The sequence below is a fragment of the Blautia parvula genome (assembly GCF_020215665.1).
GTDB lineage: Bacteria > Bacillota > Clostridia > Lachnospirales > Lachnospiraceae > Blautia > Blautia celeris.
On sequence record NZ_CP084061.1, the window covers coordinates 2,522,059 to 2,579,729 of the forward strand.

Consider the following 57,671-nt stretch of genomic DNA (forward strand, 5'->3'; position numbering starts at 1 on the left):
CCACGCCTGTCACCTTTCCATCCTCTGTCAGAATGCGTTTCGGGCCCCATCCGTTCTGGAATTCCACATGGTCAGCCTCTGCCTCTTCAATCTCCTCATCCAGGGCAGGCATCTCCTTACGGCTTTCCAGACAGTACATTTTTACCGTGGCAGCTCCCTGCCTTGTGGCTGTGCGGGCCACATCCACAGCTACGTTGCCGCCGCCCACTACCACTACATTTCCGGCGAGGGTACGGCCACGTCCCAGGTTTACTTCGCGCAGGAATTCCACACCGGATACCACACCGGAAGCGTCCTCTCCTTCCACGTTCAGCCTGCGTCCGCCCTGGGCGCCGACTGCTATGTAAAATGCCTCGTAGCCCTGTTTTCTCAGTTCATCCAGCGTCACATCTTTTCCCACTTCCACACCGGTCTTAAATTCCACACCCATCTCTTTCAGCACATCAATCTCTGCATTCAGCACCTCTTTTTCCAGGCGGAAGGAGGGGATTCCAAGTGCCAGCATGCCGCCCAGCTTCTCCTGTTTTTCAAAAACAGTCACCCGGTAATCATCTATGGCAAGGTAATACGCGCAGGAAAGTCCTGCAGGGCCGCCGCCGATAATGGCGATCTTATTGCCCAGATGGTAGCGTTTCGGCGGAATGTAGCGCACATCACTGTCCAGTTCTTTATCCGCGATAAATTTCTTGATCTCATCAATGGCGATGGGCTCGTCAATATCCCCGCGGGTACATTCATCCTCACAGCCATGCGGGCAGATACGGCCGCAGACAGCCGGGAATGGATTTTCCTTTTTGATCAGTTCCAGGGCCTCTTTGTATTTTCCCCTGGCAGCCAGCTTGATATAGCCCTGTACCGCAATATGGGCCGGACAGGCGGTTTTACAGGGGGAAGTTCCCTCCTCCGCCACATCCTGACGGTTCTCCCTGTAGTCCATATTCCAGTTCTTTTTGCTCCACACATGATCCCTGGCCGTAGGTTCCTCTGTCTTTGGAACCGGCTTTTTGGCACAGAGTCTCTGTCCCAGCTTCAGGGCATTTGTGGGACAGTTTTCCACACACTGCCCGCAGGCCACACACTCCTCCGGGTTCACCTCCGCTGTAAAATTGGAGCGGATGGCATCCGGTGTGCGGAACAGCGTTGCGATACGCATGGAAAAACAGGAACAGCTGCAGCAGTTGCAGATTGCCGCCGATTCACCCAGCCCGTCTGTTGCGGGCATCTCATGCATAAGACCGTTGTCCTCCGCAAATTTCAGGATTTCCAACACTTCCTCCCGGCTCACCTGACGGCCTCTTCCTGTCCTGATATAATATTCTGCTCCGGTTCCCATCTGGATACAGATATCCTTTTCCAGATGTCCGCAGCCCTCGCCAAGCACCTTTCTGGACTGACGGCAGGAACAGTCAGACACACTGAATGTATCGTATTTTCTCAGATAATAAGACAGCTTTTCCCAGGGCTGTACTCCCGGAAGGTCTTTGACAGCACTCTCCACAGGCGTCACACGCATCATTGCCATGCCTTCCGGAAAAAGGGGCGCCATAGGTGCGATCCTCTTTCTGGTATACTCCTCAAATGCCTTGCCGATCTCAGGATGCGCGGCAAGCTGCTCCCGGTTATTTACCATCATTTCCAGCATGCCAGGTGCAAAAATATTGATGAAATACCGGTCCTTCTTATCCTTTTTATCTGTCCATACCTTCACCACGCCTGTGTATGTAAGCTGGTCCAGAAGCTTTTTTGTCTCTTCCCGGCTTCTGCCGCATTTCTCCACAATATACTCAAAGGTACGCGGCTGACGAAGCCCCATGACCAGGGCTACATCTGCCATATCATCCGTGACCACAGCATTCAGCGCATAGTATTCCGGAGCCTTCTCATCGATCCGGTTCATTGCCCCTGCAACACCGCCCACCATCTTTGCCAGTTTCACGATCTTCGGTCTTAAATTTGCCATATACAAACCCACCCTTTCTACCATTCTGCAGCCGCCTCGCTGCTCTTTTGCAGCTCTTTAGATGCTCTTTTGCAGCTATCCTGCTGCTGTTCACAGTCCTGCTTCCGGATTACCTTGCTTCTCTCCACGTGTTTACTTCTGTCCTCAGCCAATCTGCCCACGCATCCACACCTTCCCCTGTCTTTGCGCTGATTGGGATCACTTTCGCCTCGGGATTGCGCAGTCTGATGTTTTCTCTGCATTTTTCCAGGTCAAAATCAAAATAGGGCATCACGTCGATCTTGTTGATCAGCACCACATCACATACGGAGAACATCAGCGGATATTTCAGAGGTTTGTCATCTCCCTCCGGAACCGATAAGATCATGGCGTTCTTCACTGCCCCCGTGTCAAATTCCGCCGGGCAGACCAGATTTCCCACGTTTTCCAGCACAGCCAGGTCCACGCTTCCGGTTCCCATGGCGTCAAGCCCCTGCCTCGTCATATCCGCGTCCAGGTGGCACATGCCCCCTGTATGGAGCTGTATTACTTTTACCCCCATATTCTCTATGGTGCGGGCATCCACATCAGAGTCAATATCCGCCTCCATAATGCCGATTTTCAGCTCCTCCTTCAATGCCTCAATGGTCCGCTGCAGGGTTGTCGTCTTGCCTGAACCCGGGGAAGACATGAGATTCAGCAGGAATACCCTCTTCTCTTTCAGTTCTCTGCGAAGTTGCTCCGCCTGCCTGTCGTTATTATCAAAAATGCTTCGTTTTACTTCAATGGTACGGAATGCTTCCATTTCCGCATCCCTCCTTTCCGTGCTGTTTCATACTCTCATCATACTATGCCGGAACTGCTTTTACTATAGACAAAACCGGCGGTCTGTCAAAAATTTTGACAAACCGCCGGTTCCGTAAACATGGCTGCTGTATCATGCTGTTTTATCTTCGTCCGGTTTCATGACCAGACATTCCTTTCACTATCGGAATACCAGCACAATTCCCATCCCGTCCTTCTCCTTCTCTGCAAACACTTCCCCGTCCATCTTCCGCATAATCTCCCTGCAGATATAAAGTCCCAGCCCGCTGCCCTGCTGCCCAAGACTATTTGTCCCTCTGAAAAAGCTCTCGAAAATGTGATTGAAATCATTCTCCGACACAGCCTCCCCCGTATTAAAAATGCGGATGAGCTGGCAGAAATCCTCCTCATAAAAGCTGATCTCAATTCTTCTGCCATCCCCGTATTTAAAAGCGTTTTCCATCACATTGTCAAACACTTCCAGTACGCGGTCAATGTCCCCACGCACTAACCGGTTCTCATATCTGCCGATCTGCAGCTCCATCATTCGCACTGCGCACTTTTCCACATAGGTGTCTGCCACCCGCTTTACCAGTTCCTCCAGATAAAATTCTCCCATTTCCACCCGGACATCTAAAATATCTTCCTTTGAGCTTCTTATGATCTCCGCCACATATCCCTCAATCTCTTCTGCTTTCGCACAGATTTGCCGGGCAGCGTGGCACTTCTTCTCCTCTGTATCGTAGAGTCCCTGCTCCAGGGCTTTTCCGTAAAGTCTGATGGTCCCAAGAGGCGTCTTCATGTCATGGGACAAGGACAGCAGCATTTTTTTCTTTTCCTTTTCCAGCTCAAGCCTCCGCTTTTTCGTCACTTCCAGCGTATCTTTTAACTGCCCGATTCCCCAGAGAAAGTCACCGAAATATCTGTTCTTCTCCTGCTTTACCTCGCCTTTCAGATGGCCTTTTGCCAGCTCATAAGGCAGTTCGCTTACCCGGTTGAATGGACGGATGACCCGGTATTTCAAATACAGTAAAATTCCCACCACAAATGCTGCCATAAGTGCAAGACCAGCCTGCACGGTCACCATCACACCGCCCAGGCTCATATTTTCTTCCCTGTATGAAAACCGGAGATACCCTTTCAGACTGCTGTCCGTATACCAGGGTTTTATAACACTGCCTCCATTACTTTCATCACTGTAAAATGCCTCTGACTTCTCCCTGTCAGCCGCATCAGCAAGGGGCAGACTGTCAATCCTGTATACATCCCGAAATCCGCTCAGCTCCACTTCCTCCGGGCGTGTTCCCGCTGATATGGTATGGTACAGGCGGTTTATCTCCACCCGGAATTCCCTGTCTCTGTGCTCCTGCATCCGGTAAAGGATCTGACCTGTTCCCAGCGCCAGCAGCAGATAGAGACATACCGTTACTGCCAGAATCCTGTCATATTTCCTCATACCGATACCCCACACCCCAGACAGTCTGAATGCGCCTGGGCGCCCTGGGATTTTCCTCTATTTTGTTTCGCAGCATTCTGATATGCACCGTCAGCGTCTGATTCTCACTGAAGCTGTCCATACCCCAGATCCGGTCAAAAAGATATTCCTTGTGAAGAGTCCTCCCCGGGTTTTCAGCCAGTAATAACAGCAGTTCATACTCTTTTACATTCAGCTCCACTGCCTGCCCGTCCCGGTAAACCTTCCGCGCATTTTTGTCTATGGTAAGGCCGCCTGATACCAGATAGTCCGTCTCACTTCTGGCCCCGTAAGTTCTCTGCAGCAGTGCCCGCACCTTGGCAGTCAGCAGGTCCGGGTCCACAGGCTTTTCCATATAGTCATCTGCCCCCAGACCGAATCCGTTTAACTTATCATCCTTTTCCGCTCTGGCACTCATGATCAATATGGGGATATCTCCTTTCTCCCGCACTGTCCGGCAGACGGCAAAACCATCCATGCCGGGAAGCATAATGTCGAGGAGCATGATCTTCACATTGTTCTCTTCCAGATATGCTGCCGCTTCCTCTCCGGTAGGTACCGGATGAACAGTAAACCCGCCTTTTTCCAAAAATGCCTGCAGAAGCTCTGCCAGCTCCCTGTTGTCTTCCACCAGCAAAATATCTTTCATACAAATCCTTTCTTTACCAGCCCAGCTTGATCAGCCAGTCATTCAATGTCCGCTCTCTTGCCCTCATATCCTGGTCTTTCTGCCATTTTCCAAGTGTAATGTCCTCCCGGATATCACCGTCCTCTATATAAAGCACCCGCTCACAGCGCGCCGCCACTTTCATATCATGTGTGACCAGAAGGATACTGGTCCCGTCCAGATTGATGCGGTTTAACTCCTCCATAACCTCTATAGAATTTTGTTTATTCAGCGCACCTGTAGGTTCATCCGCAAAGATGATCTTTGGCTCATTGATCAGGCTGCGGCAGATACAGGCCCTCTGAAGCTGCCCGCCGGACACCTCGTTGATGTCATTGTCCGCCACCTCACTGATTCCCAGCTTCTGCATCAGTATCTTTGCCCTCTCATTGACGGCCGCCCGGCCTTTCTTTGTCTTTCCCGCAGGTGTCTGATAGGCCGGCATAATAATGTTATCATAAATAGAAAGATTTTTCAGCATATACATCTGCTGAAACACAAACCCCATCTGCTCCAGCCGCATATCACTGATCTCATTTGCAGTAAGCCCTGTCATCTCCCGTCCAAAGAAATCCACCTTGCCCGCAGTGGCATTGTCCATGCCGCTGACTGTATAGAGAAGGGTCGTTTTGCCGGAACCAGAAGGCCCCATTACAGCCACCATCTCCCCTTGTTCTATCTCCAGATTAACATTTCTCAGAACATTATTCTGACGCTTCTCTATAATATATGTTTTGCACAAATTTGAAACTTTCAAAGACTCCATTTCTTTCTCCCTCCACCTGGATTTTTATTCTATATTATTCATTTCACGTATATGGATCTGTTTCACTTTTCCGGTTGCAAATATGGTAGCTGCGATGATTCCCACCATCAGGATTCCCGGATAGACACCGTACACCTGCCAGGGCACGACCTGGATCTCCACATCAGCCCCCATAATGGCAAAGATAGGTCTTAACATAAACCGGTTGCTCAGAAGAGACAGGGGAACTGCCGCTATCATAGATACCAGAACCACCCAGACCATACGAAGGATCTGCCACCTGCGGATACTCCGGTTGCGGAACCCCACACTTTTCATCATGGCGATCTCCCCCTTCTCTCTTACAATAAACAGCTTTTCCATAAGGGCAGTGATCAGCATGATAATGGCGCAGAGAAGACCGGTCATGGGCAGCAGAAGCTTTGCCAAAGAGTCCTGGATCCCGCCCACATTCTGGTCAACCAGAGACTGGGCGTCATCCCACTCATACTGCGGAAAATCCTTCTTAAGGTCAGCGGCCAGTTCCTTTTGTGTCTTATCCGTCTTCATATCCACAAGGATATTCCAGTAATCCGCCATCATCTCTTCCTTCATATCGATCACAGGATTCATCCTGCCGGACTGTCCCATCTGCATATAGTCAGAATACGTCCCTGTTATTAGTAATCTCTTCTCTTTGCTGCCGATATTTACATCTACCCAGTCTCCAATGTTCCATTTATTCTGCTTCAGCACTGTCTCGGAGAGAGCGATCTCATTTTCCAGCCTGGGGGCTTCCCCCTTGTCATAATGCAGATAATCATTGTTCTGTCCCAGATTCTGTAATACCAGAAGCTTCTGGTCTGAGACGACACCATCCTTAGAGATTTTCAGGAAATAAAACGGAATGCCCGTAAGCTCTGCATCATATCCCTTCGCCTTCATCTCCTGCTCCACACGCTGCATTCCTGCCAAAAGGTCATCCTTGTATCTGTAATTTCCCTCACTTGCCTTCTCGATTCTTCTCACATACACGGCGCTGTCAGGGTCCAGGGCAAACTTGACTACCATCTCCCGGCTCCTCATGGTATTGATGGTATTCAGCGGTATGGTGATCAGCACGAAACTGATGCAGAAGGTGATCATAAGCACCAGATACCGCCTCATATGGGTAAGCATATCGTTCAGTCCCAAAAACATGGGAACAGACATTTTCTCTCTCCTGTTCAGTCTGATTCCGGCTCTTCTTTTGAATCTCTCCCCTGTCTTTCCGCTCCTGATGGCAGAGATGGCTGATATCTTATCCAGCTTACCGGTACTGGTATAACAGAAAAGCATTACCAGCAAAATAATGCAACCGGAACATATAAAATTCACCCACAGGTTGGAGCCGCTGTCCTCCATGATCATATTTCTGCTGACACTTGCCACCATGGCCCTGCTGACCGGAATACTGGCTGCGAATCCCACCACAGTACCTGCCGTCACAAGAACCAGATATTTTAAGAGATATACCTTTTTCACGGCGAAATTCCGGAATCCCACTGCCTTCATGATCCCGATTTCCCGGTATTCTTCCTCCATGGTAAATACCAGCGTAAAGCGGAGTACCAGAAGGGCAATGAGGATCAGGCAGATACCGACCAGGATCAAAAGCGCTGCCATGATCATATCAAAAGAATAGATCATTTTATACATACTCTTTGAGACCGTACTTAAAACAGTGGTAAAGTCCTGGTTGTTCAGATTCCTCACAAACTCTGCCGCCTTGTCGGTCATAACACAGAACATACGGATATTCTCTGCATTCTCATCCTTTAGGAATGTTTCATAATCCTCTTCGCTGACGATGATCCGGTTCATTCCAACCATGTCGCTTCCAAAAGCCGCGTCCTTTATCTGCTCGGAAACCGTAAGTTTCCTTTCTGTCTTTCCCACTGAAATGGAGATCTTATCCCCGGACTCCAGATGGTTTCTCTCCATGGCATCCCTGGTCAGGGCAGCTTCACCTTTTTTCAGAGAAAACGGCTTTCCATCCAGGTCAAAAACCTTACAGTATTCCATACCTGCAGCGGCTAAATAAACGCTGGTGCCTGCGGCGGCGTATTCCTTTTTCTTTCCGTTTTTTATGATTTTCATATTCTGGTCATTGAGTGCGATCATACTGCTGTCTCCGTATTCCTTCACATCTTTCGCCCCATCGTCCAGCCACTCTTCTGTTTTCTCTTTCTCCGTATCTCCCTTCAAAATAAAATTCACATCCGGAACCCCGGAAAACTCCATGTAATAACTGATGGCCGAACTCACCACCAGGATATTGTTCACACTGCTGGCCAGAAAGATCGTGGCTATTGTGATGAACAGAAACAGTATCACATTGACCCCTTTTCTCCTCAGCAAATCCTTCTTTAATATTCTGTAAAGCATCTGACTATCCTTCCCTTTCCTGTTTTCTGAGAGGATTATAACCCGGTAATTGTGAAAAAATCCTTAAATCGTGGATTTTTCCTGTTTCGTGTATCATATCATAACCGCTGTACAAGTCTCATTATTTTTGTAAACATGTCTCTTTTTCTGTTATAATATAAAAAAACATGCCTCAAATCACAGAAAAAGGAATGGCTCAGATGAAGAAGAGAAAACCCAAAATGGAGTTCAGATATTACAAAATACCGGCGGACAGCCATATGCTTCCGCTGACAGGTGAAAATTTAAAACAGTGCTATGGTGTGGAGGTGGATTACCTTCATTTTCACAATCACATGGAAATAGGATACTGCTATTACGGAGAGGGTACATTATCCCTGGAAAATACAAAACATGAATTTCAGGGCGGCATGTTTTCCATCATACCCAGAAATTTCCCACACACTACCAACAGCAAATTAAATACCATAAGCAGCTGGGAATATCTGTTTCTGGATGTTTCCTCAATCATCAGCCAATTCCACCAGGCAAATCCTATTTTGTCGGATAAGATCATTCGGCAGATCAATAAAAAAGCATCCTTTCTCTCAGAGAAAGATTATCCTTTTACAGGACAGCTGATCCGTCGTCTGCTGGCTCTGGCCAAAGAACATCCGGTCTACTACAAAGAGGAGGCCGATGGACTTCTGTCAGCACTTATGATGGAAATTGCCAGGATGAATCAGAGTGACACGCTGGAATCCGGGGAACATGAAGCAGACAAACTGACAGCACTTTTATTAAATGTCGTGGACTATATAAGCATCCACTATCCTGACAATATTTCCGTAAAAGACCTGGCTGACAGATGTTTTATTACAGAAAATCATTTTCGCAAGGTCTTTACTGCATACATGAAAATGTCCCCGGCCCGCTATATCAATCTGGTGAGAATACAAATGGCATGTGACCTTCTGCAGATGAGCAATGATCCTATCGCAGATATTGCCTATAAAACAGGCTTTGAAACTCTCACCACCTTTAACCGAAATTTCAAAAAAATACTTGGTATTTCTCCCAGGGAATGGAGAAACCATCCCGAAAATTATGAACGCAAGCTTCTGGAATACAATATCCAGACAGAAGAAGGATGGTAATGCACAGAAAAAATGAGTGAAATTGCATAGTTTTTAACCGGAATTGATGACATGGATACCATTACCTATACTATAATGTGACCACAGTGAATCACAGAGTTTTCCGCACTTATAAGGTTCGGAGAAGGGCCCGTTCTGTGAAATATAAGAACCGAGAGGGATTATTATGAAGAAAAAAATGATTACTTTACTGTTGGCAGGCATTATGGCATTTTCTTTAAGTGCATGTGGCGAAACACAAGACACCAATGAGGATAAAAAAGAAACAAACGCGGATACTGAAACTACTCCTCAGGCTGAAAAAACAGAGGATGACAAGAATACGCTTATGGTCTGGGCCTGGGACCAGAATTTCAATATTTACGCCATGAAAGAGGCCGAAAAAATCTACCAAAAGAATCACCCTGATTTCAAGCTGGACATTGTGGAACTGACTTCAGGCGATGTGGAAACCAAGATCGCGACCGCGGCTCTGGCTGATGATACCAGCATACTTCCTGATATTTTCCTTCTGCAGGATCATACATATCAAAAGTTTCTGGAGAGCTATCCTGACATTTTTTCTGATCTGAGCGATTCAGGAATCCCCTTTGACCAGTTCAGCGAATCAAAGGTGGCGGAATCCATGAAAGATGGAAAAAACTATGCCGTTCCCTTTGACAACGGAGCGTGTGTAGCTGCCTACAGGACAGACATTCTGGCTGATGCCGGGCTTTCATTGGACGATTTTACTGATATTACCTGGAGTAAATTTATTGAACTGGGAAAACAGGTGAAAGAAAAAACCGGTATTTCCCTTCTGTCAGGCAATGGAGGCAGTCCGGAACTTGTCATGATGATGATGCGTTCCACAGGTGCTACCGCCTTCCATGATGACGGCAGTGTAAATATGGTGGACAATGAATCCCTGCGCGCTGCTATGAACGTATATATAGAACTGGTTCAAAAGGGGATTCTTACAGAAGTCACTGACTGGGATCAGTATGTGGGCTCTTTCAACAGCGGCAGCGCAGCCTGTGCAATCAATGGATGCTGGATTTCCGGCAGTATTCAGGGTGCAGAGGACCAGTCAGGGAAATGGGGCATCACCAATATGCCGGCCCTTGATAATATCAAAGGTGCCACCAATTATTCCAGCAACGGCGGTTCCAGCTGGGCCGTTTCCAGTACCTCAAAGAACCCGGACCTGGCTGTTGATTTCCTTGGCAAAACATTTGCAGGCAGTGTAGAACTGTATGAAACAATTCTTCCGAAATCAGGAGCATTAGCCACATGGCTCCCAATGAAAGACAGCGATGTCTACAACGAGGGACAGGAGTATTACGGTGGTCAGGCAGTCTATGCAGACATTGTCGGATTTGCAGAAAAAGTCCCTGTAAGTGTCAGGGGAACATATTATTACGATGCCGTGGATGCTGTGGGTGTTGCGGTCTCCAACATTATCCAGACAGGCGCTGATTTTGAATCCGAGCTGAAGCAGGCACAGGATACCGTTGCATTTAACATGAACAATTAAGCGTATGAGCGCTGTGCTTGGAAAGGATGGATGATAATGCATCTGCATTATACCGGTAATGTATATGAAAACCTATCACGATCGATTAAAAGAACTGGAAACCTACACAGGAATGGGGGAAAAGCCGGCTGATTTCACAGATTATTGGAAAGATGCCCTGGAAGAATTAGACCGGATAAACCCTGATGTCAGTCTGCAGAAAGCAGAGTTTCAGGGCACACATACAGAATGCTTTCACCTGTATTTCACCGGAGTGAACGGAAGCAGGATCCATGCCCAGTATTTAAGGCCAAAAAACATTTCACACCCCATTCCTGCCCTGCTGCAGTTCCATGGATACCGCTGGAATGCCGGTGACTGGTGCGAAAAAATGGCGTATACCGACATGGGATTTGCAATAGCCTCCATGGACTGCCGCGGCCAGGGCGGACTGTCCGAAGATCTGGGAAGCGTCCGCGGAACAACTGTAACCGGCCACGTGATCCGTGGAATCACGGATACCAAAGAGAAACTTCTTTATCGTCAGATTTTTCTGGACACTGCACTGCTTGCCAGAATCCTGATGCGCTTTGAAGAAATAGACGCCGAGAAACTGGGCGTGTTTGGAACCTCCCAGGGCGGCGGCCTGGCAATTGCCTGTGCTGCCCTTACGCCGGAAATCAAAAAAGCGGCTCCGTGCAGCCCCTTTTTATCGGATTACCAGGGTGCCTGCTGTCACCAGGAATGCCAGGGTGCTTATTTGGAACTGTGGGACTACTTCCGTATCCTGGACCCCTGCCACGAGCAGGAGCAGGATTTTTTCAGACAACTGCAGTATATTGACATCAGAAACCTGGCTCCCTGGGTAAAGGCAGATGTTTTATGGGGAATTGGACTGGAAGATAAGGCATGCCCGCCTTCCACCCAGTTTGCAGCTTACAATGCCCTTACTTCCGACAAAAAAATGATTATATATCCGGAATATGGCCATGAACCCTTTCCTGGTTTTCAGGACAAAATGATGCAGTTTATGACCGAATTGCTTTAACTTTTCCTATACAAATGCCTCCACATACAGTATGATCAAACCAGAAAATCAAAATAATTTTTTCGAACAATAAAAGGAGGTATTTTTTATGAAACGATATGTTATGTCCGCGTAGCAAAGGCTATTGCGGATACTCATCAAATATAAAATAGCCTTTGTGAATCCTGGAATTTTAAAAATCAAGGAGGACAGGATGAGCTACAAAAAGGCTGATAAGATTCTTCCCAAAGAACTGCTTGAAATAATACAGCAGTACGTGGAGGGAGAGAGTATTTATATTCCCAGAAAGACGGAAAACAGGCGTTCCTGGGGGGACACTACAGGAATCCGGCAGGAAATCGCCGCCCGCAATACCAGGCTGTTCCGTGATTATCAAAATGGCGCGGACCCCGTCCGGCTGGCAGATAAATACTGTCTGTCCCTGAAAAGCGTACAGAGGATCTTATTACAGGAAAAAAGAAAATAGTTGTAACTATTAAGCAGACAATGTCAGTTGCAAATAGTTTTCTCTTGAGCAGATACCATATTTCCCAATGGGTATCTGCTCATTTTCTTTTGGAAAAAAGTTTAAGGTAGCACTCCCCCGCATCCTCCCGTTATAATAACCCCATATCGTAAAAAGGAGGAACTACCATGCTGGAACCCAAGAAAAATGCATAGCAGAGGCTATTGCATATTAACAATTTCATATTGAAATAGCCTTTGCAGATCCTGACCTGATAAAACGAGAAAGGAATATGCATATGAGCTATTTAAAAGAGGAGACCTGGACCATACTCCCTGCCTCCTCCTATAAAATCATCAGAAACTGTCCGAAATGCGGCACAAAATCCCTGTTTCAAAGTACCGGGGATTTCCGCATCAACGCCAATGGAAAATGTGTGGATATCTGGCTGATCTACCAGTGCGAAAAGTGCAGGTCCACCTACAATCTGACTGTTTTTGAGCGCATCAGCCCTCAAAAACTGCCCCGGGATCTGTATCAGAAATTCCAGGAAAACAACAGCAGCCTTGCCCTGAAAATCGGCACTGACAAGAAAATATTTGAGAAAAACCGGGCTGTTGTGAGGGAGGATTCTGTCTCTTACACCGTCTCCAAAAAAGAGGCATTTCCCTCTGTCTCCCGGCAAAATCCGACCGAAAACTGCCGGATGATCCATATCCAGAATCCGCATGACCTGAAAATCAGAACTGATAAATTTCTGGCCGAGCAGCTTTCTGTCTCCCGTTCCAAGATCAAACGCCTGTTTACAGAGGGCCTGCTGCGCGGCAGCAATATTGAGAATCTGGAAAAGATTCATCTCCCCCGCAGTCTGACTGTCCTTCTGGATATGGACCTCTGATACCTGACAAAATAATGAAACGGCAGAGAATGTCCTGACAAAAGACATTCCCTGCCGTATTCTTATTTCTTTCCAGTACCCTGAATCATTCATCCTGCATTTTCTGTTGCCGAAGCCGTATCTTTCTCCATCTTCTCAATGGTCCAACCCGTCTGCGCACAGATCAGAGACACAATGGGATTGATAAGATTCAGGAAACAGAACGGTGCATAAATCCCCGTTGTCACCCCAAGGACCCCTGAAAGAAACGCGGCATCTGTCCCCCATGGAACAAAGGGCGCACACAGGGTTCCTGTATCCTCCAAAGCCCTTGACAGATTCTTTGGATGCAGTCCTCTTTCTTTGTAAATATCCTTGAACATCCTCCCCGGAATAATCAGCGCCACATACTGCACGCCAGTGGCAAAATTGGTGAAAATTGTGGATAAAAGGGTTGCCGTTATGACTGTGGAATCCTTCCTGGCATTCTTCAGCGCCCGCTCAATAACTGTATTCACCATACCGCTCTTTTCCACGATACCTGCAAAGGAAAGTGAAATGAGAATGAGGCAGATGATCTCCATCATACTGGTCATGCCGCCCCGATTCAGCAGTTTGTCCACCTCTGCCACTCCTGTCTCAATGGAAAATCCGGAGAAGGCGGAGGAAATCACGGACTGCAGGTCAGCCCCCTGGAAAACCAATGCAAACACACATCCCAGAAATGCCACTGCGATCAGCCCAGGCAGCGCCGGTATCTTTTTGATCACCATGATAATGACCAGCACAGGCGGTATCAGCATGATTGGAGAGACATAGAAAATATCTTTCAACGTTGAGGTATACAGCTCCACCAGGGAGGAATCAAAATTATTCCCCGCGAATTTGATACCTATGATTCCGTACAGGATAAGTGCGATAATAAAGCTCGGCCCTGTGGTGTAAATCATATGGCGGATATGGGTAAAGATATCCGTCCCTGCCATGGCAGGCGCCAGATTGGTAGTATCGGACAGAGGGGACATCTTGTCACCAAAATACGCTCCTGATATAATGGCACCTGCTGTCATACCCGCGGGCACACCCAGCCCGCTGCCGATTCCCATCAGCGCCACACCGATGGTCCCCACTGTGGACCAGGAGCTTCCTGTGGCAGTAGCAATCACCGCACAGATCAGGCAGCTTGCCAGCAGAAAAACCGACGGGGATAAGATTTTCAGTCCGTAGTAGATCATGGTGGGCACGATTCCGCCCAGCAGCCAGACGCCGATGATAACACCAATTGCCAGAAGAATCAGAATCGCCGGTACAGCCGCCTTAATGGTATCCCCGATACCTTCCTGCAGTTCATCCCAGGAATATCCTGAACTCACAGCCACGATTCCAGCCACAATGGCCGCGATGAGCATTGCCACATGGGCAGGTCCCCCAAGACCGATTGTCACTGTCAGAAGTGCCGCAACTACAAATGCAAACACAAACACTGATTTAGAAAATGTCATATTTTTCTGCCGTTCTTTTTTCCCGCCACTCATAATTTTCCTTCTCCTTTTTTCCCTGTATGGAATGTGCTTTCTCTCTCTATCCAATCTGCCGCATCAAAAACGATTCCTTTTACCGCTCTTTCCTTGTACAGCTTTTCCGCCTCTGTTATCTTTAATTTTGATTCCCTGGTCCTGTTGCTTCTTATGCCTCTTATTTTATCAGCCAGCCACGCAGCGGCCTCCTCCCTGCTTTCCTCTGAATTTTCTCCGAGAAGATATGCCTTTTCAAACTCCACGGGCCTTATATCCACCGCCCCAATGAAGCCTTTCATGTCCTTCTTTTCATTATCCTCCTCTTTCCAGGAAATGCACAGGGAAATCTGCGCGATCGTGACCTCTCTTCGGCTTCCCAGCTTTACAAAACAACTTTTTCTTTCCTCCTCCAGGGGAAGCAGAATGGACGTTATAAGCTCATTTCTGCCCAGTAACGTGCACCCGTTTTCCAAAAGAAAAGATTCCGCATCCACACTGCGAATTCCGTTTTCTCCCAGGATCTCTATCTTCCCTCCGTACAGGAAGATACAGGGCATAATGTCACCGGCAGGTGAGGCATTTGCCAGACTGCCGCCCAGCGTTCCCTTGTTGCGTATCTGCTGGGATCCTACCTGACTGCAGGCCATGGCAAGCGCAGTAAAATATTTCCTGATAAAGGGATCTTCCGAAGCCTGGGTATGGGCAGCCATGGCACCGATTTTCAGCCATTCGCCCTGCCTATCTATGGCTTTCAGTTCTTCCATCCTGCAAAGGCTTAAATACAGATCCGGCTCCTTTTTTCCTGACCTGATTTTCGGCATCAAGTCTGTACCGCCGGCCAGGATCACAGACTTTTCCGTCAGTCTCTGCAGATCCTCTTTCAGCTCACCCCAGCTTTTCGGCTGTAAATACTCTGTGCTCATACTGCACCTCCGTTCCCGCTGGCGGCCGCCTCATGAATGGCCTCCCGGATTTCCCGGTACCCGGAACATCTGCAGATATTTCCGGCAATGGCACGTTTTATCTCCTCCTGAGTGGGGTTGGGGTTATGAAGAAGAAGCGCCTTGGCGGACATTACCATGCCGCTGGTGCAGAATCCGCATTGAACAGCACTTTTTTTGATAAAAGCCTTCTGGATGGCATCCAGCTCACCGTTCTTTTCCAGTCCTTCAATGGTCAGCAGCTCGCTGTCCTCCAACTGTCCGGCAACAGCAAGGCAGGAATGGATGGCCTGTCCGTTTAAGACCACAGTGCAGGCACCGCACTCCCCCTCCCCGCACCCTTCCTTGGTGCCGGTCAGATGCAGATCCTCCCTGATAAAATCCAGAAGCCGTTTTTCCCCCGGAACCTCCATGGTCTTCTGCTCTCCATTTAATACAAAATTCAATCTCATACTGTTTTTCCCTCCAATGCTTCCAGAATGACCGCAGGTGTCAGGGGAAGCCTGGTCAGATTTGTTCCCAGCGCATCGTTGACCGCTGCCACAATGGCAGGCGCCACAGGCACTACCACAACTTCCCCTATGGATTTCGCCCCAAACGGGCCGCTGTTCTCAGGCTCTTCAATCAGCAGAGTCTGGTAGTCAGGCAGGTCACAGGCATTGGCCACCTCATAATTCTTAAAATTCGTTATGAGTGTCTGCCCTGTCACCGGATGTATTTTGATCTCCTCGCAGAGCGCCATTCCCATTCCCTGCTGAATACCGCTTCCAATCTGCCCTCTGCAGAGGTCAGGATTGATGGCTTTGCCAATATCATGTACAGACAGGCAGTGCATAATCTTCGTCATGCCCGTATAGGTGTCCACCTGTACCTCTGTAAAATGAGCTGCTGCCACGCCGGGATTTTCTCCGGCATTGGTGGTATTGGCATAGTAGATATCCTGTCCCATGGTCTGAATGGAATACCGGATGACTTCCGGCAGAGATATCCGCACGGTCTCCTCCATCTCCTTAAAAAACTCACCTGCCCGGTAGCGAAGAAAGCTTTTGCTGCATCCAAGGGCTGCCGCTGCCGTCTCCCTTGCCATTTCCAAAATGTGCTCACAGCACTGCTTCACAGACTGCCCCAGGGAATATACTGTCCTGCTGGCGTAACAGCCGTAATCGTAAAGGCTGTTCTGTGTATCCGCCTCGTTCAGCTCAATCTTCTCCAGACCGATCTCCATAATTTCGGACGCGATCTTCTTCATAGCCATCACAGTTCCGCAGCCGTGGTCATGGATTCCCACATGGATGATCAGGCTGCCGTCCTCCTGGATTCTGGCGACTGCTGACGCCACATCCACCCTGTAAGGATAAAAGGAGCTGGTGTGGGATGCCAGCGCCATACCGATTCCGTATCGGTATCTTCTCTGTTCCCTGTTTCTTTTTTTACAGGCTTCTTTCCTTTCTTCCCAGCAAAAGACCTCCCGCCCTTTTAACAGACACTCCTGGAAATGGACATTTCCCACCGGAATCTTATGTACCACTTCTGTCTCATAGGGATAAAGGATGTTCTTCAGCCTGAATTCCACAGGGTCCATTCCCATCTCCCTGCACACCATATTCCAGTGGTTCTCTAAGAGCAGTGCCTCCTCACATGATCCCCAGCTTCGGAAACTTCCGTTTATCGGAGTATTGGTACAGACCACCCGGGCGTCAAAATGTATGTTTGGCATACGGTACACCTTTGCTATCTTCTCCCCAATGGTGGACGCATACCCCCTGGATACCGTAAGGTATGCGCCGGCATCCAGGGTACAGGACATGGACAGCCCCTCTATGGTTCCGTCCTTTCTGATCCTGCTCTTCACGGTTCCGTCCAGGCTATGCTTCATCATGGTATTCACAATCTGCTCTTCTCTTGTATACACCAGCTTTACATCTGCCTCCAGCATTCTGGCAGCATACGCGGTCAGCGGCTCCAGCAGTGTCTCCTGTCTGACTCCAAAGGACCCGCCCATGGGCGCCTTGATCACACGTACTCTTGCGTAGGGCATCCCCAGATACTGCGCCACTGTGCTTCTGACGCCAAACACGGACTGGCAGCCCGACCATATGGTGAGCTTATCCGACGAGGCATCATACGCAGCCCTGCAGGACTGTGTCTCCATAGCCAGATGCGTCATTCTTCCGATATGGGATCTGCTCTCATGGAAGAACTCTCCCCGGGCTGTCTCAAAGTCCCCGTATTCAAAGGAAGGGACCTCATAGACATTTCCATCTCCGTGCAGGGGCAGTGCCTCCAAAGCTGCTGCCTCCTCCACAGATATGGCTGCCGGAAGTTCCTCGTATTCCACTGTGATCAGCTCACATGCTTTTGCTGCCGTCTCCTTCGAATCCGCCACAACTGCCGCCACCCTTTCACCCAGAAAGCGGACATGCCTGTCAAAGAGCTTTTCCTGGTTAGGTACATTTTCCCAGGCTTCCACTCTGCCCCTGTCGTAACAGATATCCGGGGTGTTTTCACAGGAGTACACTGCCGCCACCCCCGGAAGTGCCAGCGCTTTTTCTGCATCCACCCGGCGGATGATCCCGTGGGCAACCGTCCCTGCCTTCAGCCGCATATGGAGCATACCCAAAGACTGCATGTCACTGCAGTATCTGACCCGCCCGGTCACCTTGCCGTAAGCCTGGTCATTTGACAATTCCTTTCCAATTACCTTGTATTTTTCCATTTTTTCCACCGTTTACTGCCTCTCGGATTTTATTTTTTCAAGCATACAGGCACCGTATCAAAAAAATATCAAAAAAGAAGTGTCAAAAAAAAATTATTTTAATTGTAATCTTTTGACGCCTAATTTATAATAAGGAATAACATGATAGTAAAGCTTTTGACAGGAGGTATTTTATGAGTCAGCAACTGGCGGTATCCATGCTGGGCAGCCCTTCCATCCTGCTGGACGGGTCTCCCCTTGTTTTTCCCTATCGGCAGGCAGAAGCCATTCTGTATTACCTTTTTCTGAACAAAGCAGTGAATAAATATACCCTTGCTGACCTTATATGGGAGGATAAATGTTCGGAGGAGAAGACGAACTCCAATCTGAGAAATGCCTTTTATATCATCCGGAAGAATCTCGGGAAGGACTTTCTGGTAAAAGAATCCGGGGATATCATCAGGATCAATCCGGCCCTTTTTCCGATGCTGGACACAGACCTGTTTCTGAAGGATGAAGACAATACAGGACTATACAGAGGTGATTTCCTGGAGGGCTTTTACCTGAAAAATAATGTATCCTTCAATGAGTGGGTAACCAACACCCGGCAGGTCTTCAAGGCCCATTACCTGAAAAAACTGCACCGCGCCATCTCCCGGCACTATGATTCCGGAAATTTTGAGCTTTGTGAGTCCCTCTGCCAAAAACAGATGCAGATAAACGAATTCGATGAAACTGCCTACAAATACCTGATGCAGATCTATCTGTCCAGAAAGGAATACACCCAGGCCCTGCACATCTATAACTGTCTGGAATCCCTGCTGGAACAAGAGCTTTTTGAAACTCCCGCAAAAGAAATACAGGACCTGGCCCTTGCCATCGAGCAGACCTGGAACGAGGAAGTGAACAAGATTCTGGAGGGCAAAAAAGAACTGAAATCCCCCAGACATATTTCCTCTGTCTTCTGTGGAAGGGAAGCAGAACTGGAGCGTATGGAAAAGAACCTGTCCTCTCTCGGTCAGGATGATCCGGTACGGCACATGCTGCTTCTGGGCGAAGCCGGGGTCGGAAAAACGCGGCTGGCAAATCAGGCACTATCCCCCCAAAACCTGCCGGCAGATACCCTTCTGCTCACCTCCCGCTGCTACTGTGCGGAGGAAAAATACATATTAAAACCATGGCAGAAACCTGTGCGGGAGCTCCTGCAGTATCTCACAGACACGGGGAATGCGGCGCAGCATATGTCTCTTGTACAGAGCATACAGGCACTATTCCCCTTCACTCAGGAGCAGTGTCATCCCATGCCGGACGCTGATGACATCTCCACCCTGGATTACAAAAGCATACAGAGTATCTTTGTCAATGGCCTGATCCGTCTGTCCTGCTGCGTGCCTCTTGTTTTCTTTTTTGACGACATACAGTGGGCGGATAAAGTGAGTCTTTCCCTCATGAGGGATATCATCACCAGCCTGAAGGACTACAGCCGGCAGAACCTCCTTTTCCTGTTCGCTGCCCGCAGCGGTCTGGAGGGAGATGCGGAACGTTTTGCCGAGGATATGTGTTCCATCGGCCAATTGGAATACATCGCTGTGAACCGCTTTGACTACCGGGACACCATATCCCTTGCCTCCTGTCTGCTGCCCGGATATGCTTTCACAGACAGTGTGAAAGAACAGTTATTTCATGAGACAGAGGGCAACGCGCTTTTTATCACAGAGGCTGTCAACACCATAAAATATCACGGCTCCCCTGATGATATCACCCCAAATATGCGCAATATCATCAAGCAGCGTGTGGCTCCCGTACCCCCGGAATACCGTCAGATTCTGAATCTTGTGTCCATATTTTTTGACGGGGTATCCTATGACTGCCTCTCGGTCCTCTCCCGGAAGGAAGACTATGAGCTGGTGGAAATTCTTGAATATCTTCTGAACAAGGATCTGCTGAAAGAGGATATGGACCAGGAAAACACCTTTTTCTCCTTCTCCCATCAGAAGATCATGGAGTATGTATACGACGAAATGTCATGGACGAAAAAGAGAATCCTCCATAATAAAGCTGGCCATTATTTAGAGGGCCGCCTCCTGGGAGGCCCTGCCGATATGGCACTGTATCCCAAGCTGATCTTTCACTTTGAGAGAGGGGCCAACCGGCAGAAATATCTGAAATATGCGGTCAAATATCTATACAATTACCTGAATGTGACCCACGAATTCTTTCCGATCATCGGTCATAACCTGACCCTGTTCACACTGGATATGAGGGAGGAGACAAGTGACCGCCTGTCAGCGGATCTTAGCAGCATTGAGGATCTGCTGTACACGGTGGAGAACAAGGTAAATGAATCTTCTTTTGAATTGTTTGACGGGGAGAATTCCAGGGAGGAACAGCTTGAGATCCTGTCCGATTATCTGCACATGATAGGACGGCATTATATACGGATATGCAGCTATGAGAAAGGCCTGTCCTACATTTTCAAATTAAAGGAACTGAACCGGCAAACACCCACCCCCTTTCAGCTCACCAAGCTTCTGCAGGCGAACCGCCAGTTGATCTGCGTATACATCAACCGATATGAGCCCGATAAAATGGAAGAAATCGTATCCGAATCCCTGCAGCTTCTGGCACACACAGATTTCACGGATGAGGTGGCTATCTGGAAGCGGCTGCAGGGCCTGGGCGATATTATGAAAGGCAGTCTTAAGAAAGGGATTTCCCATCTGCAGGAAGCCATTGCAATCTTCAGCAATTCTCCTGCCAGGGACGAGCATCTGTACAATCTGGCTGCCGCCTATTCCTGGATTGGGGAGGCATTCCGGCATTCCATGGAGTATGAAAAGGCCATGGAGTATTATGAAAAAGCCCTGAAAATCAGCGGAAGCAACTTCCTGGTCAGCGGCGTATCTGTCTTCTACGCCTACGCGGGCATGGCAGCATGCGACAACGGCAGCCTCTGCTCTGCCGAAAAATATCTGACAGAGTCCATCGCGCGCTACGAACAGGGAAACCTTATGTGGGGGCGCAGCCTTCCTTATTCCTATTATTCCCGGATACTTTTGGAAAAAGGAGCGTGCAGTGAAGCCCTGGCGCACCTGAAGACAGCGCTCGGCTATGCGGAAAAACTGGAAAATCCTTATGAAATGGGAATCATATACCGTATTTACGCGCAAATAAAAGCCGGCATCTATTCGGCTTGTGATAACGACATATCTGTACAAAATGCACTGCCCGCGGACGCGGCATATTATTACCATGAGGCGTGCCGTATGCTCAGGGATGTATATTCCCCCGTGGATGAACAATATCTGGATGCGGTCGCGGAAAAAATTTCAGAAAATTAAAAAAGCCTGCCAATCAGATCCGATTCTGATTGGCAGACTTCTTTTTCACGTATCAAGGCCTGTCCTTGGGAATATCAAGCTGTTCGATGGCATGCATCATATGGATCTTCATGGCATACCTGGCGCCCTCTGCATTTCTGCTCTGCAGAAACTGCATAAGCATCCTGTGGTCCGAAACTGTATTTTCCTCCGCCTCACGCTTCTCCCTGGAAAGTGACACGCCCTTGTCAATGGCAGAAAAAAGGATAGGCATAAGACGGTTCATGAACTCATTATGAGTGGCTCTGGCAATGGCCTTGTGAAATTCCTGCTCCACTGCCCTTCTGTCCCTGCCCTCCAATATCAGCTCCTCTATCTGCTCCCCCAGTTCCAGAATCCGTTCCAGTTCCCTGTCTGTAGCCCGTCTTGCCGCATAGTAGGCAGCCTCCGGCTCGAAGATCAGACGCATCTCATACAGATCTCCTGCATCCACTCTGGCTGCTGTCAGATCAGACAAAGCATCCATGGAGGGGTCCGCAAAATCTTCTCTGACATACGTGCCCCTTCCGCGCCGGATCTCCACCACCCGGCCTGCTGCCAGTATGCGGAATGCCTCGCGCAGCGTGGTGCGGCTCACCTGCAGTATCTCTGAAAATTCATTTTCATTGGGAAGCTTATCCCCTGGTTTAAACTTTTTATCCACCACAATCATGGACAGGATGCTATCCGCTACCCTGTCTGACAGCCTTTTCTGTGCCATTTCCATTCTCCCTGCTTCTGTACACATATTTTCTTTATACATTCTACCATGTCATGCCCCATCGTACAACCGCGGGATATTTCAGGTGCGGAAATTACATGTTCTTACGCACGGAAAGCATGTATCAGCCGGAAGACCTGTTCCGCCGTATCTGCCATATTTGCCCTGGCATTTTGCGGTTCCATGGCCTCATCCAGTGTGGTGACACCCCGCAGAATAGGGAAGAACGCGTCTATCCCTTTTTCATTGCAGGCCCGTGCATCCTTTGTCACACTCCCGGCAAAGGCAATAACAGGTTTTCCGTATTTCTTTGCAAGCTCCGCCACGCCCACAGGAGCTTTTCCCATGGCGGTCTGTCCGTCCAGCCTGCCCTCTCCGGTGATGACCAAGTCTGCCTCTTTTACATAGTCCTCCAGTCTGGTCTCCTCCAGAACAATGCGGATGCCGGACTCCAGAACCGCATTGGTAAAGGTAAGGAATGCGAATCCAAGCCCTCCTGCTGCTCCGGTTCCCGGGTACATGGGGTCTGCCTTCGGAAAACTCTTCTGCGCCAGTGACGCGTATCTGCCCAGCCATTCATCCATCTGGATGATCATAGATGGCGTGGCCCCCTTCTGCGGCCCGTACACTGCACTGCTGCCCTGCTCTCCGCACAGTACATTTGTCACATCACAGGCAACCTTGAACTCACACTCTGCCAGTCCCGGAATCACATGGTCCGCACTTACAGAGACCAGTTCCGAAAGCCCCTCTGCCCCGTATCTCACCTGTTCTCCCGCGGCATTCAGGAAATCGAAGCCCAGAGCCTGCAGCATGCCAATGCCGCCGTCGTTGGTGGCACTGCCCCCAATGCCCACAATAAATCTTCTGCAGCCCTTTTCAATGGCATCCCTTATCACTTCTCCCACACCGTAAGTGGTGGTGTGAAGGGGATTTCTCTCCTTCGGTGCAAGCAGTGTAATGCCCGCTGCCCCTGACATCTCTATAATGGCTGTCTTCGTATCCTCAATGATACCGTATTCACATGTTACCGGTTTTCCGAGGGGACCTGTAACGGTAACGCGCTGAATCTCTCCGTTCATACCGCCCACCAGCGCCTCCACGGTGCCCTCGCCGCCGTCCGCCAGAGGCCGGATTTCCACTTCAGCCTCCGCACACGCCCGGAGAATCCCTTCCCGTACAGCACTGCCCGCCTCCATAGACGACAGACTTCCCTTCAGTGAATCAATGGCTGTCACTACTCTCATATCTTTCTTCCTCCCGTATCTCTTTTTTTCTAATATACCAAAAACCCGGGTTTCCGAAAATGTTATATATAATAATTTTTTTAATATTTTCTTTAAATTTATGGTATTTATACCAATACCCTGTTATACTTTATCCAGATTCATTTTAACACGGAAAGGGGAAATCTCCTATGGACAATCCTATTGATAAAAAGCTGGCGCAGCAGATCGTAGCGACCGTAAAAGACGTGTGCGGACAAAATGTAAATTTTATTGACCATACAGGTATCATCTATGCCAGCACAGATGAAAAGAGAATCGGAAGTTTTCATGAAATCGGAAAACAGGCCGCTGAAAAAGGAGAAATGCTGGAGGCAGATACGGACAACCAGTTTGCCGGAACCCAGAAGGGTGTCAACCTGCCCATCTTTCATAACGGCTCCCTGGTGGCAGTCATCGGCATCAGCGGGCCTCCGGACCAGGTGCGCAAGTATGCCTATCTGGCGGAACGTATCACCATTCTTCTGATCCGGGAGAGGGAGCTTAACACCTTCAGCCGCACCCAGGCGGAGAAGATGCACTATGTCATCCACTCTCTGATCAACCGGGAGAACCTGTCCCAGGCTTATCTGCTGGATACCCTGGAACATTTTAAGATCAGCCGAAACGGCAGGTACCGACTGCTGCAGATCCATATCCACTCCGGCAGGTCTCCTATGAATACCGCGGAGGCGGAGCAGAAAATACAACGGCTGTTTTCCCGCACCGACATCACGCTTTACACCTTCAACTTTCCCAGTGAATACCTGGCTGTGGCGGACAGCCGCAGGTTTCCTGTGATCTCCCCCATCCTGGAAGAATTTGCCGTCTCCCAGAAAGGGCTGCTGAAAATAGCCGTTGGCAAAAGCTGTCCCATTTTCCAGCTCTCAGAGTCCGGCCATACGGGAACTGCCGCGATGAAAAGCATTGCATCCTCCGATATCCGGCATTATGCGGTCTTTGACGACCTTACTCTGGAACTTGTCCTGGCCTCCGTGGACGAGGGCTGCCGGGCGGAATACCTCAGAAAGACCCTGGACGCGCTGGACGCAGAGGATATTTCCCTGCTGTCAGCCTATTTTGAGGAGGATATGTCTCTGGGGCACACCAGCAGCAGACTGTTTCTTCATAAGAACACGCTCCAATATAAATTAGACCGCATTTACAAAAAATGCGGCCTGAACCCCAGAAGATTCCGCGATGCCACGGTCCTGTATCTGGCCCTGAAGCTGTCCTGATCTTCTCACATTTGACTTTCTCACGCTTGGTTTTCTAACAAAGGAATGGCTTCCGTAAGTGAGTGGATCACAGTGACCCCCTCACAGGTCTTATCACCCTTTCTGTCAAGCAGCAAAGCCGTGATCCCCGCCGCTGCCGCTCCCGCAACGTCTGAGGTGACAGAATCCCCGATATGGATGACCTCCTCCGGGCCAAGGCCGCTCACCTCCAGAGCTTTTTGGAAGATTTCCCGGTGGGGCTTATATGCCCTCACCATATCCCCGCAGATGATACCGGCAGGGTGCAGGTCCTTGTCCCGCATGCCTTCCTCCACATAGGAAAGGCCGTTGTTGCTGATCACATAGATGGGCACCCTGCATTTTTCAAAGAACTCTGCCGAATCGGGAAATGCCGGCGCATACATCCAAAACCGCTGGCAAAGCCTGTGCAGCTCCTCAAAATTCTCTTTGAGATGTATTTTCCGGGCACACTCCTCCAGTGCCCGGTCCACAATCTCATCCTCTGTGATATAGCTGTCCTTATAACTGACGGCTTCAAAATTCTTGATCAGCTTCCACCAGTAGGCCAGCATTGCCTCCATACTTTCCATATCACTGTTTCTGTAACACCGCTTCAGCATCTCCATGCCGTCCGGGCCGCCCTCCTCAATGATAGTGCCCGTGTAATCCAAAAATACTGCCTTTATCATCTATCTGTTTCCTGCCTTTCATAAATTCACGCCTGCAGTCAGAGGTATATTTTATTTTCCTTTCTGCCGCTGCAGGTCTTTTTCATTTTTACGGAGGCTGCCTTCCGCAGGATCCGGTTTACGTCCCTCGCCTTCCGGGGACAGACGGAAATACAGCGCATACAGGAAATACATTTCTCTTTGTCCACCTCCGCGGGATTACTCTTCGGAATTGCTCCTGCCGGGCATTTTGCAGCACAGATTCCGCATTTTGTGCAGGATTTGCCGGCTTTTGGTTTCAAAGGAATGCCGCTGTAGCTTCTATATGGTTTATTTCCCGGCACCCTTACGCTCTTCCCTTCAGCCTGTCCATCCAGCTTTTCCTTTATTTTCTTTGAAAATGCCTGCAGTTCTGCCCTGTCCTTCTCATCCGGCCTTCCTGCACCGAACTGCCTCATAACCGAATGCTCCGCCACAGCCGCAGATGCCGCCGCACAGCGAAACCCAGCATCCGTAAGCGCCTCTTTAAGCTCCAGCAGCGTGTCATCAAAATCCCTGTTTCCGTATACTGCTGCAAGGACCGCCTGCGCCCCGCATCCCTTCATCTGCCCAAGTGCGTTGAGAGCTGCCTCCGGCACCCTTCCCCCAAAAGAGGGGACTCCTACAATGCAGATATCTTCCTTTTCAAAGACATACCCTGTATAATCTTTCCCAAAAACCGACAGGTCAATCTCCTGTTTTTCTTCCCTCCAGGCACTGCCCAGCATATCTGCCACCTTTTTCGTCCCGCCTGTGGGGCTGAAATAAATATTATATATTTTCATTCTCTGTCCTCTCCTTTACCTTTTCCGGGCATACATCCATCATTTCCTCTGCATCCCTCCACAGTTCTGCCACCAGCTTCAGGCTGCTGCTTTTCGGATCCAGATAATAAAAATTCATGGTTCCCCGTCTGTTCACCGCAATGATCCCGGCCTCCATCAATATTTTCAGATGGTGGGACACTGCAGTGCGGGAAATGTTGGTGTTCTTCTGAATCTGTCCCACACGCAGTCCTCCCTCCCCGCAGTGCTCGATCAGAGTCCGGATCATATGCTGCCTCGTCTCATCCCCAACCGCAGAGAGCGCAGGCTGGCAGAGGACAAATTTTTCCGCAAACCGTTTTCTGCGCTCCTCCAGCGTGATTTCTTCCATACGAATCCTCCAATGGTCAATATTTATCGACTATTATAGGACATATCCGGCTGTACTTCAACATTGGTAAAGAAAATCGGGTTCATTAAACAGACCGCCGTATAGCCTGTTCCCAAACTGTACGGCGGTCCCTTATTCCTCTGTTCTGTGATTCATTAATGGCATTTGCTCCATCCGCAGCTCTTACAGATGTTGCACCCCTCTTCAAAGACAAGAGCCTCCCCGCACTCCGGGCAGTATATCTTGTCCGTCTCCGGTGCGGTCACTGCTTTGGCTTTTGGGGCCTTCTTGTGGGAACGTCCTCCCAGGTCTTTTTCCTTCTGGGCAAGCTCTGCCTGCATCTCATTATACATATCCATCAGGGCATTGCCCACGGCCATAGGACAGCAGGCTCCTTTGCTGGTATCCTTCCTCGTCACCCGGCGCGCCGTGTAGGAAGGACAGGAACCGCTGGAATTGAGCTGGTCCACAATGGTCTCAATGTCAATCCCGCCTCTGGCACTGATGGAGATCATTCTGGAAAGTCCCACCATGAAGTTGTTGCAGCCTCCCGTGGAGCCTTTGCTCAGGTAAGTTTCCAAAAGCGCACCTGTATGGGGATCAAAAAGCGCGATACAGTGAAGGCTTCCGCAGCCGGTGATCAGCTTCCGCTTCTTGCCCACCACATCGTCTGTGACCAGAATGATATCGCCTCTCTTCAGTCCCTCTCCTGCTGCCACCTTTTTCGTCTCCTTGGTGTTCAGTATCCCTGTCCGTCTGCAGCCGTCGCGGAAGATAGTGATTCCCTTCAGCCCGCTCTCATAGGCATACAGATACAGGCTCTCTGTCTCCTCCACGGTAAAACTGTTCGGCACATTCACAGTGGAGCTGATGGACGCGTCAATATGCTTCTGCCACACAGACTGCATGTCAATCCTCTGTCGGTAGTCCAGTGTCATGGCTGTGACAAAATACTCCGGCAGGGACTTGTCATCCTTTATCTCAAACTGCTTCATATAATTTTCCACGATTTTTGTGTACACCTTGTAATACACATCCGTCCCGTGCAGGGATTCTGTCTTCCGCTCATAGTAATTGGCATAGACAGGCTCAATGCCGCCGGAAATACCCAGCATGGTGGACAGGGTTCCCGTTGGCGCAATGGTCAGAAGCTGTGAATTGCGAAGGCCGTATTTTCCCACAAGATCTCTCGTCTTCTCCGTGGTATTTGCCATAAAATACGGGGTCTCCATGATTTCCTCCACGCAGCAGGCCGGAAATGCACCTTTGTCCCTGGCAAGTCTGGCGGAAGCCGCAATAGCGGCGTCTGCCATGGCAAAACCGATCTTATCGCACATCTCCACCGCCTCGGTCTCCCCATAGGTGATTCCCAGTTTGATCAGGGCATCTGCAAGCCCCATGATGCCAAGACCGATCTGGCGCCATTTTTCCACGCTCTCCCTCTGCTCGTCCAACGGATGCAGGGGCAGCCCCTCTTCCAGGACTTCATTCAATGCGTTCACGGATGCCTGCACACACTTCTTAAAGCTGTCGAAATCAAAGAACGCCGTATCTGTAAACGCATTCTGCACAAACTCCGCCAGGTTCACACTTCCCAGCAGACAGCTTCCCCCTGCGGGAAGCGGCTCCTCTGCGCATGGATTTACGCCCGCGTAGGCAAAATCCTCTGTATTACTCAGCAGGTTCCACCCTGTGATACGGTCCCAGAACAGGGCGCCCGGCTCTGCAAAATCCCAGTTTGTCTCCGCGATCCTTCTGAACAGTTCCCTGGCATTGACAGTCTTCTCGATCACTTCCCCGGTAACTTCCCGTGTGTAGTGCAGAAGATAGTCCTTATTCTCCTTGACAGCTTCCATAAAATCCTCATGGATGCGGATGGAAATATTGGCCTTTGTCACCTTATCCAGGTCTGTCTTCAGATCAATAAACTCCTGCACATCCGGGTGGGAGCAGTCTATGGAGATCATAAGCGCGCCCCGCCTTCCGTTCTGTCCGATCAGGGAAGTGACAAGGGAGTACAGTTCCATAAAAGATACGGAACCGCTTGTCTCCTTGGCCGCATTGTTGATCTTGGCCCCTCTGGGACTTAATTTTGATATATCAATGCCGCACCCTCCGCCGTAGCTGTAGGTCCGCGCCAGTTTTCTCGCACAGTCAAAAATACTTTCGATCTCATCTTCCGGTGGTGTAATGACATAACAGTTGGAATACGTCACCTTTCTGTTCTGCTTCTGAAGTCCTCTGTTGGAAAGGATCCTGCCGCCGAACAGGAATTTCTTCTGCCGGATATACTCTCCAATCTCCTCATTTCCCCCGCTGATCCTTGTAAGCCAGGCCTCGAAATCCTCATTTTCGCAGCAGTATTTCTTTGCCCAGATATCCATACCAAGCTGGTTCTCCTCTCCCAGCCACTCTTCTATTGTCATGTTATCGCTCCTTATCCAGATTTAGTCAACGATTTTAATATTACCACAATATATAGGGCAAATCAAGGTTTGAATGACATTTCCGAAGCAGCCACACGTCAGACCGGGGATTTTTGCAGTCTGTGTGCATGCTTTTGCTGCTGAGAAGCCGAAAGACTGGATCGTAACATTCTATTCTACACAGTCATTCTGCGCAGTCGGAAAGGAGGCGGCAGATTCCCTGTAATTTTTCGGGCTGATGCCGTACCGCTGTTTGAATATCTTGGAAAATGTCAGGGGATTTTCATATCCCACCTGGGCCGCGATCTGATTCACAGGTAAATCTGTATTTTTCAGCATTCCCACTGCCTTCTCCATTCGCAGATTCACTAAAAACTGCTGGGGAGAACAGCCCATCAATTTCTTAAAGCTCTTTGCCAGATAGCTTCTGTTGATGCCGATCCGGTCAGCCAGTTCATCTACCCTTACCTTCCGGTTATAATTCTCCACCAGAAACTCCTTGGCGTAGCTGACATAGGCTGCTGCGGAATAGGGGTATGTATCCTGGGTTTTATAAAGCGTCTGATACTCCTCAATAAGCTCTGACAGGAACCACTGCATCATGCTGTTTCTCCGCAGTTCATTCACCAGGGTAAGCTGGGGTATCTCCAGCATCCTTCTGATGATCTCATGGAGACGTTCCGTGCAAGTGACCTGTCTGACCAGCCGCTGCTGCCCGAACCCTGCCTTTGTGAGACATTCATAGGCTTTCAGACCGGAAAAGCCAATCCACATATAGACCCATGGCTCCTCCCGGTCTGCCTGATAGCTGCCCTTCCTGTAGGGCGGGATCAAAAACGCGTCGTTTTCCCCCAGATGAAAGGTCTGGCCCTCAATCTCCAGAGTGCCCTTCCCCCTCAGAATAATATGGATCAGGTAAATGGAACGTTTCGGCGGACTGTGGAAATAACCCGGCCTGCACTCCTCAATGCCGCAGTAGTTCAGCGCCAGTTCTACGGAATCCTGGCTTTCATTGTCCAAAAAAGCTTTGAATCTCAAATTCATCCCCGGGTTATGTTCCATTTTTCCTCCTATCTGTCCAGCCACCATCTGAGCACGTCCCGGATCTGCACGTCCCAGCAGTCCCAGCTATGGTTCCCTTCGGATTCCTTCGCAGTCACTTCGATGCCCAGACGCTTCATGTATTCCCAGGTACGTATATTGTCCTCATAGAGAAAGTCCTGCCTTCCGCACCAGGCATAAAGCCTGGGCATATCCTTCTTGGAAACCTTTCTTCTGCGGGCCAGTTCCCACAGATCATTGTCCGAGCCTCTCACAGGCGCCCCGCTTCCGAAGATTCCGTCCCAGAGCATCTGCGAATCCGGCTCCTCCTCCCTGTGTCTTTGCCGGGCTGCCGCAATATCCAAAGCCCCCGACAGCGCTGCCGCCGCACCGAAATTTTCACTGCCGTCAAGAGCAGCCTTCCATGCACCATAGCCGCCCATGGACACACCGGCTGCCAGAATATCCTCTTTTCTCTCAGAGATATTGGGGAAAAATTCCCGGCAGATACCCGGAAGCTCCCGGCTTATGTAAGTCTGGTAACGCATGCCGTACTTCGTGTCCGTATACCATCCCAAATGTACCTCCGGCATGACCACCGCAATCCCCAGCTCACTGACATAGCGCTCTATGGAAGTTCTCCTGCACCATGTGGTGTGGTCATCCGTCATACCGTGCAGCAGAAACACTGCGGGATACTTTCCCTCCCGCACTGCCCCTGTCATACCGATCTGTCTTCTGGTCCTCTGGGGAAGGATCACAGACATCTGTGTGCACATTCCCAGCACCTCTGAAAAAAAATCAACCTGAAGCAAAGCCATGCATCCTACCTCTTTCCATTCTTATTCTTCCGCAAGGGACTGGTTCATAAACTCTGCAATCTCCGCGCAGGCATCTGCCATGGTCTTATTGCCGGCGTAAACCTCTTTTAATATCTCATTTGCTTTATTCTCCCAGGCAACCGTGGTCTTGGAGTAGGGACGGATCACCATGTCATCCATCATATTCAGATAAGCCTTGAGATTAAAGTCAGCGGAGTTGGCCCATGCGTCTGAAGTTCCCTTATAGGCCGACATGGTGACACCCAGTTCTGCCTGTTTCAGCTGTGCTTCCTTTGATCCCAGGTACTCGATCAGCTTCCATGCCTCCTCTGTGTGCTCCCCGTTTGCGGCTGCGGCCCATCCCAATCCGTTGTAGATAGAGACACGCTTTCCCGTCTCCGCATTCCTGGGCAGTTCCACACAGTCACAGTTCTCTGCAGTATATTCATTTTCCTTAAAATAAGCAAGCATCCAGGAGCCCTGGAAGGTCATGGCAATCTTCCCGGACTGGAACAGCACATCCTCACCGTTTTCAGACATGGTTTCCAGTGAAGGCATAACCCCTGCCCGGATCCAGCTCTCCAGCATCTCCATGGCCTCGACTGTCTTCCGGTCATCCCAGCCTAACTTTTTCTTGTCCTCTGAGATAATGTAACCGTTATTGTCATAGATCATATTGTAATAGCCTGCCTGGTTGTTGTCATTGCGCATGGCGAGTCCGTACTGGCTGCCATCCTCTTTTGTGAGCTTTTTGGCTGCCTCAAACACATCATCCCAGGTCCACTCCGCTGTGGGATACGCAACCCCTGCCTCGTCAAACATTTTCTTATTGTACCACAGGGCAATGGTATCCACATCCTTTGGCACTGCATACTGCTTGTTGTCATTGTTATATAATTCTACAATATCCTCCGGGTAATTGGCAAGGTCAATCTTATCGCTGCTCTCTATCTCATCTGTCAAGTCCAGAAGCAGTCCGTTGGTCATATAGCGCTCCGCTTCATTGGAGTGCATCCAGAACACATCCGGCAGTGTGCCTCCCCTGGCACCGGCATCCAGCATAGTCCAGTATTCGTCCCATTTGACTACGCCTGTCTCCGCCTTGATTCCCGTCTCCTCTGTAAAATCATCCAGAATCTTCTGAAGCCCCTTCGCCTGATTGTCATCCCATGTCATCACGGACAGCACATCATCGCTTTTTACTTCTGTTTTGCTGCCTGTCTCCTTCTCCTGACTCTCTTTCCCCTGTCCGCAGGCCGTAAGCGCTGCTGCTGCAGCCGCTGCCAGTAACATGACACTTATTCTTTTTAACCTCATACCTGATCTCCTTTTCTGTATTCAACTTACAGGCGTTCCGGAACCCTCTGTTTGTTAAATTATAGGAAATCCCAAGCGGTGATAAAATAGAGTAATGTATGAGGCTCATAACCTAATGTGTCTTTTTCTCATCATTTTTCTATGTCAATCTGTGTAATTGATTCTCAGTACAAGAGAATCCCTGTTCTGCATTTTCAGGCAGACATATGTGATCAGCATGGGGATCAGCAGCATGCAGAGCGCATAGATCCCGTGTTCCGCAGCCGGGAACTGAAAGTGCATATACGCAGCCCCCGCAAATTTCCGCAGTCCCCACACAGTACCATATCCGGCCAGGCCGCCTGCTGTCAGGGTGATGACCATATTGGGCACTGCCAGGTAAATGTTCTCAAAGAAGAGCATTTTCAATATCTGTCTCTGCTCCATGCCGATGGATTCCAGCATGGCAAATTCCCTCCTTCTGGCTGTCATGCTGCTGATACTGGTGTTGACCATATTAAAAATACTGAAGATGATGATAAAAATGGTCAGGCCGAAAACCTGTGTATTGATCTTTTTTGTCTGCGCTGCATCATCTATTTTTTTCTCTCTCAGGGTCTGCAGGTCCAAATCTTTATAGTCATCCAATATATTCAGAATGGCTGCTTCGATGGATTTCCCGTTTTTTTCATAATCTTCTGCTGTCACGAGAAAGGATGCTGTTTTATTCATTCCGGGCCACATTTCATCCATCCTTTTTTCCGGGATATAAACGCCGTCTTCCAGATTTCTGCCTTCATCCCCATGCTCTTTTACGCCAACTACCTGCACAGTACATTCCTGTGTACTGCCGTTATACCACTCCAGCACAGCCTCCTTTCCTATGTCCAGAGAGATCTGGAAAAGGGATTCCACCAGCCTGGTATTGATGACAATAATGGTATTTTCTTTCAGATCATCGACGCTTCCCTTATCCAGCAGAGCATTTAATTCTTCCCTGTTTTCATCTGTCACCGGGTAAACATTACCCATATATTCTTTGTCACCATCCCTGAGGACCGCGGAAGTAAAAATATCCCTGTAAACCTTTTTTACATTGGGAATACTCTCCAGCTTCTGTTTTAATGCATCGTTCAGAGTGCCCCCCATCTGTAAGTCTGTGATTCCGTATTTCTGGGCATTGCTGTGTGCATCGTACACATAATCCACAATATATTCCCAGTTCTCAAAATCACCCATTCTGGAATATTCGTCTTCGTCCCAGGCAGACATATAAGAAGCGCCTGTCATAAATAATACGCCTCCGATTGCCAGCGAAGCTGTGGTCAGCATTCCCTTTTTCCGGCTTCTGTTCCGGCTGCTCCCTGCCAGGGTTCGGGCTGTCAGCCTCCTGTGGGGTCTGTCTTTTTCCTCTCCGCTCTCATCCTCTCCCACATATCTCACTGCTTCCACAGGGGAAACGCTTCCTGCCATTTTCGCCGGTTTTCTCACAGAAAAGAGCACCGTGAGAATGCCGAACACAGACGCTCCAAATGCCATCAGAAAAAGGTCCGCCACTGCAAAACCTTCCGGTTTGATCAGATAAGCACACACATTTCCTATGAGAACTCCTGTGGGTACCGCAATGCTGCTGAGCATGAGGCCCTCCCGGAAGATCATCTTGTTTATCTGCTTTTTTGTCATGCCTATGGTTCTGAGCTGCCCGATCTGCTGTATCCTGCCCGTCACAGACAGATAAAATATACTGTAGATGACAACCGCAGCGGCGAATAAGATAATAATCCCTACAATGCCAAGCACAAGTGCGGCACTGTTATTCTGAAGGGAATTTTCAAAGGTCCCGTTTATATTCACCTGATTTCTCTCAATCCCATATTTGACGGCAAGATTATTTACCACTCCGGCAAACTCTGACATCTGCATTTCACCTGCATCCGCGATCCTGATCAGGGCTGTATAGGGGATATCCCTGAGCGCCTTACCTTTTTCCGCAAACGCTTTTGAGACGTAGACGGGATATGTACTCATCTCACGGTCCCGATCCAGTATGCCGCAGACCACAAAGGTTTCCCTTTCCCCTTCTGCAAAAGAAATTTCCAGTTTTGTCCCTGTTTTTTCTTCTTTTCCCAGAGCCTTAAGAAGCTGTCTGTCCACAACGATTTCATTTTCCTGCTCCGGCACGTTTCCCTCTGTCGGAGTATAGGTAACGATGCCGCTGCTGTGGCTTTCTATATAGAAGGGATACATCTTTACCCCTTCCTCCTTGACCTCTCTTCCCTCCTTATATGGCACCATGATCTCTGTCAGCGCATCCTCTGCAAGCCCTTTCATCTGCTCATCCGTGACGTCCATATACATGACATGCTGCATGGAGTTCAGTATCTGCTGTTTTTCTCTTTCCGTTGATTTCTGCACCATGGCCAGACCGCTGATCAGGCTGACAGCCAGAATGATGGTCAGGACAGTGAAAAAACTGTAGAGTTTATTCCCCAACAGATTGCTACCGGCAACTCTCCATACAACCCCTCTGTTATTATTTCTATCCATGCTCATTAAGACCACCCGCTCTCCGCAATTTTTCCATCCTCTATCCGGATAGTTCTGTCAGCCACCTGGGCGATCTCCTCGTTGTGGGTGATCATCACAAGGGTCTGGTGGAATTTTCTGCTGGCTGCCCGGAACAGCCCCAGTACCTCCTGACTTGTCTGAGAATCCAGGTTTCCTGTGGGTTCATCTGCCAGAATGATAGCCGGCTTTGTGACCAGCGCCCTGGCAATGGCAGCTCTCTGCTGCTGTCCTCCTGACAGCTTTCCCGGCTTTCTCTTCAGCTTATCCTCAAGCCCCAGGACCGTCACGATCTCCTTCACATATTCCTCATCCACACGGCGCCCGTCCAGTTCTACCGGAAGGACAATGTTGTCATAGATATTCAGATTCGGCATCAGATTAAAATTCTGAAAGACAAACCCGATTTTACGCCGCCTGAAAATAGTCAGTTCATTGCTGTCAAGCCCGCTGAGCTCCTGTCCGTCCACCATCACGCTTCCCCCTGTGGGGCAGTCCAGGCCTCCCAGCATATGCAGAAGCGTACTCTTTCCCGAACCGGATCTGCCTACAATGGCTGTAAAGCTCCCCTGCTCAATCTCCATATTGATACCATCAAGAGCCTTCACCAGAAGCGGCTCTTTTCCGTAATACTTTGTAAGATTTCTTGTCTGTAAAATATTCATGATGTATTCCCCTTTCCTGTGATACTCTTATTATAGATGTCCATTCTCTCAATCCTGTATCAGTCTTCGGAATGAATGGTATCAATATTGATACATGTTTTGCACAACGCAAAAAGGCGGCCTCATGCCGCCCTTCTCGGAAGAAATACTTCAAATTCTGTTCCGTATCCCTCTTTTGATCTTACTTTGATGTACCCGCCCTGCAGGGTGATGATCTGCCGTGCCAGATACAGTCCGATGCCAAGTCCCTCTGTTTTCGCGGCCTTTGCCTCCCGGTAAAATCTCTGGAAAATCCGGTTATAATGCCCGGGGTCTATTCCTATTCCATTATCGCTGATGGAAATTACGACATACATTTCCAGATTCCTGGCACTTACGGTTATTTTCCCGCCGCTTTGTGTATATTTCACTGCATTGTCCAGGATATTTCCCAGAGCCTCCGCGGTCCATTTGCTGTCATGGCTGACTTCAATCGTGGGCCTGACATCTACCTGCAGTTCCATCTTTTTCTCCTCTGCCCGGGACCTGACCGTATCAAGTGCCCGGGAAACGGTCTGAATCAGCTTACCGTTTTCCGGATGCATATGCAGCATTTTGCTCTCAAGGCGTGACATTTCAGCCAGAGATTCAATGAGGAATTCCAGCTTATCAACCTGCTGCAGAATGATTTGGATAAACTGCCTCTCCTCATTTTTTGACAGATTTTCCTCACAGAGTGTTTCCCCGTACATTTTTATATTCGTTATGGGTGTTTTCAACTGATGTGTAATATCAGATACCATCTGCTGCGTCTCCGCCTTTTCCTTTTCTGCCGCCCTGGCCTTATATTCCAGAATCTCCCCTGTCTTCTGAAGCTCCATGACCATCTTGGAGGTCAATGTCTCCTGATTCTGTACCTCGGCACAGGGATTCCCATTCATAATTTCCTGTGCATAATGGCATACACCCCGGGAATATTTCACATACTGGTTCCTGAAATACAGATAGCTGCCAATCCCGGCAGCCCACAGTCCCCACATGGATACCCACAAAAGTATCTTTATTTCAGATGAAACAGGCTGCAAAAAGAGAAAAAAGCTCCCCCCGCACGCGGCCAGGAAATGCACTGCTGTGAGAATGGGCCACACGATTTTTTTCATATTATCTGCTGCCTCCCATCCATTCATAGCCCATACCGTACACGGTTTTTATATAGGTGTTCTCCCCATCTTCCAGTTTTCCTCTCAGTCTGCTGATATTTAAGGTCAGCGCATGGTCATTCACATAGTTTCCTCTGTCATCCCATACCTTTTCCAGCAGGATTTCCTTTGAAAGAATCCTGTTTGGATTTCTGCAGAACAGTTCCAGAAGGTTAAATTCCGTAGGGGTCAGTGTCAGTATCTGCCCGTTTTTGCTGGCTGTTCGCCTCACAAAATCCACTTCCAGTTCCCTGCAGATATATACACCGGAAGTCTCCTCTGACCTGGCGCATCGGCGCAGAATGGTCTGAATCTTTTCTACCACCACGCGGATGCTGAAGGGTTTTGTAATGTAATCATCTGCGCCAAGCTGCAGGCCCTGTATCACATCGTCATCCAGATTGTGGGCTGTGAGGAATACAAAGGCGGCGGACTGTTTGGCAAGCACTTTTCTGGCAAAATCAAAGCCGCTGCCATCCGGCAGATTCACATCCAAAAGGATCAGATCCGGTTCCTGTGATTTTAAATACGAATCTGCTTCCGCCAGGGTATAGGCAGGTTCTGCCTCTATATTCTTTCTCTGGAGGTGAAAGCAGAGACCTGCATTTAATATTTCATCATCCTCAATAATCAATACTTTGCTCATATCTATTTACTGTCCTGTTCTTTTTCTTTGCGGCATGGGGGTGCTGTTATGTGTGGTTGTGCGGTAATGGGGTTATGCCGGTGATGGGGTGTGGTTTATTAAAAAGTATACACTATTGTGATTTTTCTGTATATAGCTATTCCGGGATTGATGTAGTGGATGTTCATCGTTTTGGAGAAAGCGGACGCCAAACCCAGCCGCAGGCTTCCCCGTATGGCCGAGAGCAGAGAACTTCCAAGCTAATACGCAACCCGCACTAAGTTCATCGCCTTAGGGCTCTTCACTAAGTGCTTGCTAGCGTATGGATCTTGTAAGATTCTCTACCGCTCTGAAACGTCCATACGGGGAAGCCTGCGGCTGGGTTTGGCTAGGACTGGCTGCGGATAGTACCGTGTTGGCTGGGGCAGAATACAGATATTTGCTCTGCACACGTCCGGTTATAGGGCAGTCTGTGGCTGAATTGGATGATGATCAGCTGCTAATTCTACCAGGTTGGCTTGGAGCAGAATGCAGATAATTGCTCTGTACGTGTCCGAACAGGGGAATCTGTGGCTGAATTGGCTGCGTGGCTGGATGTGATATAGATGGATGGTAAGTTCCACCAAGCGATGAACTTTGTGAAACTTACCATTCACTTCTATATTGTTATAATGTTACCCCTTGCTTGAAAATTGCAATATCATGATAGCCCGCTTTTTCTGCCTTCACCTTCTCACCTGATGCTACCCGTATAATGTACTCAAACAGGGCCTCCGCCAATTCCTCTTTTGTTTTATCTTCCACCATTTTTCCGGCGTCAAAATCTATCCACTTGGATTTATAATCCGCCAGGCCTGAATTAGAAGATATTTTAATGGTGGGTACGAGTGACGCAAACGGTGTACCTCTTCCGGTTGTAAATAAGACGATCTGTGCTCCGGAGATGGCCAGACTGGTGGCTGCTACCAGGTCATTTCCGGGTGCTGACAGAAGGTTTAATCCCTTTTCTTTTACCCTCTCAGCATACCTTAATACATCTGTCACCGGTGCAGAACCTGACTTCTGGGTACACCCCAGAGACTTGTCCTCCAGTGTGGAAATCCCGCCTTTTTTATTGCCGGGAGATGGGTTTTCATAGATTGTCTGGTTATGCCTGGTAAAATAATCTTTAAAATCATTGATCAGATGAACAGTCTTTTCAAATACCTCTCTGTTCTTACACCGGTTCATAAGAATCGTCTCCGCACCAAACATCTCCGGCACTTCCGTGAGAATGGTTGTGCCGCCTTTTGATATGAGAATGTCGGAGAAAGCCCCCACCACCGGATTCGCCGTGATTCCTGACAGGCCGTCAGAACCGCCGCATTTCATGCCGATGATCAGTTCTCCTGCATCACACTCTTCTCTGACACATTTATTCGCATTTTCATAGAGTTTACCCAGAATAGTGAGTGCTTCCTCAATCTCGTCTTCTGTATCCTGGCACTGCAGGAATTTCACCCGGTCTTCCTCGTACTCACCGATGTACTCTTTTAGAACGGGAATATTGCAGTTCTCGCATCCAAGACCCAGCACAAGAACTCCCCCGGCATTTGGATGATGGACCATATCTGCCAGAACTTTTCTCGTGTTTTCCTGGTCCTCACCCATCTGGGAACATCCGTAGGGATGGGTAAAGGCCACAATCTCCTCCACATTTCCCAGCGGAAATCTTCTTTTCGCCTCCTGCTCAATGGCCTTTGCCACAGAGGAGACACAGCCCACTGTGGGAAGGATCCAAAGCTCATTCCGCACGCCTACCGTACCGTCCGCCCTTCTGTATCCCATAAAAGAAGCCTTTTTACCCGTCAGTTCTTTCAGTGAAACCGGTTCGTATTTATACTCCAGCACATCGCCCAGAGATGTCTTCAGGTTGTGAACATGGATCCAGCTTCCTTTTTGGATGTCTTCTTTTGCATAACCGATCGTCGCGCCGTATTTTATGACGGGAGCACCCTTTTTCATATGGCACAGGGCAAATTTGTGGCCCTGGGGAATGTCCTCAAGAAGTGTGATCTGTGTGTCATCCACGGTAACGGTCATTCCTTTTTTCATTGGTTTTAAGGCAACTGCTGCCATATCTTCTCTGTTGATTTTGATAAAATCCTGCATATTTTCTCCTTTACGCCAGAACCTCGCCGTAAGCTTTCTCCATTCCCTCCGCCTCAATGCAGTCATACCATTTCTGCACCACATCCAGCATCGGGCTTAAATCCTGTCCCCAATATTCTTCTTTCTTTAAAATATCCGCAACAGAAGCCTCTTTCATAAATGCCATGATTTCTTCCCCATCGTTCGCCGCATCTGTGCGGTAAAACGCGATCAGGGCAGCCAGTGAGAAGGTAAGCCCCTGCGGATAGGAACCGTATTTTTCTTTGTATTCCAAAATGGTGGGCAGCACTCTTGCCTTGAACTTGGACACGGAGTTTAAGGCGATGGATAACAACAGATGACGGATAAAGGGATTTGCAAAACGTTCCAAAACTGCTTCTCCGAAGTTTCTATTGTCCTGTGTATCCCCAATCGTCGGAATAATCTCCTCAAATATACATTTTTTAAGAAGTGCCGATACTTTTTCATCTTTCAGGCATTCCCCCACCGTCTCCAATCCGTACAGATGTGCTCCCAGCACCATGGAAGTGTGGGCACCGTTTAAAATTCTGACTTTTCTCTTCTTATAAGGGTCCACATTGTCTGTCCAGATCACATTGTAACCGGCCTTCACCAGAGGCAGTTCGTCCTCATGATCTCCCTGGATCACCCACAGATGGAATATCTCCGCTGTATCCATCATGTTGTCCTGCTCCCCGATTCTTTTACACAGCGCTTCATGCTCTTCACGGGGAAATCCTGTCACGATGCGGTCCACTAAAGTAGAACAGAAGTCATTTTCTGTCTCCATCCAGGCCTTGAATTCTTCTCCCAGATTCCACAGATCCGCATACTTCATACAGCATTTTTTCAATTCCTCTCCGTTATGGTCGATCAGCTCACAGGATAAGATGATAAATCCTTTTAACCCCAGTAAAAAGCGCCTGTACAATAACTGAGTCAGTTTGCCCGGGAAAGATTTTGCCGGCTTATCCTCCAGCTTGTTATCTGAAACGAACTCTATTCCGGCCTCCGTTGTATTGGATACGATAAACCGGAAGTCCGGATTTTCTGCTAATTTTTCATAAGCCTCATATTCTGTGTAGGGGTTGATACACCTTGAAATGACATCAATGTGAGTATGCTCATCCACAACTTCCCCCTTGTCAATTCCTCTTAAAAATAAATTGTACTCACAGTTTTGCTTATTCAGTTCGCCGATCATTCCCTTTTCAATCGGCTGTACCACCACAACAGAACCGTCAAACAATTCTTTTTCTTTTAATTTCTGAAAGAAATAATCTACAAATCCCCGGAGAAATCCTCCTTCTCCAAACTGTATTACTGTTTCTTTTCTCTGCATGCTCATAATAGAAGCCCTTTCTGTACTATTTCATACTGCGGCTTGCACAGTCTGTGCACTGACCTGTTCATTAGTTTCTGTACAACAAGCAATTTCTTTATTGACTGCCCCTATTATAGCTCATATATCCGCTGTTGTATACAACAGTTTTTGATTTTTTACACTTTCGTGTCTTTCCATAAAAAACAATTTTCCATTTTGTGAGTATTTCATAAAAAGGAAATGACCGGTCTTCCTATTTATAAAGACCAGTCATTTCCTTTAAACAATAATTCAAATATGGCATTTTTAGAAAAATGCAGATGCTCTTTCATGGCTTCGGATGCGCCGTCCCAGTCCTGTTTCAGTGCACATTTCGTAATCTTCAGATGTTCCTGGATGGTCTCCTTACGGCGCTTTTCGGAGCATTCCCCGCTCATGATCCGCATTCGCTTTATCTGGCTGTTGATCAGCTCATAGGTTTTCAGAAAGTATACATTGGATGTGGCGTCAATAAACATCTGATGAAAAAGATCATCCATGTCATCGTAGGAATATGGCAGATCAGCGCCTTTTAAGTACGCCTGATAATCCTGGTAATATTTCATATACACGTCCTGTTCTATCCGGTTCCCATAATGAAGGATGGCGTATGGTTCCAGCATCATCCTGGTCTCGTATATCATATTGATCTGGCTTAAAGACAGATCTGAGACCATGATTCCCTTCTTCGGAAGAATTTTCACCAGCCCCTCCTGCTCCAGCCTGCTGATGGCATCCCGGACCGGCGTTCTGCTGGCCGACACCTCTTCCCGCAGCAGTTCTTCATTGATAAAAGTATTTGGTGCATATTCACAATTTAATATTTTCGCTTTTATGGCATTGTAAGCCTGTTGTTTCAAACTCTCTTTCTGCATTCTGCCGCCTTTCTGCAGTGCACTGCGCAACTTGTGTTCTGTTGTAACTGTTCTATTCCCTCATAGTTACAGGCAAAGATCCATGCAAAACCGCCTTTGGCGATGGGATTTTTACTTGGCTGCGAAACGTTTTCTTACGGTCAGCAAAGTAAATGCGCAGACCTGATGAATAGTTATGATCTGTTACATATATTACCACATTTTCTGCGGATTGCAAAGCCTGTCTCCTTTCAATTCCACCACAGTTGTATACATTGTTATTTTTCTAACTTTTTAACCACATTTTTCTTTTGGCTATAATGCACATTTTTATCTGTTATTTTTTGTATATAGATAACAAATTATCGAAAATTTCAGTATTTATTTCTTTTTTCTATTGACATCTTTTCTATTTTACCCTATTATCCCTTGTATACAACAAGCAATTTCCTATAACATTTTGGAGGAACAACAATTATGAAAGCAATGTTTATCGATACTCCCGGTCAAGTCTCTATTAAAGAACTCCCTATGCCGGTACCAAAAAAAGGGGAAGCACTGTTAAAAGTATTATACGGCGGCATCTGCGGCAGTGATCTGGGGTCCTACCGCGGAACTTTTGCCTATTTTTCATATCCCAGAACACCGGGCCATGAATTCTCCGCCGAGATCATAGAAATCGAGCCGAATGACAAGGGCCTTGAAAAGGGCATGATAGTAACCTGCAATCCATACTTCAACTGTACGGAATGCTACTCCTGCCAGAGAGGCTTGGTGAACTGCTGCACCACCAACCAGACCATGGGTGTTCAGAGAGAAGGTGCCTTTGCGGAATATATCACAATGCCTATTGAAAGGATCTATGACGGCAAGGGACTCTCCCCGAAAACACTGGCATTGATCGAACCCTTCTGCATCAGCTATCACGGCGTCACAAGGGCAAATGTAACAAAAGATGACAAGGTTCTCATTATCGGTGCCGGAACCATCGGTGTGCTGGCAGCCGTAGCCGCAAAAGCTCTGGGCGCGGATGTGACTATCTGCGATGTAGCTCCCAAAAAACTGGCTTACGCACAGGAGACCTTCGGGATTGACCACATTTTACTAAATGATGATCCGGAAACTTTTATGGATAAAGTGCAGGAAGCCACAGGCGGAAACGGATTTGATGTGGCGATCGAGGCGGTGGGCCTTCCCTCCACATTCCAGAACTGCATAGACGCTGCTGCCTTCGGAGGCCGTGTTGTGCTGATCGGTGTGGGGAAACAGAATCTGGACTTTAACTTTACTTTGATCCAGAAAAAAGAACTTAACATTTTCGGTTCCAGAAACGCACTGAAAAAAGATTTCCTGCAGTTGATTGACCTTGTAAAAGAGGGAATGGTCGACCTGGATAAAATAGTTACCAATACATATAAATTTGACGATGCAGCTGCTGCTTTTGCAGATTTTGATAAAAACGCAGCCTCTATGCTGAAAGTCATATTTGAATTTTAAAAACGAACGGAGGTATTTGTTATGTCACATTCTGCATGGTTATTCATGTCCTTGATCATTTCCATGGTTGTTATCTTATTTTTAATTCTGAAAGTAAAATTAAATGCTGCCATTTCTTTAGTGTTGGGAAGTATCCTGATGGGCGCATTATCCGGCGTTTCCCTGGTTGAGACCATAGACGGCATCAATGTGGGCTTCGGCAACATGTTAAAGGGTATGGGGCTTCCCATCGGTTTCGGCATTATCCTGGGCGAACTGGTCAGCAGGTCCGGCGGCGCCCAGATCATTGCCTCAAAGATTGTAAAAGCATTCCCCAAAACAAAAGCGATTTACGCCATCGGCCTGGCTGCGTTTATTCTCGCCATCCCGGTATATTTTGATGTGACCTTTGTTATTTTGATCCCGATCGGCATTGCTCTTATGAAAGAGATCAACAAATCCATTGCCCATATTGTAGGCGCCATCACCATAGGCGCTGCCGCTGCCCACACCATGGTGCCCCCTACCCCGGCTCCCCTTGCCGCAGGCGAGATCTTCGGATTTGACACAGGCATTATGATCGCATTCGGCACTGTTTTCGGACTGATCGGCGTATTCCTTGTTATCTTTATCTATACAAAGTTTTTGGACAAAAAGACGGACTTCTGGAATCCTGAAACAGATGAGTCTTCCGCCGGCGTCCATATCGATGCACAGGAGGACAGCTCCATCACACCGCCGTCTTTCGGCTTTGCTTTACTGCCTATTTTTGTGCCGATCATTTTGATTCTTTTAAACACAGTTACAGGCAGTGCCATGGGTGATGCACAGCCCGGTTTTTTCCTCTTTTTAGGTGACAAAACAGTTGCTCTGCTGGCAGGAGCCATTGTGGCTTATCTGATCGGCGTAAAATGTATGGGCAAAGAGAAAGCGGAAAAGGCTGCTACAGATTCTCTCTCCTCCGCAGGTATCGTATTCTTGATCACAGGTGCGGGCGGTGCTTTCTCCAACATCATCACAATCACAGGCGTCAGCGATGCCATTGCTGATATTGTGAGCGGATTTGCACAGAATGTGTTTGTTGTTCTGATCCTGTCCTACCTGGTCGGTCTGCTGATCAAACAGGTGACCGGCTCAGGTACCGTATCTGCGCTTACCAGTATGACCATTATGTCCGGCGTGGCTTCCGCCATCACACTGCCACCGGTGTTTGTGGCAATGGCCTGTTTGTCCGGAACACTTTTCGGCGCAACCGTAAACGACAGTGGTTTCTGGATCGTAACCAATATCAGCGGGCTCTCCATCAAGGGAGGCATCAAAACATATACCGTATCAGAAATGATGGAATCTGTCTTTTTCCTTATTTTGCTGTTGCTTGCAGCCGGCGGATATATGATAATATTCTAAGATAACAGGAGGAATTTATTCATGAGAGAAAGACCCTTTGTCGCAGACCTGGTCAGTGACCAGACCATCCCGAAAATGTTTAAAGTAAAACAGGTATTTCCCCGGCCCAAAATTGAGCCGGAGGAAATACCCGGAATCATTGAATCCCTGCTTTCCCAGGAGAAGTTCTCCTCCAAAGTGAAACCCGGCATGCGCATCGCCATCACTGCCGGTTCCCGGGGCATCGCAAACGTAGCACTCACAACAAAATGCATTGCTGACTTTGTAAGATCAAGAGGTGCTCATCCATTCATTGTCCCTGCCATGGGAAGCCACGGCGGAGCCACTGCGGAAGGTCAGCGGGCGATCCTGGAAGGCTACGGAATCACAGAGGACTATGTAGGCTGTCCTATTATTTCTTCCATGGAGGTCAAAAAAATCGGGGTAAATGAGGAAGGCATGGATGTATTCATTGACAAAAACGCCGCCGAATCCGATGGTATCATCCTTGGATGCCGCATCAAACCCCATACAGCATTCCGCGGCCCCTACGAAAGCGGAATCATGAAGATGATGGCTATCGGCCTTGGAAAACAGCACGGCGCTGAGGTCTGCCATGAAGCGGGCTTCAAGAATATGGCCAAATACGTCCCCATGTTCGGCCGTGCGATCATCAAAAACGCCCCTATTTTATTTGCAGTCCCAACCATTGAAAATGCGTATGACGAAACATGTAAGATCATAGCCGTAAATGCAGAAGAGATCATTGAAAAAGAACCGCCTCTCCTGCAGGAAGCCTTTGCCAATATGCCCAGGATTCTGGTTGATTCCTGTGATGTTCTGGTCGTTGACCAGATTGGAAAAAACTTCAGCGGAGATGGTATGGATCCCAATATCACCGGAACCTTCTGTACCCCATACGCAACAGGCGGAATCCGGTCACAGCGCGTCTGTGTCCTGGATCTGAGTCCCGAAACCCATGGAAACGGGATCGGACTTGGCTATTCCAGCGCCACCACAAAACGCGTCTTCGATCAACTGGACTTATCCTCCATGTACCCAAACGCGATCACCTGTACAGTTCTGGGCGGTGTGCGGATTCCCATTGTCATGGAGAGCGACAGGGAAGCCATCCAGGTCTGCATAAGAACCTGCAATGAGATCGATAAAAAGAATCCCAGGGTTGTAAGGATTCCAAACAGCCTCCACATAGAACATATCATGCTCTCAGAATCTTACTATGAGGAAGCAAAAAACAACCCAAATCTGATCATTGAGAGCGAACCGGAATACCTCCCCTTTGATGAGGACGGCAATCTCTGGTAAAAAAACATTCCCCGCTTTTCCCTGAAAAAAGGAAAGATGCCGCCAGGGCTGTTAATATGCCCCTTCCGGTATCTTTCCTTTCTCTTTGCCAGCTGCAGACATTTTCCTGTATCTGTCATGCGCCCTTGAGACTGCAGAATATCTCATTATAACAGTATCACTGACCGCTTCTTGTTATATCCCTCACCCAATTATACTTTTTGTAATGTATGTATACAGCCGGAAGTTTGATGATCTCATCCAGGTTGATGATAAAGTACACAGCCAATATCGGTATTTTAAAATAAAACGCTGTCAGCAGTCCAAGAGGTACTGTCACCACCCACATAGTCACCGCGTCACAGAAAAGGCCGAACCTGGAATCTCCCCCTGCGCAGAAGATACCTGCGATCACAGTGGAATTCACAGATTTTCCTATGAGGTAATACGTACACATAAACAGCATCCCCTTCAGATATCCATGGGCCGCCGGGCTGAGATTGGAAAAACCGAGAATCAGAGGACTTAACCCCAGAAGCAGAAGGCCGGACAGAGCGCCCATCAAAATGGAGAGGCGGCACAGCCTGTCTCCGTAATCTTTGGCAGCGTCCAGATTCCTCTTTCCCAGTTCATTTCCAACAATGATTCCGCCGCCGCTTCCCAGTCCCAGACACAGACAGGCGATCAGGTTCTTCACAATATTGGCAATGGAATTGGCAGCCACCGCATCGCTGCCCAAATGTCCCATAATAACGGAATACATGGTAAATCCGCATCCCCATATGAGCTCATTTCCAAGCACAGGAAGGGTATAATGGAAGAAATCGCCTTTCAATTCCCGGTCAGCGCGCACCAGATATTTCACATGCAGCCTGATCCTGCCATGCCGCAGGGATTCTGTAAATGCCCATCCCAGCTCCAGAACCCTTGACAGCACCGTCGCCAGCGCTGCCCCGGCGATCCCCATAGCCGGAACCTTCCAGACGCCGAAAATAAAGACTGCGTTCAGCACAATATTTGTCACCATGGAGACAGAACCTATCACCGTACTTTTTAAGGTATATCCGCTGTTTTTCATGATGCACAGATAAATCTGGGAAATCCCCATGAGCAGGTAAGACACTCCCACGATCCGCAGATACTGCGCCCCCTGCGCGATCAGACCTGCATCCGGGGTAAAGATCCGCATGAGAGTCTCCGGAATCAACAGGGTTCCCAGAAAGAAAACAAGGGATATGGCAGAGGAAAACTTCAGCGCAATGGCAAGTATTTTCTCCACCGACACCTTATCCCCTTTTCCCCAGTATTGGGCTGCCAGGATTGTGGTCCCGATGGTAAGTGCTGCCAGAAACAGGCTCAGAACAAACTGTATCTGACCCGCAAGGGAGACCGCAGACAGGGCCTCCTGGCTGATCACACCCAGCATTATGGCATCGGATGCGCTGACCGCTGCAGTCATAAAATTCTGAAAGGCAATGGGAAGGACCAGGGTAAACAGCTTTTTATAAAATATTTTCTTATCACTCACCGATTTCCACTGCCTCTACCTTTGCCCAGGACTCCGGATCAAATTCCCTGTCTTTGTAATAGTATTTTTTATCCGCATCTGTGATCCGGCGAATCACACGGCAGGGATTTCCCGCTGCCACCACATTGGCGGGAATGTCTTTTGTCACCACACTGCCTGCCCCGATCACTACATTGTCTCCAATGTGCACACCGGGAGTGATGACTACATTTCCTCCGATCCACACATTGTTTCCGATCGTCACAGGAATCCCGTATTCATATCCTGACTGTCTGGCTGCAGGATGCACCGGATGTCCGGCAGTATAGATTGATACATTTGGCGCAAGCAAAACATTTTCCCCGATGGTAACCTTGCCTACATCCAGTATGGTGCAGTTATAATTGGCAAAAAAGCCTTTTCCCACCTGGATATGAAATCCATAGTCACAGTAAAACGGCGGCATAATGGACACATTCTCCTGTGCACCACTCACTATTTTTCCCGCCAGCCTGCCCAATGTCTCAAAATCCGAGGGGTCCGTAGTATTAAATTCTCTTAAAAGTCTTCTGGTCACCTTCTGCTGGTCAAATACCGCATCATCTGATATATAGGGAAGTCCTGCATCCCTGCGCGTAATATTATCCATCTCTTTTCTCCTTCACAAACAAGTATTTTCATGTATAATAATAGTGTATTAATTCCGTATATTCTATCAAAATATGCCATTATATTATAACAATCGTATTTATGAAGGAGGTATTTGTGAACGGAGTAAGCATTTTAAAGGACGCCTCGGAGATCGTCCACTACAACACCCCCAATATTCCCCTGTATCTGAAAGAGCGGTGGCTCTCCTCCTATGCCAATATGGAAGCTCTCTGCCACTGGCACGAGGATATCGAATACATGAAAGCTCTGAAAGGCCACATGGTCTACTATGTGAACGGAGAAAAACTGGCGGTCCGGGAACACGATGCCCTCATAGTAAATGCCCGGCAGATGCATTACGGTTTCTCAGAGGATAAGACAGACTGCTATTTTGCCTGCATTGTCTTTCGTCTCCATCTTCTGTGTACCAATCCTGAGCTTACGGAAAAGTACATCCATCCCATTGCCGGGCATCCGAATCTTCCCTACATTTATCTTCACGCAGACAATCCCGCTGAGGCAGCGGTCATCCGGCATTTCGACGCGGCATGTGAGGACTGCCGAAGGCATTATGAAGGTTATGAGCTGATGATGATCAGCAGGCTGACTGCCGCCTGGGCTGCGCTCTACTCCCTTTTAAGTCCTGACCTGCTGTCCTACAGCACTGCCATGGAGGAGGACTTATCCACCCAAAGAAACATGATCTCGTTCATATACCGGAACTATACACAGAAACTCTCCCTGAACGATATTGCAGCCGCGGGCAGTATATGCCGCAGCAAATGCTGCCGGATCTTCAAAAAATACCTGAACAAAACGCCCATAGATTTTCTGAACGCCTACCGCCTGGAGGTCAGTATGCGCCTGCTGACAGATACCGCCATGAGCATCACAGAGATCGCCCTGTCCTGCGGCTTCCAGAGCCCCAGTTACTATGCGGAAATCTTCCAGCAGCACAAAGGCTGTACCCCCAGCCATTACCGTATGCGGCAGGCAGAGGGATATGAGGCACGCGGATGCCTCTAATCCCCCGGCCGCTTTGTTTTTCTGACCTTACGGACTTTCCCCTTGATCGGCTTCGTCTGAAGACATTCTATAACCTGATTCCCCTTAAAATTTAAAACCTCCACATAGCTTAAACTGTCCCGGATATCCACAATGCCTATGTCTGAGGCCTCCACGCCGTCAATACTGCAGATGGTTCCCACAATATCCCCAGCCCGCATTTTTGATTTCCGGCCTCCGCCGATGGACAGACGTGTAATTCCCCGGTTCAATACCGCCCCCTTTTCAGGTTTCGCTTCTGCTTTTACGCGCTGGGCTTTCCAGAATGCCTTTTCCTTTTCTTCCTCTGTCTCCGGAATTTCCGCGCCGGGCAGCTCCTGCCCCACAAATGCCTCCACCTGCTTCAGCATCCTTTTGTCCTCTTCTGTTACCAGGCTTATGGCTGTACCGCATTTTCCGTTTCTTCCGGTTCTGCCGATCCGATGGACATACGTTTCCTTCCCCGTTGGAAAATCATAATTCACAACATGGGTGATCTGTTCAAAATCAATCCCCCTTGCAGCCACATCCGTTGCGATCAGAAAGCGAAAGCAGCCTCTCCGAAACGCATCCACAGTCTTAAGCCTCTCCCTCTGCTCCATCTCCCCATGCAGCATCCCGCAGAATATACGCCCTCTGCGCAGCTTCTGAAACAGAACATTTGTCATCTCCCTTGTCCCGCAGAAAATCATACAGCTCTTTGGATTCTCATTTATAAGAACCTTGAGAAAGTCCCCGTATTTTCTCTCCTGATCAGTGAAATAGACCTTTTCCGTGATCGCCGCTGTCTGCTCCTTCGTGGGTTCCTGCAGCACAAGTATTCTGTCCGGAATAAACGCATCCGCCAGCTCCCTGATCTCCGGCCCTAATGTGGCGGAGAACAGGGATATTCTGCAGTTTTCCGGAACCAGAGAAAGGATATTTTTCACTTCGTCGATAAAGCCCATATCCAGCATCAGATCCGCCTCATCTATCACCAGCCATTTTACTTTGTCAAGCTTCAGGCTCTCCCTGCCCAGATGGTCCATAATACGTCCCGGTGTACCTGTGACAATATGGGATTTCTGCCGCAGGGTCTGAATCTGCTTATCAATGGGAAACCCTCCGAAAACTGCCGGCACCTTCAAACGTTTCTTTCTTCCTATATGAAACATTTCCTCGCTGACCTGCACTGCCAGTTCCCTGGTAGGCTCCAGTACCAGCGCCTGGGGCGCATTCTCCTCCCACCATACACCTTCACAGATCGGTATGGCAAATGCCGCTGTCTTCCCGCTGCCCGTCGGTGCTTTCACCACCACATTTTTTCCCGCAAGCATGGGTGTAATGACTTCCTGCTGTATGCCTGTAGGTGTCTTATATCCCAAACCTTCCAATGCTTCCAGGATTTCCTGTGAAAGCGGGTATTGGTTAAAATTGTCTGTCATTGTTTTTTACCTTTCTCTAATTCCTCTTCCCCATGGCTTTGCAGAGGGACGCTAACCTGTTATACAGTTTATCAAAACACAGATGAGATTGCCAGACATTATTTGCTTATATTTCCTTCACTACAGACGATGACTCCCTCATAAGCCGAAACTTCCCCGATTATCATAATTCTACCTGAACTTCAAGCAGAAAACTACATACTCCATAACCAAAATTCCAGATAAAAGCCGGAACAAAATTGGATTGCATGTACATATCAATCAAATCCCAATTTAGTTATAATCATTTTATAAAATATTTCGTGAAATTTTATAAAATACCCCATCACAGTACCTCTGTGTCCGGGAAAAAGGGAGGAGCATTGTATGCGTGTCGGATAATTTATGAAAACAACAGCGGAACCTGTTTTGTTTGTATCCGCTGTACAAAATGTGACCCTTCTGCCGAATGCCAGCTTCTTTCTTTGAAAATCGTATCATCTGACCGTAAGTTTCTATGAGATGACATCTTTTCATGAATGCCTGACGGCTCTCTGCAGAAAACAAAATCTACATTACAATAAGAAAGTGAGGAATCAGTATGGAAGTAACAAGTAGTAAAAAAGAAATATGGACAATGGGCAGTTATTCTCTATTGACCCTGGCAATCATGGTCGGATTCATGTACCTGAATACATTCGCCACCGAGGTTCTTGTAATTCCCGCAGGAACTCTGGCTGTGGCACTGGGCGTGGCAAAGTTTCTGGATTTCTGTTTCAGCCTGTTTGCCGGTGCTATCATTGAAAAAGTCAAAATCGGAAAGACCGGAAAGAACCAGTCCTGGCTCTATCTTGGCCGCTGGATCCTGGCCGTTTCAATCATGGCTGAGGTATGTAATACCAGTTCCGCTCCCATGGTAGTCCGTGTGGCAGTCCTTGCTGTATCCTATACAGTTCTGAACTGTCTGATGAACATTCTTCAGACTGCTTACTATGGCGTTCTGGCCGCCGTAGCAGGTCCGAACATGTCCAACCGAAATGCAATGACCGTCAACATGACACGGCAGAGCACGGTTATCACTATCATTTGTTCTTTCATTCCTACCCTTGTTACTGTTCTTCCTTTTGGTAACTGGAACTATTTTATCGTTGCTTTCGTATTTATGATCCCTATGCCTTTTGCTCTGGGAGCAATCGCCAAATGCGCGGACGGCAAGGATGTTCCTGTCGGTGCTACCGCTTCTGTGAACCAGGTCAGCATCGGCGATATGTTCGGTACATTGCTTAAGAATCCCCAGATGCTGGTTCTTTTCCTGGTATTTACGATTCTTTACATTGCGCAGTTTACCTATCAGGCTAACTATACCTATTACTTTATTTATGTTGTCGGTGATTTCACCAAGCTTACATTTGTTACTCTGATCAATGCCATTGTCGGATTCTTAGCCGCCATGGTTATGCCAAAGCTCGGAGCAAAACTGGGCAAAAAAATGTCCTGTGTATTTGGATTTCTCCTTATGAGCATTGCACTGATCCTGGTATCATTTTTCGGTGCCCCAAATGGTGTTCCCAACCTGACCGCTTATATTATCCTCATGTCTCTGATGATGGCCGGAACCTATACCTGGATGCCCTACATGGTAGTCCTTTACCTGGATGCAGGTGAATATTTCCTGTATAAAACGGGAAAAGATACCCGTGCGATCGCTGCCGGCCTGGCTTCCCCGCCGATGAAGATCGGTATGACCGTGGGCAATACCCTTGGCCTGGCTCTGTTGTCTGCCATCGGTTTTGTTTCCGGAGGCGCCTTTGAGATCAACACTGCATGGATCTCCAATTTCATGCGTGTTACGTTCATGCTCCCCGGGTTAATCTATCTGGCATCCGCCATTATCCTGCTGGTGTTTTACAAGATCAGCGACAAGGATGCTGCCAAGTACGCCCAGGCAAATGCTGAGAAAATGCTGCAGAGCAAGTAACAGAAAATAAAATATTTCAGAAAGAACAGGAGAGAAAATTATGTCAAAAATACCCTTTGATGAAAAAGAAATGACCATCGCTTATACCGTTCCTAATATGCTTGATCCTACCATCCCGGAAAGTCCCGCCTGGACTTATCCCCAGTCCGAAAAAGAGGCAATAAAAGAGCTGTATGCCGGAACACCCACCTGGTGTCCCTCCGGTCTGGAGTCTGGTCTTTTTGCCCCTTCCGTAATCCCGGATAACATTGCACGCGGCTTTGTCATTGAAGGAGTCCCCTTCGATATGGCAAACTACGGCGGTCCTGATATGTTCGGCATCGAATGGGAATACGTTCCTGTAGCAGGCGGTTCCATGGTCCGTCCCGGCACCCCTCTTCTTGAAGATGCCAATGACTGGAACCAAATCCTGAAGTTCCCTGACATCGACGCATGGGACTGGGATGCCAGCGGCAGACAAAACTACGACTTTCTCCACAACGGCAAAGCAAACATGCTCTGGTTCTTAAATGGCTGCTGGTATGAGAGACTGGTTTCCTTCATGGATTTTGAAGGTGCGGTTGTAGCTCTGATCGATGACGAGCAGAAGGATGCCTTAAAAGAACTGTTTGCTAAGACAACAGAACTGTACTGCAGACTTGTTGACCGCTGCGCAGAGACTTACGGAGACGGTATCTCCGGATTTACCGTACACGATGACTGGGGTTCCCAGAGAGCGCCGTTCTTCTCCCCTGCAGTGGGCGAAGAGATGATCGTTCCCTACATGAGAGAGCTGACAGACCACATCAAGTCCAAAGGACTGATTGCTGACCTGCACAGCTGCGGCAGCCTGGAAATGCAGCTTCCCAACTTTATCAAAGCCGGCTGGCAGTCCTGGTGCCCCATGCCAATGAACCCGACCCAGAAAATGTACGAAGAATACGGCGATAAGATCCTTCTCCACGTAGAACCGGATCTGCCCGAAGGCGCTTCCGAAGCAGAACAGGAAAAAGCCGGCGAAGAATTCGTCAAAAAATACTTCAAGCCCGGCAAATACTGCTTCCCCAATTATATGTATTTCCCACAGAAGATGACGCCTGCGTTCCGCAAAGGTATGTACCGTGCATCCAGGCAGTAAACGGTAATTTATTATCATTTTGCTTTTTATTCACAGCGCCCGGAGGAGAACGGTCTTCCGGGCGCTGCTGCTTAGCAGCATACTGTTTCCAATATGTTTTATGAAAGAGAGGAACGCGAATGTCTGATAAAAATCTGGCTCCCGCGGCAGTCCCGCCGGAAGAAAATAACATCATGGGTATTGCTCCCATACCAAAACTCCTTGCGAAATTTGCCATACCTTCCGTCATCTCCATGCTGGTAAACTCCATCTACAATCTGGTGGATCAGATTTTCATCGGCCAGGGTGTCGGTTATCTCGGTAATGCTGCCACCAACGTGGTATTTCCTTTTGTCACCATCGCCATGGCGATCTCACTGATGATCTCCGTGGGTACCGCCGCCAATGTCGGACTGAATCTGGGCGGAAAAGACCAGGACTGTGCCAATCTGACTCTCGGCAACGGCTTTACCCTTGCCCTGTCAAGCGGAATCATCCTCTGTGTCATCGGTGAAATCTTCATGGTTCCCCTGCTGCGCCTCTTCGGTGCCACTGACACAGTGCTGCCCTATGCCATTGATTACGGCCGCATTTATCTTCTTGGCACCATGTTTACCAGCGTGGGCATTATGATCAATGATGAGATCCGTGCCGACGGCAACCCCGGCTATTCCATGAGATCCATGCTGATCGGCGCTGTGCTCAACTGTGTGCTGGACCCGCTGTTTATCTTCGTCTTCCACTGGGGCGTGAAAGGCGCTGCCTTTGCCACCATCATCGGACAGTTCGGCACGCTTGTCTTCAGTCTTCTTTATCTGAAAAAGTTCCGCACACTGACAATGAAAAAGGAAAATATGAGGCTGCGTCTCTCCATTGTAAAGAGTATCCTGGTGCTGGGCCTCTCCTCCTTCCTCACACAATGTGCCGCACTGGTCATGCAGATCATTATGAATCAGCAGACAATCAAATACGGCGCGCTGTCTCAGTACGGTGCTGACATTCCTCTGACCGTGTTTGGGATTGTCAATAAGGTAAATGGTTTGATGATGTCTCTGATTATGGGAATCTCCGTTGGCTCGCAGCCGCTGTTCAGCTATAATTACGGCGCCAAACTCTTTACACGCGTAAAAAAACTGGCGCAGACCTGTCTGATCGTCTGTGTTACCATCGGCTTTCTCGGTATGCTGTGTCTGCAGATCTTCCCGCAGCAAATCATTTCCATATTTGGTCAGGAAAACGATCTGTATAATGAATTCGCTGTGATGTGCCTGAAAAATATGACCATTTTCATCTTTGTCATGGGTGTTCAGATGGTGGCCAGCGTATACTTCCAGGCAATCGGAAAGGCAATGGGCGCTACAGTGCTTTCCCTGTCACGCCAGGTATTGTTCATGATTCCCTGTATGCTGATCCTGCCTTACTTCTTCGGGATCATCGGCCTGATGTGGTCCTTCCCGGTGTCGGATGTGTTCTCGGTGGCTATGGCGGCGATCATGCTTTCGATGGAGATGAGGAAGCTGAATCGGTTGATTCGGGTTCCGGCTGCGCAGGCGCAGGCGGAATGATTTATGTGGACATAGATATCTGACAACTACAGTTATAAAATATAACAGCGGATGGGGGGAATCCGCTGTTATATTTTATGCTTACCCTCATTTTTGAACTATCCAGCGTTATTCCCGTCTCCTATCTGCGGAAGCTTGATAATAATAGTTTTCCACAGTCTAAACCGCCGGAATCTCTCCCGGCGGTCTTCTTATTTCACCACAAGATGCGCCACACTGCATGGCGGCAGTGTAAACTTAAAAGCACCATTATCTAAAATAATATTATGAATTGGTACCGGCTGCACATTTGTCGGCTCCTCAAAAGTATTCTTTGCATGAATATCTCCAGCCAATAACTCACCCTTCACCTCTTTTACTTCTCTCTCCATGATTTCAGCCTCAATCTCACTGGCCTCATCAGCCGATAAATTAGTAATAGTTATATGCACCTGTCCTATGTCATCAACCGATACTGAATGCGTAAGATTCGGAACCATAAATGCCTCCTCCAGACCAATCCTGGAAGTCTCCAGGGTGCTTTCCACAAGAGAAGCTCCCTGATGGCACTTATACATTTGAAACACATGGTATGTAGGCGTTTTTATCATCCGTTCCCCTTCTGTCAGCAGTACAGCCTGAAGCACATTTACCATTTGGGCAAGATTAGCCATTTTCACTCTGTCACAGTGTTTATTAAATAAATTAAGGTTAATTCCCGCAACAAGGGCATCGCGCATGGTGTTCTGCTGATACAGAAATCCCGGATTTGTACCCGGTTCACAGTCATACCAGGTTCCCCACTCATCTATGATCAGTCCAATCTTCTTATCCGGGTCATACTCATCCATAATCTGACCATGCCGCTCAATCAGTTCTTCCATATACAAAGTCTTGCTCAATGTTCTGTACCAGTCCTTTTCATTGAAAAAGACAGCACTTCCCTTTTCCTTCCCATCCCCGGGAACGGTATAATAATGAAGCGATAAACCATCCATAAACCCGTGATGTTCCGGCGCAGAGCTGCGGAAACAGGTGTCCAGAACCGTTCTGGTCCATGTATAATCGTCTGCATTTGGACCGCAGCAGATTTTTTTAATGCCTCCGTCATTTCTATAGTCCCGGATATAGGTCTGATAACGTCTGTATTCATTTGCATAATATTCCGGGTTCATATTGCCGCCGCATCCCCAGTTTTCATTACCCACACCCCAAAACTTTACATCCCAGGCTTCCTCGGAACCATTCGCCTCACGAAGCTGTGCCATAGGTGACAATCCCTTGAATGTAATATACTCTACCCACTCCGACATTTCCCTTACAGTACCGCTTCCCAGGTTTCCGTTGACATATGCACTGCACCCAAGCTGGCGGCAAAGTTCAAAATACTCGTGTGTTCCAAAGCTGTTGTCTTCCACCACACCGCCCCAGTGTGTATTGATCATCTTCTTTCGTTTCTCTTTCGGGCCGATGCCGTCCATCCAATAATATTCATCCGCGAAGCATCCGCCCGGCCATCTTAATACAGGTACATTTATTTTTTTCAAAGCATTGATTACATCTGTTCTCATTCCGTTTACATTTTCAATGGTTGAATCCTCACCCACATAAATCCCGCCGTAAATACAGCGCCCCAGATGTTCCGAAAAATGCCCGTAAATTTCTCTGTTAATCTTTCCTGCTATCTTATTTGGATGAATCCGTAATTTATTCATTCTACCATCCCTCTGCTTCTGAAACTGCAGTATCTCTGTTTTTCAATAATCCAGCACCTTCACATGAAAATTTTCAAATGCGGCACAGCCATTTTCCGCAAACATACCAATGTAAGTGCCTGTAAATGTCATATTTCTCGTACTTTCTGTGCAGAGGCCTACCGTCAGCCCGCTTCCCAGTTCCACAAATGTTTCACCGACCAGACTATAAGAAAATCTGTAATATGTTTTATCTGATACGATCCGCAGCTTAACATTTTCTGCTGCAGGAATTTCCGCACTTGCTGTAACTGTAAAAATGTCATGAATATGTTTCGCCAAACAAACTTTCCATCTGTCCATTTCTCTGCTCAGATAAATCTCATAGTGATAGGAATCATTATAATAAGCAGTAAGACCTGCACGCATTCCCTGTACTGCATCCAGCAATGAAACATCTGCCACGGATACCGTCTCAAACCCTTTCTGCCGCACACCGATCCAGGTTGGGCTTGCCATTTCATTGATGGTTGTACTGGTTCCTCTAAGAATCAGCTTTCTCTTTGCAGTATCCCTCACATAATTCTCCATAGATGGATTCCTCAGGAAATTATAATGCAGGCTGAACCTATCCTGTGAAAAATCGTCTGCAAAATCACGATTGACCGGTGCCGGCCTTTCTCCGGGAAGGGGACCTTCCATCTCCGGTGAGATCAAACCGTTTTCCCCTACAATAGGCCATCCGTCTTCTGTCCACACAACCGGCGTCAAAAAAGTCTCACGCCCCAGATTGTGAAGCAGTACCCTGTCTTTTTTCTCCTGACATGGACGGATTGCCAGACAGACCAGCCACCAGTTACCATTGTGGTCCTCTATCATATCTGCATGGCCGGTACAGTAAATCTCCTCCCTCATGTCATCTCTGTGAGTGAGTATCGGATTATGGG

At 48.3% G+C, this 57,671-nt stretch carries 45 protein-coding genes (2 of these 45 only partly in view); 14 read left to right on the top strand and 31 right to left on the bottom strand.

From position 1 onward, the window contains the following. From LC508_RS11790 to LC508_RS11815, 6 genes are all read right to left on the bottom strand, one after another. Positions 1-1,960, bottom strand: the 5' portion of a protein-coding gene (locus LC508_RS11790) for an FAD-dependent oxidoreductase (RefSeq protein WP_103731510.1). 728 nt of this gene lie to the left of the window's left edge; 1,960 of the gene's 2,688 nt are visible here — the first part of the coding sequence; the start codon lies at positions 1,958-1,960; its stop codon lies beyond the left edge, outside the window. Positions 1,961-2,069: 109 nt separating this feature from the next. Then, the gene (hypB, locus tag LC508_RS11795) at positions 2,070-2,744 is read right to left on the bottom strand and encodes a hydrogenase nickel incorporation protein HypB (RefSeq protein ID WP_033139025.1); all 675 of its coding nucleotides are present in this window, start codon (positions 2,742-2,744) and stop codon (positions 2,070-2,072) included. 180 nt (positions 2,745-2,924) lie between these two features. Then, positions 2,925-4,199 (bottom strand): sensor histidine kinase, encoded by a 1,275-nt coding sequence (locus LC508_RS11800; RefSeq protein ID WP_033139024.1) that lies wholly within the window; start codon positions 4,197-4,199, stop codon positions 2,925-2,927. After that, positions 4,186-4,866 carry a response regulator transcription factor gene (locus LC508_RS11805; RefSeq protein ID WP_033139023.1) on the bottom strand — a complete coding sequence of 227 codons (681 nt, stop codon included), beginning with the start codon at positions 4,864-4,866 and terminating at the stop codon, positions 4,186-4,188. Before LC508_RS11805 ends, LC508_RS11800 begins: the two co-directional genes overlap by 14 nt. 13 nt (positions 4,867-4,879) lie before the next feature. Further along, positions 4,880-5,650 carry an ABC transporter ATP-binding protein gene (locus LC508_RS11810; RefSeq protein WP_033139022.1) on the bottom strand — a complete coding sequence of 257 codons (771 nt, stop codon included), beginning with the start codon at positions 5,648-5,650 and terminating at the stop codon, positions 4,880-4,882. Between the two features lie 24 nt (positions 5,651-5,674). Beyond that, positions 5,675-8,056 (bottom strand): ABC transporter permease, encoded by a 2,382-nt coding sequence (locus LC508_RS11815; RefSeq protein WP_033139021.1) that lies wholly within the window; start codon positions 8,054-8,056, stop codon positions 5,675-5,677. Between the two features lie 200 nt (positions 8,057-8,256). Between LC508_RS11815 and LC508_RS11820 the strand changes: the two genes are divergently transcribed. From LC508_RS11820 to LC508_RS11840, 5 genes are all read left to right on the top strand, one after another. Next, positions 8,257-9,192 (top strand): AraC family transcriptional regulator, encoded by a 936-nt coding sequence (locus LC508_RS11820; protein WP_033139020.1) that lies wholly within the window; start codon positions 8,257-8,259, stop codon positions 9,190-9,192. A 166-nt stretch (positions 9,193-9,358) separates the two neighbouring features. Continuing rightward, positions 9,359-10,708, top strand: coding sequence for an ABC transporter substrate-binding protein (locus tag LC508_RS11825; RefSeq protein WP_103731871.1), 1,350 nt, complete (start codon positions 9,359-9,361; stop codon positions 10,706-10,708). A 64-nt stretch (positions 10,709-10,772) separates the two neighbouring features. Next, a complete protein-coding gene (locus LC508_RS11830) occupies positions 10,773-11,735 on the top strand; it encodes an acetylxylan esterase (protein ID WP_054351888.1) in 963 nt (320 codons plus the stop codon). A gap of 193 nt (positions 11,736-11,928) precedes the next feature. After that, the gene (locus LC508_RS11835; RefSeq protein WP_033139018.1) at positions 11,929-12,201 is read left to right on the top strand and encodes a CD3324 family protein; all 273 of its coding nucleotides are present in this window, start codon (positions 11,929-11,931) and stop codon (positions 12,199-12,201) included. A 277-nt stretch (positions 12,202-12,478) separates the two neighbouring features. After that, the gene (locus LC508_RS11840) at positions 12,479-13,078 is read left to right on the top strand and encodes a DUF1062 domain-containing protein (RefSeq protein ID WP_158587297.1); all 600 of its coding nucleotides are present in this window, start codon (positions 12,479-12,481) and stop codon (positions 13,076-13,078) included. Positions 13,079-13,167: 89 nt separating this feature from the next. Here the strand turns inward: LC508_RS11840 and nhaC are convergent, their stop codons facing one another. The 4 genes from nhaC to LC508_RS11860 are packed head-to-tail and all read right to left on the bottom strand — an operon-like array spanning position 13,168 to position 18,231. Continuing rightward, the gene (nhaC, locus tag LC508_RS11845; protein WP_103731873.1) at positions 13,168-14,592 is read right to left on the bottom strand and encodes a Na+/H+ antiporter NhaC; all 1,425 of its coding nucleotides are present in this window, start codon (positions 14,590-14,592) and stop codon (positions 13,168-13,170) included. Then, on the bottom strand, positions 14,589-15,497 hold the full coding sequence (locus tag LC508_RS11850) for an FAD binding domain-containing protein (protein ID WP_054351830.1): 909 nt from the start codon (positions 15,495-15,497) through the stop codon (positions 14,589-14,591). The genes nhaC and LC508_RS11850 overlap by 4 nt, the downstream gene beginning before the upstream one ends. Further along, positions 15,494-15,967, bottom strand: a complete 474-nt coding sequence (locus LC508_RS11855) for a (2Fe-2S)-binding protein (protein WP_054351829.1) — start codon at positions 15,965-15,967, stop codon at positions 15,494-15,496. Before LC508_RS11855 ends, LC508_RS11850 begins: the two co-directional genes overlap by 4 nt. Then, on the bottom strand, positions 15,964-18,231 hold the full coding sequence (locus LC508_RS11860; RefSeq protein WP_225305371.1) for a xanthine dehydrogenase family protein molybdopterin-binding subunit: 2,268 nt from the start codon (positions 18,229-18,231) through the stop codon (positions 15,964-15,966). The genes LC508_RS11855 and LC508_RS11860 overlap by 4 nt, the downstream gene beginning before the upstream one ends. Positions 18,232-18,404: 173 nt before the next feature. Between LC508_RS11860 and LC508_RS11865 the strand changes: the two genes are divergently transcribed. Next, the gene (locus LC508_RS11865; protein WP_103732889.1) at positions 18,405-21,551 is read left to right on the top strand and encodes an AAA family ATPase; all 3,147 of its coding nucleotides are present in this window, start codon (positions 18,405-18,407) and stop codon (positions 21,549-21,551) included. Positions 21,552-21,603: 52 nt separating this feature from the next. On the opposite strand, the gene LC508_RS11870 is transcribed toward LC508_RS11865, so the two are convergent. Then, positions 21,604-22,290 (bottom strand): FadR/GntR family transcriptional regulator, encoded by a 687-nt coding sequence (locus LC508_RS11870; protein ID WP_330425200.1) that lies wholly within the window; start codon positions 22,288-22,290, stop codon positions 21,604-21,606. Between the two features lie 104 nt (positions 22,291-22,394). Next, on the bottom strand, positions 22,395-23,537 hold the full coding sequence (locus tag LC508_RS11875; protein WP_054351823.1) for a glycerate kinase family protein: 1,143 nt from the start codon (positions 23,535-23,537) through the stop codon (positions 22,395-22,397). A 170-nt stretch (positions 23,538-23,707) separates the two neighbouring features. Here LC508_RS11875 and LC508_RS11880 point away from each other — a divergent pair, with 170 nt between their 5' ends. Continuing rightward, positions 23,708-24,793, top strand: coding sequence for a CdaR family transcriptional regulator (locus LC508_RS11880; protein WP_103732492.1), 1,086 nt, complete (start codon positions 23,708-23,710; stop codon positions 24,791-24,793). A 20-nt stretch (positions 24,794-24,813) separates the two neighbouring features. Here LC508_RS11880 and LC508_RS11885 read toward each other — a convergent pair whose 3' ends face one another. The 14 genes from LC508_RS11885 to LC508_RS11950 all read right to left on the bottom strand — a co-directional run bounded on the left by LC508_RS11885 (position 24,814) and on the right by LC508_RS11950 (position 41,661). Continuing rightward, on the bottom strand, positions 24,814-25,482 hold the full coding sequence (locus LC508_RS11885) for an HAD family hydrolase (RefSeq protein WP_033139013.1): 669 nt from the start codon (positions 25,480-25,482) through the stop codon (positions 24,814-24,816). Positions 25,483-25,520: 38 nt separating this feature from the next. Then, positions 25,521-26,285, bottom strand: coding sequence for an EFR1 family ferrodoxin (locus LC508_RS11890; RefSeq protein WP_054351821.1), 765 nt, complete (start codon positions 26,283-26,285; stop codon positions 25,521-25,523). Then, entirely contained in the window at positions 26,272-26,655 is a 384-nt protein-coding gene (locus LC508_RS11895) for an ArsR/SmtB family transcription factor (RefSeq protein WP_033139011.1), read from the bottom strand. Before LC508_RS11895 ends, LC508_RS11890 begins: the two co-directional genes overlap by 14 nt. A gap of 155 nt (positions 26,656-26,810) precedes the next feature. Next, positions 26,811-29,081 (bottom strand): adenosylcobalamin-dependent ribonucleoside-diphosphate reductase, encoded by a 2,271-nt coding sequence (locus LC508_RS11900; RefSeq protein ID WP_033139010.1) that lies wholly within the window; start codon positions 29,079-29,081, stop codon positions 26,811-26,813. 171 nt (positions 29,082-29,252) lie between these two features. Further along, on the bottom strand, positions 29,253-30,143 hold the full coding sequence (locus tag LC508_RS11905) for an AraC family transcriptional regulator (RefSeq protein ID WP_054351886.1): 891 nt from the start codon (positions 30,141-30,143) through the stop codon (positions 29,253-29,255). Between the two features lie 8 nt (positions 30,144-30,151). Next, positions 30,152-30,943 (bottom strand): alpha/beta hydrolase, encoded by a 792-nt coding sequence (locus LC508_RS11910; RefSeq protein ID WP_033139009.1) that lies wholly within the window; start codon positions 30,941-30,943, stop codon positions 30,152-30,154. 21 nt (positions 30,944-30,964) lie between these two features. Then, a complete protein-coding gene (locus tag LC508_RS11915; protein WP_054351820.1) occupies positions 30,965-32,260 on the bottom strand; it encodes an ABC transporter substrate-binding protein in 1,296 nt (431 codons plus the stop codon). A gap of 144 nt (positions 32,261-32,404) precedes the next feature. Further along, positions 32,405-34,786 (bottom strand): ABC transporter permease, encoded by a 2,382-nt coding sequence (locus LC508_RS11920; RefSeq protein ID WP_158587296.1) that lies wholly within the window; start codon positions 34,784-34,786, stop codon positions 32,405-32,407. 5 nt (positions 34,787-34,791) lie between these two features. Then, positions 34,792-35,469 carry an ABC transporter ATP-binding protein gene (locus LC508_RS11925; protein ID WP_033139006.1) on the bottom strand — a complete coding sequence of 226 codons (678 nt, stop codon included), beginning with the start codon at positions 35,467-35,469 and terminating at the stop codon, positions 34,792-34,794. A gap of 122 nt (positions 35,470-35,591) precedes the next feature. Then, complete coding sequence (locus LC508_RS11930; protein WP_158587295.1) at positions 35,592-36,608, bottom strand: sensor histidine kinase; 1,017 nt, start codon at positions 36,606-36,608, stop codon at positions 35,592-35,594. 1 nt (position 36,609) lies between these two features. Next, positions 36,610-37,293: a response regulator transcription factor gene (locus LC508_RS11935; RefSeq protein ID WP_103733077.1), complete on the bottom strand. Its 684-nt coding sequence runs from the start codon at positions 37,291-37,293 to the stop codon at positions 36,610-36,612. A gap of 645 nt (positions 37,294-37,938) precedes the next feature. Next, positions 37,939-39,423 carry a UxaA family hydrolase gene (locus LC508_RS11940; RefSeq protein ID WP_103733098.1) on the bottom strand — a complete coding sequence of 495 codons (1,485 nt, stop codon included), beginning with the start codon at positions 39,421-39,423 and terminating at the stop codon, positions 37,939-37,941. Between the two features lie 10 nt (positions 39,424-39,433). Then, positions 39,434-40,774, bottom strand: coding sequence for a tagaturonate reductase (locus LC508_RS11945; protein ID WP_291600192.1), 1,341 nt, complete (start codon positions 40,772-40,774; stop codon positions 39,434-39,436). 230 nt (positions 40,775-41,004) lie between these two features. Further along, positions 41,005-41,661 carry a GntR family transcriptional regulator gene (locus tag LC508_RS11950; RefSeq protein WP_054351815.1) on the bottom strand — a complete coding sequence of 219 codons (657 nt, stop codon included), beginning with the start codon at positions 41,659-41,661 and terminating at the stop codon, positions 41,005-41,007. A 456-nt stretch (positions 41,662-42,117) separates the two neighbouring features. On the opposite strand from LC508_RS11950, the gene LC508_RS11955 reads away from it, so the two are divergent. From LC508_RS11955 to LC508_RS11965, 3 genes are read left to right on the top strand one after another with little or no spacing between them, the layout of a single operon-like run. After that, positions 42,118-43,137, top strand: a complete 1,020-nt coding sequence (locus LC508_RS11955) for a zinc-binding alcohol dehydrogenase family protein (protein WP_103732624.1) — start codon at positions 42,118-42,120, stop codon at positions 43,135-43,137. A 21-nt stretch (positions 43,138-43,158) separates the two neighbouring features. Then, positions 43,159-44,523 (top strand): GntP family permease, encoded by a 1,365-nt coding sequence (locus LC508_RS11960; RefSeq protein WP_103732623.1) that lies wholly within the window; start codon positions 43,159-43,161, stop codon positions 44,521-44,523. A 21-nt stretch (positions 44,524-44,544) separates the two neighbouring features. Continuing rightward, positions 44,545-45,828 carry a nickel pincer cofactor-dependent isomerase, group 22 gene (locus LC508_RS11965; RefSeq protein ID WP_103732622.1) on the top strand — a complete coding sequence of 428 codons (1,284 nt, stop codon included), beginning with the start codon at positions 44,545-44,547 and terminating at the stop codon, positions 45,826-45,828. 157 nt (positions 45,829-45,985) lie between these two features. Here LC508_RS11965 and LC508_RS11970 read toward each other — a convergent pair whose 3' ends face one another. Both LC508_RS11970 and LC508_RS11975 read right to left on the bottom strand, forming a co-directional pair. Continuing rightward, positions 45,986-47,335 (bottom strand): MATE family efflux transporter, encoded by a 1,350-nt coding sequence (locus tag LC508_RS11970; RefSeq protein WP_103732621.1) that lies wholly within the window; start codon positions 47,333-47,335, stop codon positions 45,986-45,988. Continuing rightward, entirely contained in the window at positions 47,328-47,963 is a 636-nt protein-coding gene (locus tag LC508_RS11975; protein ID WP_103732620.1) for a sugar O-acetyltransferase, read from the bottom strand. The genes LC508_RS11970 and LC508_RS11975 overlap by 8 nt, the downstream gene beginning before the upstream one ends. A 116-nt stretch (positions 47,964-48,079) precedes the next feature. On the opposite strand from LC508_RS11975, the gene LC508_RS11980 reads away from it, so the two are divergent. Beyond that, positions 48,080-48,991, top strand: coding sequence for an AraC family transcriptional regulator (locus LC508_RS11980; RefSeq protein ID WP_158587294.1), 912 nt, complete (start codon positions 48,080-48,082; stop codon positions 48,989-48,991). Here LC508_RS11980 and LC508_RS11985 read toward each other — a convergent pair. Further along, positions 48,988-50,433 carry a DEAD/DEAH box helicase gene (locus LC508_RS11985; protein WP_118594017.1) on the bottom strand — a complete coding sequence of 482 codons (1,446 nt, stop codon included), beginning with the start codon at positions 50,431-50,433 and terminating at the stop codon, positions 48,988-48,990. The genes LC508_RS11980 and LC508_RS11985 overlap by 4 nt on opposite strands. A gap of 580 nt (positions 50,434-51,013) precedes the next feature. Here LC508_RS11985 and LC508_RS11990 point away from each other — a divergent pair. The 3 genes from LC508_RS11990 (at position 51,014) to LC508_RS12000 (ending at position 55,051) form a co-directional block, all read left to right on the top strand. Next, positions 51,014-52,390 (top strand): MFS transporter, encoded by a 1,377-nt coding sequence (locus tag LC508_RS11990; RefSeq protein ID WP_054351812.1) that lies wholly within the window; start codon positions 51,014-51,016, stop codon positions 52,388-52,390. Between the two features lie 40 nt (positions 52,391-52,430). Continuing rightward, a complete protein-coding gene (locus LC508_RS11995; RefSeq protein ID WP_103732460.1) occupies positions 52,431-53,507 on the top strand; it encodes a uroporphyrinogen decarboxylase/cobalamine-independent methonine synthase family protein in 1,077 nt (358 codons plus the stop codon). A 119-nt stretch (positions 53,508-53,626) separates the two neighbouring features. Then, complete coding sequence (locus LC508_RS12000) at positions 53,627-55,051, top strand: MATE family efflux transporter (RefSeq protein ID WP_103732459.1); 1,425 nt, start codon at positions 53,627-53,629, stop codon at positions 55,049-55,051. Between the two features lie 191 nt (positions 55,052-55,242). Here LC508_RS12000 and LC508_RS12005 read toward each other — a convergent pair whose 3' ends face one another. Continuing rightward, positions 55,243-56,745, bottom strand: a complete 1,503-nt coding sequence (locus LC508_RS12005; protein WP_103732458.1) for an alpha-N-arabinofuranosidase — start codon at positions 56,743-56,745, stop codon at positions 55,243-55,245. Between the two features lie 42 nt (positions 56,746-56,787). Then, positions 56,788-57,671: the 3' portion of a glycoside hydrolase family 43 protein gene (locus tag LC508_RS12010; protein WP_054351809.1), read on the bottom strand. 649 nt of this gene lie beyond the right edge of the window; the window shows 884 of its 1,533 coding nt (coding positions 650-1,533); its start codon lies off the right edge, out of view — the gene reads right to left on this strand; the stop codon is at positions 56,788-56,790.

Excerpts from the sequence above, each read along its gene's own strand:
- hypB (WP_033139025.1), bottom strand. The coding sequence starts at position 2,744 with ATGGAAGCATTCCGTACCATTGAAGTAAAACGAAGCATTTTTGATAAT.
- LC508_RS11800 (WP_033139024.1), bottom strand. The coding sequence starts at position 4,199 with ATGAGGAAATATGACAGGATTCTGGCAGTAACGGTATGTCTCTATCTG.
- LC508_RS11805 (WP_033139023.1), bottom strand. The coding sequence starts at position 4,866 with ATGAAAGATATTTTGCTGGTGGAAGACAACAGGGAGCTGGCAGAGCTT.
- LC508_RS11810 (WP_033139022.1), bottom strand. The coding sequence starts at position 5,650 with ATGGAGTCTTTGAAAGTTTCAAATTTGTGCAAAACATATATTATAGAG.
- LC508_RS11815 (WP_033139021.1), bottom strand. The coding sequence starts at position 8,056 with ATGCTTTACAGAATATTAAAGAAGGATTTGCTGAGGAGAAAAGGGGTC.
- LC508_RS11820 (WP_033139020.1), top strand. The coding sequence starts at position 8,257 with ATGAAGAAGAGAAAACCCAAAATGGAGTTCAGATATTACAAAATACCG.
- LC508_RS11825 (WP_103731871.1), top strand. The coding sequence starts at position 9,359 with ATGAAGAAAAAAATGATTACTTTACTGTTGGCAGGCATTATGGCATTT.
- LC508_RS11830 (WP_054351888.1), top strand. The coding sequence starts at position 10,773 with ATGAAAACCTATCACGATCGATTAAAAGAACTGGAAACCTACACAGGA.
- LC508_RS11835 (WP_033139018.1), top strand. The coding sequence starts at position 11,929 with ATGAGCTACAAAAAGGCTGATAAGATTCTTCCCAAAGAACTGCTTGAA.
- LC508_RS11840 (WP_158587297.1), top strand. The coding sequence starts at position 12,479 with ATGAGCTATTTAAAAGAGGAGACCTGGACCATACTCCCTGCCTCCTCC.
- nhaC (WP_103731873.1), bottom strand. The coding sequence starts at position 14,592 with ATGAGTGGCGGGAAAAAAGAACGGCAGAAAAATATGACATTTTCTAAA.
- LC508_RS11850 (WP_054351830.1), bottom strand. The coding sequence starts at position 15,497 with ATGAGCACAGAGTATTTACAGCCGAAAAGCTGGGGTGAGCTGAAAGAG.
- LC508_RS11855 (WP_054351829.1), bottom strand. The coding sequence starts at position 15,967 with ATGAGATTGAATTTTGTATTAAATGGAGAGCAGAAGACCATGGAGGTT.
- LC508_RS11860 (WP_225305371.1), bottom strand. The coding sequence starts at position 18,231 with ATGGAAAAATACAAGGTAATTGGAAAGGAATTGTCAAATGACCAGGCT.
- LC508_RS11865 (WP_103732889.1), top strand. The coding sequence starts at position 18,405 with ATGAGTCAGCAACTGGCGGTATCCATGCTGGGCAGCCCTTCCATCCTG.
- LC508_RS11870 (WP_330425200.1), bottom strand. The coding sequence starts at position 22,290 with ATGGCACAGAAAAGGCTGTCAGACAGGGTAGCGGATAGCATCCTGTCC.
- LC508_RS11875 (WP_054351823.1), bottom strand. The coding sequence starts at position 23,537 with ATGAGAGTAGTGACAGCCATTGATTCACTGAAGGGAAGTCTGTCGTCT.
- LC508_RS11880 (WP_103732492.1), top strand. The coding sequence starts at position 23,708 with ATGGACAATCCTATTGATAAAAAGCTGGCGCAGCAGATCGTAGCGACC.
- LC508_RS11885 (WP_033139013.1), bottom strand. The coding sequence starts at position 25,482 with ATGATAAAGGCAGTATTTTTGGATTACACGGGCACTATCATTGAGGAG.
- LC508_RS11890 (WP_054351821.1), bottom strand. The coding sequence starts at position 26,285 with ATGAAAATATATAATATTTATTTCAGCCCCACAGGCGGGACGAAAAAG.
- LC508_RS11895 (WP_033139011.1), bottom strand. The coding sequence starts at position 26,655 with ATGGAAGAAATCACGCTGGAGGAGCGCAGAAAACGGTTTGCGGAAAAA.
- LC508_RS11900 (WP_033139010.1), bottom strand. The coding sequence starts at position 29,081 with ATGACAATAGAAGAGTGGCTGGGAGAGGAGAACCAGCTTGGTATGGAT.
- LC508_RS11905 (WP_054351886.1), bottom strand. The coding sequence starts at position 30,143 with ATGGAACATAACCCGGGGATGAATTTGAGATTCAAAGCTTTTTTGGAC.
- LC508_RS11910 (WP_033139009.1), bottom strand. The coding sequence starts at position 30,943 with ATGGCTTTGCTTCAGGTTGATTTTTTTTCAGAGGTGCTGGGAATGTGC.
- LC508_RS11915 (WP_054351820.1), bottom strand. The coding sequence starts at position 32,260 with ATGAGGTTAAAAAGAATAAGTGTCATGTTACTGGCAGCGGCTGCAGCA.
- LC508_RS11920 (WP_158587296.1), bottom strand. The coding sequence starts at position 34,786 with ATGGATAGAAATAATAACAGAGGGGTTGTATGGAGAGTTGCCGGTAGC.
- LC508_RS11925 (WP_033139006.1), bottom strand. The coding sequence starts at position 35,469 with ATGAATATTTTACAGACAAGAAATCTTACAAAGTATTACGGAAAAGAG.
- LC508_RS11930 (WP_158587295.1), bottom strand. The coding sequence starts at position 36,608 with ATGAAAAAAATCGTGTGGCCCATTCTCACAGCAGTGCATTTCCTGGCC.
- LC508_RS11935 (WP_103733077.1), bottom strand. The coding sequence starts at position 37,293 with ATGAGCAAAGTATTGATTATTGAGGATGATGAAATATTAAATGCAGGT.
- LC508_RS11940 (WP_103733098.1), bottom strand. The coding sequence starts at position 39,423 with ATGCAGGATTTTATCAAAATCAACAGAGAAGATATGGCAGCAGTTGCC.
- LC508_RS11950 (WP_054351815.1), bottom strand. The coding sequence starts at position 41,661 with ATGCAGAAAGAGAGTTTGAAACAACAGGCTTACAATGCCATAAAAGCG.
- LC508_RS11955 (WP_103732624.1), top strand. The coding sequence starts at position 42,118 with ATGAAAGCAATGTTTATCGATACTCCCGGTCAAGTCTCTATTAAAGAA.
- LC508_RS11960 (WP_103732623.1), top strand. The coding sequence starts at position 43,159 with ATGTCACATTCTGCATGGTTATTCATGTCCTTGATCATTTCCATGGTT.
- LC508_RS11965 (WP_103732622.1), top strand. The coding sequence starts at position 44,545 with ATGAGAGAAAGACCCTTTGTCGCAGACCTGGTCAGTGACCAGACCATC.
- LC508_RS11975 (WP_103732620.1), bottom strand. The coding sequence starts at position 47,963 with ATGGATAATATTACGCGCAGGGATGCAGGACTTCCCTATATATCAGAT.
- LC508_RS11985 (WP_118594017.1), bottom strand. The coding sequence starts at position 50,433 with ATGACAGACAATTTTAACCAATACCCGCTTTCACAGGAAATCCTGGAA.
- LC508_RS11990 (WP_054351812.1), top strand. The coding sequence starts at position 51,014 with ATGGAAGTAACAAGTAGTAAAAAAGAAATATGGACAATGGGCAGTTAT.
- LC508_RS11995 (WP_103732460.1), top strand. The coding sequence starts at position 52,431 with ATGTCAAAAATACCCTTTGATGAAAAAGAAATGACCATCGCTTATACC.
- LC508_RS12000 (WP_103732459.1), top strand. The coding sequence starts at position 53,627 with ATGTCTGATAAAAATCTGGCTCCCGCGGCAGTCCCGCCGGAAGAAAAT.
- LC508_RS12005 (WP_103732458.1), bottom strand. The coding sequence starts at position 56,745 with ATGAATAAATTACGGATTCATCCAAATAAGATAGCAGGAAAGATTAAC.